At 71.1% G+C, this 56,828-nt stretch carries 55 protein-coding genes (1 of these 55 running past the window's edge); 15 read left to right on the forward strand and 40 right to left on the reverse strand.

Annotated features, from left to right (window positions below; all coding sequences use genetic code 11):
* The 6 genes from AC3RX0_RS12610 to AC3RX0_RS12635 form a co-directional block, all read right to left on the reverse strand.
* Positions 1–681, reverse strand: a 681-nt coding sequence (locus tag AC3RX0_RS12610; RefSeq protein WP_491506350.1) for a translation initiation factor IF-2 N-terminal domain-containing protein, incomplete at its 3' end; no start/stop codon positions are given.
* A gap of 92 nt (positions 682–773) precedes the next feature.
* On the reverse strand, positions 774–1,025 hold the full coding sequence (locus tag AC3RX0_RS12615) for a YlxR family protein (RefSeq protein WP_491506351.1): 252 nt from the start codon (positions 1,023–1,025) through the stop codon (positions 774–776).
* Between the two features lie 35 nt (positions 1,026–1,060).
* A complete protein-coding gene (gene nusA, locus AC3RX0_RS12620; RefSeq protein ID WP_491506352.1) occupies positions 1,061–2,056 on the reverse strand; it encodes a transcription termination factor NusA in 996 nt (331 codons plus the stop codon).
* 122 nt (positions 2,057–2,178) lie between these two features.
* The gene (locus AC3RX0_RS12625) at positions 2,179–4,017 is read right to left on the reverse strand and encodes a lipase family protein (RefSeq protein WP_491506353.1); all 1,839 of its coding nucleotides are present in this window, start codon (positions 4,015–4,017) and stop codon (positions 2,179–2,181) included.
* 71 nt (positions 4,018–4,088) lie between these two features.
* Positions 4,089–5,123 (reverse strand): LOG family protein, encoded by a 1,035-nt coding sequence (locus AC3RX0_RS12630; protein ID WP_491506354.1) that lies wholly within the window; start codon positions 5,121–5,123, stop codon positions 4,089–4,091.
* Positions 5,124–5,161: 38 nt separating this feature from the next.
* The gene (locus tag AC3RX0_RS12635) at positions 5,162–6,922 is read right to left on the reverse strand and encodes a proline--tRNA ligase (RefSeq protein ID WP_491506355.1); all 1,761 of its coding nucleotides are present in this window, start codon (positions 6,920–6,922) and stop codon (positions 5,162–5,164) included.
* Between the two features lie 108 nt (positions 6,923–7,030).
* Between AC3RX0_RS12635 and AC3RX0_RS12640 the strand changes: the two genes are divergently transcribed.
* The 3 genes from AC3RX0_RS12640 to AC3RX0_RS12650 all read left to right on the forward strand — a co-directional run bounded on the left by AC3RX0_RS12640 (position 7,031) and on the right by AC3RX0_RS12650 (position 10,359).
* On the forward strand, positions 7,031–8,650 hold the full coding sequence (locus tag AC3RX0_RS12640) for an RNB domain-containing ribonuclease (RefSeq protein ID WP_491506356.1): 1,620 nt from the start codon (positions 7,031–7,033) through the stop codon (positions 8,648–8,650).
* On the forward strand, positions 8,650–9,282 hold the full coding sequence (gene pcp, locus AC3RX0_RS12645) for a pyroglutamyl-peptidase I (RefSeq protein WP_491506357.1): 633 nt from the start codon (positions 8,650–8,652) through the stop codon (positions 9,280–9,282). Before AC3RX0_RS12640 ends, pcp begins: the two co-directional genes overlap by 1 nt.
* 192 nt (positions 9,283–9,474) lie before the next feature.
* The gene (locus tag AC3RX0_RS12650) at positions 9,475–10,359 is read left to right on the forward strand and encodes an aminoglycoside phosphotransferase family protein (RefSeq protein WP_491506358.1); all 885 of its coding nucleotides are present in this window, start codon (positions 9,475–9,477) and stop codon (positions 10,357–10,359) included.
* 12 nt (positions 10,360–10,371) lie between these two features.
* Here AC3RX0_RS12650 and AC3RX0_RS12655 read toward each other — a convergent pair whose 3' ends face one another.
* Positions 10,372–11,256 (reverse strand): alanyl-tRNA editing protein, encoded by an 885-nt coding sequence (locus AC3RX0_RS12655; RefSeq protein WP_491506359.1) that lies wholly within the window; start codon positions 11,254–11,256, stop codon positions 10,372–10,374.
* A gap of 103 nt (positions 11,257–11,359) precedes the next feature.
* Between AC3RX0_RS12655 and AC3RX0_RS12660 the strand changes: the two genes are divergently transcribed.
* Positions 11,360–11,788, forward strand: coding sequence for a VOC family protein (locus tag AC3RX0_RS12660; protein ID WP_491506360.1), 429 nt, complete (start codon positions 11,360–11,362; stop codon positions 11,786–11,788).
* 19 nt (positions 11,789–11,807) lie between these two features.
* Here AC3RX0_RS12660 and ispG read toward each other — a convergent pair whose 3' ends face one another.
* Positions 11,808–12,938 (reverse strand): flavodoxin-dependent (E)-4-hydroxy-3-methylbut-2-enyl-diphosphate synthase, encoded by a 1,131-nt coding sequence (ispG, locus tag AC3RX0_RS12665; RefSeq protein ID WP_491506857.1) that lies wholly within the window; start codon positions 12,936–12,938, stop codon positions 11,808–11,810.
* 263 nt (positions 12,939–13,201) lie between these two features.
* On the opposite strand from ispG, the gene AC3RX0_RS12670 reads away from it, so the two are divergent.
* Positions 13,202–15,127 (forward strand): anthranilate synthase family protein, encoded by a 1,926-nt coding sequence (locus AC3RX0_RS12670; RefSeq protein ID WP_491506361.1) that lies wholly within the window; start codon positions 13,202–13,204, stop codon positions 15,125–15,127.
* Between the two features lie 11 nt (positions 15,128–15,138).
* Here AC3RX0_RS12670 and AC3RX0_RS12675 read toward each other — a convergent pair whose 3' ends face one another.
* Positions 15,139–16,413: a M50 family metallopeptidase gene (locus AC3RX0_RS12675; RefSeq protein WP_491506362.1), complete on the reverse strand. Its 1,275-nt coding sequence runs from the start codon at positions 16,411–16,413 to the stop codon at positions 15,139–15,141.
* Between the two features lie 58 nt (positions 16,414–16,471).
* Between AC3RX0_RS12675 and AC3RX0_RS12680 the strand changes: the two genes are divergently transcribed.
* The 3 genes from AC3RX0_RS12680 (at position 16,472) to AC3RX0_RS12690 (ending at position 19,670) form a co-directional block, all read left to right on the forward strand.
* The gene (locus AC3RX0_RS12680) at positions 16,472–17,074 is read left to right on the forward strand and encodes a hypothetical protein (protein ID WP_491506363.1); all 603 of its coding nucleotides are present in this window, start codon (positions 16,472–16,474) and stop codon (positions 17,072–17,074) included.
* A 103-nt stretch (positions 17,075–17,177) separates the two neighbouring features.
* Positions 17,178–17,858 (forward strand): DUF1775 domain-containing protein, encoded by a 681-nt coding sequence (locus AC3RX0_RS12685; RefSeq protein ID WP_491506364.1) that lies wholly within the window; start codon positions 17,178–17,180, stop codon positions 17,856–17,858.
* Positions 17,859–18,017: 159 nt separating this feature from the next.
* On the forward strand, positions 18,018–19,670 hold the full coding sequence (locus tag AC3RX0_RS12690) for a Mur ligase family protein (protein WP_491506365.1): 1,653 nt from the start codon (positions 18,018–18,020) through the stop codon (positions 19,668–19,670).
* A gap of 34 nt (positions 19,671–19,704) precedes the next feature.
* On the opposite strand, the gene dxr is transcribed toward AC3RX0_RS12690, so the two are convergent.
* Positions 19,705–20,787: a 1-deoxy-D-xylulose-5-phosphate reductoisomerase gene (dxr, locus tag AC3RX0_RS12695; RefSeq protein ID WP_491506366.1), complete on the reverse strand. Its 1,083-nt coding sequence runs from the start codon at positions 20,785–20,787 to the stop codon at positions 19,705–19,707.
* A 30-nt stretch (positions 20,788–20,817) separates the two neighbouring features.
* A complete protein-coding gene (locus AC3RX0_RS12700; RefSeq protein ID WP_491506367.1) occupies positions 20,818–21,765 on the reverse strand; it encodes an FKBP-type peptidyl-prolyl cis-trans isomerase in 948 nt (315 codons plus the stop codon).
* Positions 21,766–21,928: 163 nt separating this feature from the next.
* Between AC3RX0_RS12700 and AC3RX0_RS12705 the strand changes: the two genes are divergently transcribed.
* Positions 21,929–22,678, forward strand: a complete 750-nt coding sequence (locus AC3RX0_RS12705; RefSeq protein ID WP_491506368.1) for a lysophospholipid acyltransferase family protein — start codon at positions 21,929–21,931, stop codon at positions 22,676–22,678.
* Here the strand turns inward: AC3RX0_RS12705 and AC3RX0_RS12710 are convergent.
* Entirely contained in the window at positions 22,647–23,141 is a 495-nt protein-coding gene (locus tag AC3RX0_RS12710; RefSeq protein WP_491506369.1) for an OsmC family protein, read from the reverse strand. The two genes, AC3RX0_RS12705 and AC3RX0_RS12710, sit on opposite strands and share 32 nt — an antisense overlap.
* A 44-nt stretch (positions 23,142–23,185) precedes the next feature.
* On the opposite strand from AC3RX0_RS12710, the gene AC3RX0_RS12715 reads away from it, so the two are divergent.
* Together AC3RX0_RS12715 and ald are read left to right on the forward strand one after the other, a co-directional pair.
* Complete coding sequence (locus AC3RX0_RS12715) at positions 23,186–24,175, forward strand: asparaginase (RefSeq protein WP_491506370.1); 990 nt, start codon at positions 23,186–23,188, stop codon at positions 24,173–24,175.
* 51 nt (positions 24,176–24,226) lie between these two features.
* Positions 24,227–25,342 carry an alanine dehydrogenase gene (ald, locus tag AC3RX0_RS12720; RefSeq protein WP_491506371.1) on the forward strand — a complete coding sequence of 372 codons (1,116 nt, stop codon included), beginning with the start codon at positions 24,227–24,229 and terminating at the stop codon, positions 25,340–25,342.
* 265 nt (positions 25,343–25,607) lie between these two features.
* Here the strand turns inward: ald and AC3RX0_RS12725 are convergent, their stop codons facing one another.
* From AC3RX0_RS12725 to paaA, 12 genes are all read right to left on the reverse strand, one after another.
* Positions 25,608–28,112, reverse strand: coding sequence for an FtsK/SpoIIIE domain-containing protein (locus AC3RX0_RS12725; RefSeq protein ID WP_491506372.1), 2,505 nt, complete (start codon positions 28,110–28,112; stop codon positions 25,608–25,610).
* On the reverse strand, positions 28,106–28,519 hold the full coding sequence (locus tag AC3RX0_RS12730; protein WP_491506373.1) for a hypothetical protein: 414 nt from the start codon (positions 28,517–28,519) through the stop codon (positions 28,106–28,108). Before AC3RX0_RS12730 ends, AC3RX0_RS12725 begins: the two co-directional genes overlap by 7 nt.
* Before the next feature lie 68 nt (positions 28,520–28,587).
* The gene (locus AC3RX0_RS12735; protein WP_491506374.1) at positions 28,588–29,382 is read right to left on the reverse strand and encodes a PP2C family protein-serine/threonine phosphatase; all 795 of its coding nucleotides are present in this window, start codon (positions 29,380–29,382) and stop codon (positions 28,588–28,590) included.
* A 58-nt stretch (positions 29,383–29,440) separates the two neighbouring features.
* A complete protein-coding gene (locus AC3RX0_RS12740; RefSeq protein WP_491506375.1) occupies positions 29,441–31,459 on the reverse strand; it encodes an ABC transporter ATP-binding protein in 2,019 nt (672 codons plus the stop codon).
* Positions 31,456–33,189, reverse strand: a complete 1,734-nt coding sequence (locus AC3RX0_RS12745; protein WP_491506376.1) for an ABC transporter ATP-binding protein — start codon at positions 33,187–33,189, stop codon at positions 31,456–31,458. Before AC3RX0_RS12745 ends, AC3RX0_RS12740 begins: the two co-directional genes overlap by 4 nt.
* 1 nt (position 33,190) lies before the next feature.
* The gene (locus tag AC3RX0_RS12750) at positions 33,191–33,829 is read right to left on the reverse strand and encodes a TetR/AcrR family transcriptional regulator (RefSeq protein ID WP_491506377.1); all 639 of its coding nucleotides are present in this window, start codon (positions 33,827–33,829) and stop codon (positions 33,191–33,193) included.
* Positions 33,830–33,946: 117 nt separating this feature from the next.
* Positions 33,947–34,717: an enoyl-CoA hydratase/isomerase family protein gene (locus AC3RX0_RS12755; protein WP_491506378.1), complete on the reverse strand. Its 771-nt coding sequence runs from the start codon at positions 34,715–34,717 to the stop codon at positions 33,947–33,949.
* 21 nt (positions 34,718–34,738) lie between these two features.
* On the reverse strand, positions 34,739–35,938 hold the full coding sequence (gene paaE, locus AC3RX0_RS12760; protein WP_491506379.1) for a 1,2-phenylacetyl-CoA epoxidase subunit PaaE: 1,200 nt from the start codon (positions 35,936–35,938) through the stop codon (positions 34,739–34,741).
* Positions 35,938–36,483: a 1,2-phenylacetyl-CoA epoxidase subunit PaaD gene (gene paaD / locus AC3RX0_RS12765; protein WP_491506858.1), complete on the reverse strand. Its 546-nt coding sequence runs from the start codon at positions 36,481–36,483 to the stop codon at positions 35,938–35,940. Before paaD ends, paaE begins: the two co-directional genes overlap by 1 nt.
* Before the next feature lie 83 nt (positions 36,484–36,566).
* Positions 36,567–37,382: a 1,2-phenylacetyl-CoA epoxidase subunit PaaC gene (gene paaC / locus AC3RX0_RS12770; RefSeq protein WP_491506380.1), complete on the reverse strand. Its 816-nt coding sequence runs from the start codon at positions 37,380–37,382 to the stop codon at positions 36,567–36,569.
* Complete coding sequence (gene paaB, locus AC3RX0_RS12775; protein ID WP_308491458.1) at positions 37,379–37,684, reverse strand: 1,2-phenylacetyl-CoA epoxidase subunit PaaB; 306 nt, start codon at positions 37,682–37,684, stop codon at positions 37,379–37,381. The genes paaC and paaB overlap by 4 nt, the downstream gene beginning before the upstream one ends.
* Positions 37,681–38,634, reverse strand: coding sequence for a 1,2-phenylacetyl-CoA epoxidase subunit PaaA (paaA, locus tag AC3RX0_RS12780; protein WP_491506381.1), 954 nt, complete (start codon positions 38,632–38,634; stop codon positions 37,681–37,683). The genes paaB and paaA overlap by 4 nt, the downstream gene beginning before the upstream one ends.
* 94 nt (positions 38,635–38,728) lie before the next feature.
* On the opposite strand from paaA, the gene paaI reads away from it, so the two are divergent.
* Complete coding sequence (gene paaI / locus AC3RX0_RS12785) at positions 38,729–39,145, forward strand: hydroxyphenylacetyl-CoA thioesterase PaaI (RefSeq protein WP_491506382.1); 417 nt, start codon at positions 38,729–38,731, stop codon at positions 39,143–39,145.
* Positions 39,138–40,466 carry a phenylacetate--CoA ligase PaaK gene (paaK, locus tag AC3RX0_RS12790; protein ID WP_491506383.1) on the forward strand — a complete coding sequence of 443 codons (1,329 nt, stop codon included), beginning with the start codon at positions 39,138–39,140 and terminating at the stop codon, positions 40,464–40,466. The genes paaI and paaK overlap by 8 nt, the downstream gene beginning before the upstream one ends.
* A gap of 60 nt (positions 40,467–40,526) precedes the next feature.
* Here paaK and paaZ read toward each other — a convergent pair whose 3' ends face one another.
* From paaZ to AC3RX0_RS12805, 3 genes are read right to left on the reverse strand one after another with little or no spacing between them, the layout of a single operon-like run.
* Positions 40,527–42,569, reverse strand: a complete 2,043-nt coding sequence (paaZ, locus tag AC3RX0_RS12795) for a phenylacetic acid degradation bifunctional protein PaaZ (RefSeq protein WP_491506384.1) — start codon at positions 42,567–42,569, stop codon at positions 40,527–40,529.
* Complete coding sequence (locus AC3RX0_RS12800) at positions 42,566–43,417, reverse strand: 3-hydroxyacyl-CoA dehydrogenase family protein (protein WP_491506385.1); 852 nt, start codon at positions 43,415–43,417, stop codon at positions 42,566–42,568. Before AC3RX0_RS12800 ends, paaZ begins: the two co-directional genes overlap by 4 nt.
* Complete coding sequence (locus AC3RX0_RS12805) at positions 43,414–44,166, reverse strand: enoyl-CoA hydratase/isomerase family protein (protein ID WP_491506386.1); 753 nt, start codon at positions 44,164–44,166, stop codon at positions 43,414–43,416. Before AC3RX0_RS12805 ends, AC3RX0_RS12800 begins: the two co-directional genes overlap by 4 nt.
* Positions 44,167–44,220: 54 nt before the next feature.
* Between AC3RX0_RS12805 and AC3RX0_RS12810 the strand changes: the two genes are divergently transcribed.
* Positions 44,221–44,814 (forward strand): TetR/AcrR family transcriptional regulator, encoded by a 594-nt coding sequence (locus tag AC3RX0_RS12810; protein ID WP_491506387.1) that lies wholly within the window; start codon positions 44,221–44,223, stop codon positions 44,812–44,814.
* Between the two features lie 38 nt (positions 44,815–44,852).
* On the opposite strand, the gene AC3RX0_RS12815 is transcribed toward AC3RX0_RS12810, so the two are convergent.
* Positions 44,853–45,827: an aldo/keto reductase gene (locus AC3RX0_RS12815; protein ID WP_491506388.1), complete on the reverse strand. Its 975-nt coding sequence runs from the start codon at positions 45,825–45,827 to the stop codon at positions 44,853–44,855.
* A 127-nt stretch (positions 45,828–45,954) separates the two neighbouring features.
* Here AC3RX0_RS12815 and AC3RX0_RS12820 point away from each other — a divergent pair, with 127 nt between their 5' ends.
* On the forward strand, positions 45,955–46,527 hold the full coding sequence (locus tag AC3RX0_RS12820; protein ID WP_491506389.1) for a DUF4870 domain-containing protein: 573 nt from the start codon (positions 45,955–45,957) through the stop codon (positions 46,525–46,527).
* 32 nt (positions 46,528–46,559) lie between these two features.
* On the opposite strand, the gene AC3RX0_RS12825 is transcribed toward AC3RX0_RS12820, so the two are convergent.
* The 12 genes from AC3RX0_RS12825 to AC3RX0_RS12880 all read right to left on the reverse strand — a co-directional run.
* Positions 46,560–47,309, reverse strand: a complete 750-nt coding sequence (locus tag AC3RX0_RS12825) for a YaaA family protein (RefSeq protein WP_491506390.1) — start codon at positions 47,307–47,309, stop codon at positions 46,560–46,562.
* 133 nt (positions 47,310–47,442) lie between these two features.
* The gene (locus AC3RX0_RS12830) at positions 47,443–47,703 is read right to left on the reverse strand and encodes a F0F1 ATP synthase subunit epsilon (protein WP_491506391.1); all 261 of its coding nucleotides are present in this window, start codon (positions 47,701–47,703) and stop codon (positions 47,443–47,445) included.
* 2 nt (positions 47,704–47,705) lie between these two features.
* Complete coding sequence (gene atpD, locus AC3RX0_RS12835) at positions 47,706–49,154, reverse strand: F0F1 ATP synthase subunit beta (RefSeq protein ID WP_491506392.1); 1,449 nt, start codon at positions 49,152–49,154, stop codon at positions 47,706–47,708.
* 23 nt (positions 49,155–49,177) lie between these two features.
* Positions 49,178–50,077 (reverse strand): F0F1 ATP synthase subunit gamma, encoded by a 900-nt coding sequence (locus tag AC3RX0_RS12840; protein ID WP_491506393.1) that lies wholly within the window; start codon positions 50,075–50,077, stop codon positions 49,178–49,180.
* A gap of 20 nt (positions 50,078–50,097) precedes the next feature.
* Positions 50,098–51,732 (reverse strand): F0F1 ATP synthase subunit alpha, encoded by a 1,635-nt coding sequence (gene atpA / locus AC3RX0_RS12845; RefSeq protein ID WP_491506394.1) that lies wholly within the window; start codon positions 51,730–51,732, stop codon positions 50,098–50,100.
* A gap of 63 nt (positions 51,733–51,795) precedes the next feature.
* On the reverse strand, positions 51,796–52,584 hold the full coding sequence (locus AC3RX0_RS12850; protein ID WP_491506395.1) for a F0F1 ATP synthase subunit delta: 789 nt from the start codon (positions 52,582–52,584) through the stop codon (positions 51,796–51,798).
* Positions 52,584–53,141, reverse strand: coding sequence for a F0F1 ATP synthase subunit B (locus AC3RX0_RS12855; RefSeq protein WP_491506396.1), 558 nt, complete (start codon positions 53,139–53,141; stop codon positions 52,584–52,586). The genes AC3RX0_RS12850 and AC3RX0_RS12855 overlap by 1 nt, the downstream gene beginning before the upstream one ends.
* 26 nt (positions 53,142–53,167) lie before the next feature.
* On the reverse strand, positions 53,168–53,407 hold the full coding sequence (atpE, locus tag AC3RX0_RS12860) for an ATP synthase F0 subunit C (RefSeq protein ID WP_029146158.1): 240 nt from the start codon (positions 53,405–53,407) through the stop codon (positions 53,168–53,170).
* Positions 53,408–53,450: 43 nt separating this feature from the next.
* Positions 53,451–54,263 carry a F0F1 ATP synthase subunit A gene (gene atpB, locus AC3RX0_RS12865; protein WP_491506859.1) on the reverse strand — a complete coding sequence of 271 codons (813 nt, stop codon included), beginning with the start codon at positions 54,261–54,263 and terminating at the stop codon, positions 53,451–53,453.
* Positions 54,264–54,404: 141 nt separating this feature from the next.
* Positions 54,405–54,896 carry a Cg1360 family ATP-synthase-associated protein gene (locus AC3RX0_RS12870; RefSeq protein ID WP_491506397.1) on the reverse strand — a complete coding sequence of 164 codons (492 nt, stop codon included), beginning with the start codon at positions 54,894–54,896 and terminating at the stop codon, positions 54,405–54,407.
* Positions 54,893–56,164: an MraY family glycosyltransferase gene (locus tag AC3RX0_RS12875; protein ID WP_491506398.1), complete on the reverse strand. Its 1,272-nt coding sequence runs from the start codon at positions 56,162–56,164 to the stop codon at positions 54,893–54,895. The genes AC3RX0_RS12870 and AC3RX0_RS12875 overlap by 4 nt, the downstream gene beginning before the upstream one ends.
* Positions 56,161–56,828: the 3' portion of an L-threonylcarbamoyladenylate synthase gene (locus tag AC3RX0_RS12880; protein ID WP_491506399.1), read on the reverse strand. It continues 40 nt past the right edge of the window; only the last 668 of its 708 coding nucleotides appear in the window; its start codon lies off the right edge, out of view; its stop codon occupies positions 56,161–56,163. Before AC3RX0_RS12880 ends, AC3RX0_RS12875 begins: the two co-directional genes overlap by 4 nt.

The following is a 56,828-nucleotide window of genomic DNA, read 5'->3' on the forward strand; positions in this document are numbered from 1 at the left end:
GCCCGGACGACCCGGACGACCGGCACCGCCGCCGGGACGACCCGGGCGGGGGGCGCCGGGGCGCGGCGAACCCGGACGCGGCGGCTGCGGCCGCGGCGCCTGGGGACGCGGGATGTTGCCGGGGCTCGGACGCTGGCCCATGCCCTGCGACGGGGCGAAGGGGTTGTTGCCGGGGCGGGGCCCGGCCGGACGCTGGCCCATGCCCTGCGACGAAGCGAAGGGATTGTTGCCCGGGCGGGGGCCGCCGGTGCGCGGGCCCGGAGTGGGCGCGCCGCCCGGCCTGGGTGCGGCAGGCTTCTGGCCGGCCGGCGCCTCGGGCGCGGGCGCGGCCGGCTTCTCAGCCGCCGGCTTCTCGGCGGCGGTCGCCTTGGCCTTCTTCTCGGCCGGCGCCTCGGCCGCAGGCTTGCGCGCGGCCGGCTTCGGGCCGGGAGTGGGACGGGCGGGACCGGGACGACCGGCGGACGCCGGGGCCGGCTTCGCGCCGTTGCCGACGGCCGGCTTCGCGCCGTCACCGGCCGAGCCGTCGGCTGCGAGCGCAGCCCGAAGCTTTCGCGCCACCGGAGGCTCGATGGTCGAGGAAGGGCTCTTGACGAACTCGCCGAGCTCCTTCAGCTTCGCGAGGGCGACCTTGCTGTCGACGCCGAGCTCGGAAGCGATCTCGTGCACGCGTGGTTTTGCCACAATTCTCCTGTCTGAGGTCTCCCCCGGACAGGGCAGACCGTTAGTTGCGGACGGGTCTCATTTCGAGCCGTTCACTTTGTTTCCATAGCCGTTCAGCCTTTTCGCTGTTGGTGCTGTTCGATGATCTGCGTGTCAAGCGGGCCTGACACACGCAATGCCCGTACGAAGGCGCGGCGCCGCAGTGCGGCATCCAGGCACGCGGGCGTGTCATGCACCCAGGCACCCCGCCCCGGCATCGACGCACGCTCATCGGGGACGAGGTGGGAATCGACAGCCACGACTCGCAGGAGTGTGGATCGGGGGGAACGTCTGCGGCATCCGACGCACGTTCGTACGGGTTCCATCTTACACTGCGGGGTGAGTGCGACGGTGCGCCCGCTCAGCGGGCGGTCTCGTCCATGATCGAGTCGGGCTGGATGTCGATCTTCGCGCCGGTGAGCTTGGCCGCCAGGCGCGCGTTCTGCCCCTCCTTGCCGATCGCCAGCGACAGCTGGTAATCCGGCACGAGGGCGCGCACGGCCTTGGTCGAGGCATCCAGCACGAAACTCGAGGTGACCTTCGCCGGCGACAGCGCGTTGGCCACGAACCGCGAGAGTTCGGCGTTGTAGTCGACGATGTCGATCTTCTCGCCGTTCAGCTCGTCGGTGACGGCGCGCACGCGACGCCCCAGCTCGCCGATGCAGGCGCCCTTGGCGTTGATCGCCGGGTCGTTGGCCTTGACCGCGATCTTCGTACGGTGCCCCGCCTCGCGGGCGAGCGAGACGATCTCGACGAGTCCGCTCGCGATCTCGGGCACCTCGAGGGCGAAGAGCTTGCGGACCAGGCCGGGGTGCGTGCGCGAGACGGTGATCGACGGGCCCTTGGTGCCCTTCGCGACGCTCGTGACATACACGCGCAGACGCGCGCCGTGCGCGTAGTCCTCGCCGGGCACCTGCTCTTCGGGCGGGAGGATGGCCTCGACGGTGCCGAGGTCGACGTGCACCATGCGCGGGTTCGGCCCCTGCTGGACGACGCCGGCGACGATGTCGCCCTCTTTGCCGCGGAACTCGCCCAGCACGGCGTCGTCGGCGATGTCGCGCAGACGCTGGCTGATGACCTGCTTGGCCGCGAAGGCGGCGATGCGACCGAAGTCCTCGGGCGTGCTCTCCTCTTCGCCGATGACGGCGCCCTCGTCGTCGTGCAGCGGCACGAACACCGCGACGTGCCCGGTCTTGCGGTCGAGTTCGGCGCGTGCGCCTTCGGGAAGTGTTCCGGTCGCCGACGTGTGCTTGGCGTATGCGGTCAGGATCGCCTGCTCGATGATGTGCACGAGCTCATCGAAGGGGATCTCCTTCTCTCGCTCGACTGTGCGCAGCAGACCCAGATCGATATCCATCGCGACCTCCCTTTTCAGCTTTCGCGGGCGTTCACGCCGGCATCCCTACAACGTTACCGGATGCCGCATCCTGCCCGGCTGGGAGGATACCCCCGCTCACGGCTCACGGCTCGCCGCCGACCTCAGCGGCAATCGGACACCGGCGCCGGACGATGCGCGAACCTCCCCGCCGTCCAATCCACGAGCTTGGGCAGGAACGGCGACCGCGGCTGCAGGATGTCCTGGTGCCCGATCCCTGCGTACTCGCTCCACTGCACGCTGTTGCCCCGCTGGCACAGCTTCTTGACGTACGCGACCTGCTGGCTGCGCGGGATCACGTCGTCGCGCTGACCCCAGGCCAGCAGCAGTGGCGTCCGCCACTTCGCGATCGCGGTGTTCTGGGCCAGGCGCCGGCCCAGCGCCCCCGCGGTCAGGTCGCCGATGTACAGCGGGGTGTCCTCGGACACGCCCAGGGCCGCCGCGACCGAGACGATCACCCCCGGTTCGGTGGGGCAGCGCTGTGCCATCTCGCGCACGATGTCACGCGCGCCGGGCGACACGTAGCGCAGTATCGTCACGTCGGGATACGTCTCGGAGTACGGCACGAGCACCCACGCCGTCAACAGTGTCAGCTCGACGCTCGCATAACCGGCGGTCAGGTCGCGGGCCAGCGCCAGGGGGTCGCCCGCGGGCGCGAGCGCTGCAGTGCCGAGCACGTTCAGGGCGGGCGCATACTTCTTGGCGATCATGCTCGACCACAGCGCCGCATGGCCGCCCTGGGAGTGACCCCACACGACGACGTCGTCGGAGGCCCAGATGTGCGGCATGCGCTGGGCCGCCAGCACGGCGTCCAGCGCCGAACGCGCCTCGCCCTCGCCGATCAGGTACGGGAAGACGCCCGGCGCCCCTTGCCCTGCGTAGTCGGGGGCCACCACGATCCAGTTGTGCGCGATCGCCTGGTCCAGCGCCGGGATCGCCCAGCGCGTCGCGGCGTCGTCGCGCAGGCTCGGCGCGCACCCGCGGGCCACACCGGTGGTGCCGTGGTTCCAGAGCACCACCGGTAGCGGGTAGGGCAGTGCCACGTCGGGCACGATCACCAGGGCGCTCGCCGCCTCGGGCACGCCATGCTCGTCGGTCGTCGTGTACAGGATGCGCGACACGGTCGCCCCCGATGGGATGCGGCCGCCGTAGTCGTCGACCCGGATGAGCTGGCCGTGTCCGGAGGGCAGATGGGCGGGCGGATCGTAGAACGCGTCGATGACGGGCGCGCCGGCCTGCAGCCACGAGTTGAGGAATCCGCCGACGGCCATGACCGCGACCAGCACGACCACGAGCCCGTAGCGGCCGATGTCTCCGATCCACCGCCGCGCCGGGCGGGAGCGGCGGTTGACGCCGAGCCCGCCACGGTCGGCCCGGCGCAGCAGCAGCCGCAGGCCGCGCAGGAACATCGATCCGCCGAACACGACGGTGCGCAGCCCGAACACGACCGCGACGACCAGGATCGTGACGTCGGGCCAGGTCAGCGACAGGACGCCGAAGACCAGCTGCGCGATGCCCCAGATCGCGGTCAGCACCCGCCAGCTCGCCCGCACCCGCTCCCCCGCGCGCTTGTGCGTGAGCGCGTCGCCCATCGAGGCGAGACCGCCGAACAGCAGCAGGATGGCCAGCACGGGCGGCAGCAGGTTCAGGCTGCGCCCGAGCCAGATCAGGATCAGCAGGCCCATCACGATCCAGGCCAGGGCGAACGCCCGGGTCCACCACCGCGGCGAGCGGTGCGCCGAGGCGAGCTCGATGATGCCGGATGCCACGGCGCTCACGCCGACGTAGACCCCGAGCACGACCAGCGAGGTGAGGGGCTTGGAGACGATCAGCAGGCCGAGGATCGCCAGCAGGCCGCCGACGATGATGAGCAGGCGCGGCGGCGCCTGCGCGAGCAGGCGCGGCAGGACGCTCCAACGCCTGCTCTGACCTGTCGCTGCCATCGGGCCCATGATAGGTCGAAGAGCACGGCGGCGGGCCGGCGGGGCCGCCTCGCGGCGGCCCCGCGCGCGCCTCAGCCCGCAGACCCGAGCGTGTTGACCGCCCGGATCAGGCGGTGCAGGCCGCCGACCTGGAACGGGTCGAGCTCGAGCGTGAGCCGCGGCAGATCCAGCCGGTCGCCGTTGGCACGCTCGGGGCCGAGCGGGCCACTGCGGACGATGCGCCCGGAGCGCACCAGCGGCGCGAACCGCTCGTTCAGGTCGTCGATCTCGGCGTCCGTGGGCTCGTGCCGCAGCCGGAGCACGAGCCGGTCGCCCACCCAGCGCATCGAGTCGTAGTTGCGCCAGAATCCGGCGATCTCGGCGGCTGCGGCATCCACCGAATCGGTGATCAGCACGCGGTCGAGGTCATCGGACGCGATGTAGCCGCCGCCGGCGAGGTGCTCGTGCACGAAGTCGCGCAGACCGCTCCAGTACGACCCGCCGACCCGATCAAGCAGCACGATCGGCATGGGCTCGGCCTTGCCGGTCTGCTGCAGCGTCAGCAGCTCGAACATCTCGTCCATCGTGCCGAACCCGCCGGGCAGGCACACGAACCCGCGCGACTCCTTCATGAGCATGAGCTTGCGCGTGAAGAAGTACTTCATCGTGACGTGGTTCGGGTCCGCGGCGACCGACTGGTTCGGCTTCTCTTCGAACGGCAGACGGATCGACACGCCGATCGACAGGTCGGGGCCGGCGCCCTCGGCGGCGGCCTGCATGATGCCGGGGCCGGCGCCGGTGACGACCATCCAGCCCTGCTTCGCGAGCGCGGCCGCCACGTTCTCGGCCTGGGCGTACAGCGGGTCGTGGGCCTTGGTGCGCGCCGATCCGAACACCGTCACCTTGTCGATGCCCGAGTACGGCGCGAAGATCTCGAACGCCGCGCGCATCTCGGTCAGCGCGGCAGAGCTGATCTTCAGGTCCAGCCGATCGGTGTCGTCGATGCCCAGGCCGATGCCGGTGGCCAGGATCCGCGCGATGAGGTCCTCGTGCTCGGTGATGCCCGCGGCATCCATCACCTGCCGGAGCGCCTGCGTGACCTCTGCGGGGATCGTGTGCTGAGCCATGCCTCCACCTTGCCACGGCCGGGGTGCACGGCCCGCGCTCAGCGCTCGGCGGTCAGGCGCGCCACGGCGTCGTCGGCCGGAACCGTCTCGCGCTCGCCCGTGCGGCGGTTCCACACCTCGACCTGGCCGTCGGCCGCGCCCCGGCCGGCCACGACCACGCGCGGCACGCCGATCAGCTCGGCGTCGCCGAACTTCACGCCGGGCGAGACCTTGGGACGGTCGTCGTACAGCACGTCGAAGCCCGCGGCCTCGAGCTGCCCCGACAGCTTTTCGGCCAGATCGAACGCCGCGGCGTCCTTGCCCGTCGCGACCACGTGCACGTCGAACGGCGCCACCGACTCGGGCCAGATGAGGCCGCGGTCGTCGTTGTTGAGCTCGGCGATGATCGCGAGGATGCGGGTCACCCCGATGCCGTACGAGCCCATCGTGACGGTCACCAGCTTGCCGTTCTCGTCGAGCACCTTCAGGCCCAGCGCTTCGGCGTACTTGCGGCCGAGCTGGAAGACGTGCCCGATCTCCATGCCGCGCGCGAGGGTCACCGGACCCGAGCCGTCGGGGGCCGGATCGCCTTCGCGCACCGAGGCCGCCTCGACGAAACCGTCCGCGACGAAGTCGCGTCCCGCCACGAGCGAGTGCACGTGCTTCTGGTCGATGTTGGCGCCGGTGATCCAGCTCGTGCCGTCGACGACCCGCGGGTCGAGCAGGTAGCGGATGCCGGTGGCCGACTCCTCGCCGAGGACCGCGCCGGTCTCGGACCAGGGGCCGATGTAGCCCTTGACCAGGCCCGGGTGCTTCGCGAAGTCGGCCTCGGTCGCCGCCTCGACCTCGGCGGGCGCGAACGCCACCTCGACGCGCTTCTCGTCGACGTCGCGGTCGCCGGGGACGCCGACGACGACCAGCTCGCGCGTGCCGTCCAGGTGCGTGAGCGCGAGCACGACGTTCTTCAGCGTGTCGGCGGCCGTGTAGCTGCCGGGCAGCGTCGCGTTGGCGTGCGCGACGAGCGTCTCGATCGTCGGCGTGTTCGGCGAGTCGAAGATCACCGGGGCGGCCTGGCCGTCGAACGAGACGGGCGCCGGCGCCGTGGTGGTGTACGCCTCGACGTTGGCCGCGTAGCCGCCGGCCGAGCGCACGAACGTGTCTTCGCCGACGGGCGTCGGATGCAGGAACTCCTCGCTGCGCGAGCCCCCCATCGCTCCGGCGTCGGCCTTCACGATGACGTACTCGAGGCCCAGGCGCTGGAAGATCCGCTCATACGCGTCGCGCTGCGCCTCATACGAAGCATCCAGCCCCTCGTCGGTGTAGTCGAACGAGTACGCATCCTTCATCGTGAACTCGCGCCCGCGCAGCAGGCCGGCGCGGGGACGCGCCTCGTCGCGGTACTTGTCCTGGATCTGATAGATCGACAGCGGCAGGTCCTTGTACGACGAGTACAGGTCCTTCACCAGCAGCGTGAAGGCCTCTTCGTGGGTGGGCGCGAGCAGGTAGTCGCCGCCCTTGCGGTCCTGCAGGCGGAACAGCAGATCGCCGTACTCCTCCCATCGGCCGGTCGCCTCGTACGGCTCGCGGGGCATGAGCGCCGGGAAGTGCACCTCCTGGGCGCCCGCGGCATCCATCTCTTCGCGGATGACGCGCTCGATCTTGGCCTTCACGCGCAGACCGAGCGGCAGCCAGGCGAACACGCCGGCCGCCTGCCGGCGGATGTAACCGGCGCGCACGAGCAGCCTGTGGCTCGCGACCTCGGCATCGGCGGGGTCTTCACGGAGCGTGCGGACGAAGAACTTCGACAGACGGGTGACCACCTGACCAGTGTAGGGGCGGGCCGAACGGCGCCCTGTCCGGGTGACGGCCCGGGTGACGGCCCGGTGACGGCCCGGGTGACGGCCCGGTGCCGCCCGTACACTGACACCGTGACCGGTCGCCGCCCTCACCTCGTCTCAGCGGCCGCGGGGGACGCCCTCGCCGCCGCGCTGTCTGCCCTGCACGAAGAGCTCGATCTTCCGGGCGCGTTCGATCCGGCGGTGATCGCCGAGGCCGAATCGGCGGCCGGTGACGTGCCGGTCGCGCCGTCGGCCGGTCTCGCCGACCTGCGCGACATCGAGTTCCTCACGATCGACCCCGACGGCTCCCGCGACCTCGATCAGGCGCTGCATCTCGAGCGCACCCCGGGCGGCGGCATCCTGCACTACGCCATCGCGGACGTCCCGGCCTTCGTCGCGCCCGGAGGGGCGGTGGATGCCGCGGCCCGCGCCCGCGGCGAGACCCTGTACGCCGTCGACGGGACGATCCCCCTGCATCCGCGGGACCTGAGCGAAGGGGCGGCATCGCTGCTGCCCGACCAGGACCGGCGCGCGTTCGTGTGGCGGTTCGAGCTGGACGAGCGCGCGGAGCCCGTGCACGTCACGCTCACCCGCGCGATCGTGCGCTCGCGCCGGCAGTGGAGCTACGCCGAGGCGCAGCGGGCCGTCGACGACGGGTCGGCGCCGCCGTCGCTCGCGGCCCTGCCCTGGTTCGGGGCCGAGCGGGCCCGGCGCGAGCAGGAGCGCGGCGGGGCGAGCCTGAACTCCCCCGAGATCGAGGTCGAGCCGACCGCCGGCGGTTACGAGCTCCGGCTGCGGGCCACGCTGCCCGTCGAGGACTGGAACGCACAGGTGTCGCTTCTGACCGGGATGGCGGCGGCGAAGATCATGCTGGACGCCGGGGTCGGCATCCTGCGCACCATGCCCGCCGCCGACGCGGACGACGTCGCGACGTTCCGCGCGCAGACGGTGGCGCTGGGCAACCCGTGGCCCGAAGACGTCGGCTACGGCGAATACCTGCGCGCCCTGCACGGCGACGACGCGAAGACGCTGGCGATCCGGGATGCCGCGACCCGACTGTTCCGGGGCGCCGGGTACACCGCGTTCGACGGCGAGGCGCCCGCCGACACGATCCAGTCGGCGATCGCGGCGCCGTACACGCATACGACCGCACCGCTGCGCCGGCTCGTGGACCGCTGGGCCCTCGTGGTGTGCGAGGCGCACGCGAACGGACGCGGTGTGCCGGACTGGGCGCGCGCGAGCCTGGCGGAGCTGCCGAAGATCATGGGCCGCAGCAATGGATTGGCGGGCCGCCTGGACGCCGCGAGCCTCGACCGCGTCGAGGCCGCTGTGCTGCACGGCCGCGAGGGGCACCTGTTCCGCGGCGTCGTGCTGGGCCGGCGCAACGGCGGGATGCGCGTGCAGCTGACCGGGCCGCTGGTTACCGTGGTGGTCGCCGGACTCGAGGCCTCGCCCGGCTCGACCGTGGAGGTGCGGCTGCAGCGGGCCGACATCGCGACCGGCGAGATCGTGCTCGTGCCCGCCGGCGCCGCTTCGGGCCGGACGGATGAGTCGGGTGGGTCCGCCGATCCTCGCGCGAAGCGAGGAGATCGCACGAAGCGAGGACCGAAACCTGCGGATCCGTCCTCGCGCGGTGAGATCCCCTCGCCCGAGGCGAGGACGCAGAACGGGCCGCACCCCACCGGTGGGTCCGCCGAGGCACGAGCTTGATGCCCGGGGTGCTGCTGACCGGGTTCGAGCCCTTCGCGAACGACCCGGCCAATCCGTCGGGCGACGCCGTGCGGCTCGCGCCGTCGCTGTGGAATCGGCCTGAGCCCCTCGTCACCGCCGTGCTGCCGGTGACCTTCGCCGGCGCGGCCGCGCAGCTGCGCGCGCTGATCGCCGCGCAGGACCCCGACGTCGTGATCGCGGCGGGCCTGGCCGGCGGGCGCTCGGCGATCTCGGTCGAGCGGGTCGCGGTGAACCTCATCGACGCGCGCATCCCCGACAACGCCGGCGATCAGCCCGTCGACACCCGCAGCGTTCCGGACGGGCCTGCGGCCTGGTTCTCGACGCTGCCGGTCAAGGCCATCGTGCAGGCGGTGGCCGGCTCCGGCATCCCGTGCGCGCTGTCGCTGTCGGCCGGCACCTACGTCTGCAACCACGTCTTCGCGCACGCCGTCGACGCGGTGCGGCCTGGGGTGCGGTCGGGGTTCATCCACGTGCCATGGGGCACCGGGCAGGCGCCGGGCGGCGAACCCGAGCTCGACGTCGCCGACATCGCGCGGGCACTCGTGATCGCCGCGCACACCGCGCTGGACGTGCGGGTGGATGCCGAGACCCCCGGCGGCGCGCTGCACTGAGCCCACTGCACCAAGCCCAGTGCACCGGCCCGGCCCGCGCTGCAGCGGACGGACGCCTCCGCCGTTCAGAACTCATCCATCTTCGACGCGAAGGAGCCGGATCGGGCCCGATTCCGACCTTTTCGGCACAGATCGGATGAGTTCTGAACACGGAGCTCGGTCGACGGCTGGGCCGCTCAGTACGCTGGCACGGTGGCGCGCATCCCCGAGGCAGAAGTCGACGTCGACCTCGCGCTGGTGGGGCGACTGCTGCGGGACCAGCATCCCGACCTCGCAGACCTGCCGACGACGATCGCCGCCAACGGGTGGGACAACGTCATGGTGCGCCTTGGCGACGAGCTGGCCGTGCGCGCGCCGCGGCGCGCCGTCGCCGCCGCGCTCATCGAGCACGAGCAGCAGGTGCTGCCGCGGATCGCGTCGGGCCTTCCGATCGCCGTGCCGGTGCCCGTGCGGGTCGGGCGGCCGACGGACTTCTATCCGTGGCCGTGGTCGATCGTCCGGTGGCTCGAAGGCGACCCGGCGGCGTCGGTGACGCCGGATCAGCGCGACGCGTGGGCCGTGGACCTGGCCGAGGTCATGATCGCGCTGCACGTGCCGGCAGACGCCGACGCACCGGCCAACCCGGTGCGCGGGGTGCCTCTGGCCGCGCGGAGCGAGGCGTCGCTGGTCTGGCTCGGCCGCGGCGCGATCGATCGGGGCGCCGAGCTGCGCGCCGTGTTCGAGCGCGGACTCGGCGCGGCCCCGTATCGCGGCGCCCCGCGCTGGCTGCACGGAGATCCCCATCCGATGAATCTGGTGGTGCACGAGGGCCGGCTTGCTGCGATCGTCGACTTCGGCGACGTGACGGCCGGCGACCCGGCGAGCGACCTCGCGACGGCGTGGATGACGTTCACCCCGGCCGGTCGCGCCGCGTTCACGACCCGGTACGACGAGGCGACGGGGACGGATGCCGCGACCTGGCGGCGTGCCCGCGCCTGGGCCGCGCACCTGGCCGTCATGATGCTCGCCCACAGCGACGACGCGCCCGAGCTCGCCGCGATCGGCCGGCACACGGCCGATCAGGTGCTCGACGGGTGAGCGCGCTGCCGGTCAGCGAGGGGCGACGGTCGTCGTCATCACGAGCAGCTGCGGATCGGACAGGTCGAGCCCGACCGAGATCGCGGCGAAGTCCGACAGCGACGACGCGTGCGTGCCGCCGCAGGGGATCGAGGCGCGCCCTTCGGGCAGCGCGCACTCCCAGCGGCGACGGTCCACGATCGTCGGACCGTCGACGGCGACCTCGACCGCGCCGCCGGTGGCGACCCAGTCGGCCAGCAGCTCGTTGATGCGCGTTTCGCGATCGGCGAGCGAGGAGCCGAAGCCCTCGGTGTCGAACCCGGCCTTGCGCAGGCTCTTGCCGAGGCGGTAGGCGTCGACCGCGCCGTCTTCGTGGATGCGGCTGGTCTGGTTCGCGCGTCCCTCGAAGTCGGGGGCGCCCAGCGCGTCGGCGCCGGGATCCTTGCGCCACAGGTCGGCCAGCGCCATATCGAGCGCCAGCGAGGCGAGGTGGCAGGCGGTGTGCCCGCGGCTGAGCCCTGCGCGGCGGGCGGCGTCCACGTCGGCGACGACCGTCGCACCGGGGACGAGCCACTCCGGCGCGTCGCCGTCGAGCACATGGCCGACGAGCCACGTCCAGCCCTCGGCGCCCCGCTTGGCGGGGATGTCGGATGCCACGAAAAGCGCGCCCTCGGCATCCACCGCGGCCATGACGGCCTCGGTCACCGCGACGCTCCGCTGCCCGCTCTTATCGACGCCGTCACCGACGAAGCGCACAACGCCCGCATCGCCCGGCTGGTCGGGCCACGTGTGGTCGACCGGGTGGAACGGCGTCGCATCCAGGATCACGACCGTGCCCACGGCATCCTTCTGCACGCGCACCACGGTGCCTTGACCCGTCATCGTCCCCTGTGGGAACGTCACCACCGTCGCCGACATGGGCCTCCTTCGATCGCCGCATCACAGGCTATCAACGGCGACGGACGCGGGACGTCGGGGGTGCCCTCTACAGTGCAGGCAGACCGATCCCATAGGAGGACGCATGCCCACCCTCGGAAACATCACCTTCTATGCCGACGACCCGCGCGCGCTGTCGCACTTCTGGGCCGACGTGTTCGGCTATCCGCACATGGAGTGGGATGAGCCGCTGCGATCGCAGCTGCTCGCCTCGGGCGTGAGCGAAGCCGATCTGGCGCTGCGGGGCCTGGCAGAAGACCCCGAGGGCAAGGGGCCCCGGCTGTTCTTCCACCACGCCGACGGGAAGAAGGCCGGGCGCAACCGGATCCACCTCGACGTCAACGTGCCGCGCGACGGCGACGGTGATCCCCGTGAACGATTGGAGGCCGAGAAGGACCGGCTGGTGGCGCTGGGCGCGACGGTCGTGCGGGTGATCGACCAGCAGTGGGGGCCGTGGCCCGAGTACTACTTCCAGATGCAGGACCCCGAGGGCAACGAGTTCTGCCTGCAGTGATCCGCCCGGTTCGGGCGGATCAACCGGTGAGGACCTGGGCCGTACCGATCGCGGCGTCCGGGCCCATCTCGGCGGCGATGCGCTCGGCCTCGGCGATCAGGGTCTGCACGATCTCGTCCTCTGGAACGGTCTTGATGACCTGGCCCTTGACGAAGATCTGGCCCTTGCCGTTGCCCGATGCCACGCCCAGGTCTGCCTCCCGCGCTTCGCCCGGCCCGTTGACGACGCAGCCCATCACGGCGACCCGCAGCGGCACCGTGAGGTCCTTCAGTCCCTCGGTGACCGACTCGGCGAGCGAATACACGTCCACCTGAGCCCGCCCGCACGACGGGCACGACACGATCTCGAGCGTGCGCTCGCGCAGGCCGAGCGACTGCAGGATCTCCAGGCCCACCTTGACCTCTTCGACCGGCGGGGCCGACAGCGACACCCGGATGGTGTCGCCGATGCCCTCGCCGAGCAGGATCCCGAACGCCGTCGCCGACTTGACCGTGCCCTGCAGGGCGGGCCCCGCCTCGGTCACGCCCAGGTGCAGCGGCCAGTCGCCGCGCTCGGCGAGCAGCCGGTAGGCCTTGACCATCGTGACGGGGTCGTGGTGCTTGACCGAGATCTTGACGTCGTGGAAGTCGTGCTCCTCGAACAGCGACGCCTCCCAGACGGCGCTCTCCACGAGAGCTTCGGGGGTCGCGCTGCCGTACTTGTCCAGCAGGCGCTTGTCGAGCGATCCGGCGTTCACGCCGATGCGCAGCGACACTCCCGCGGCCGCAGCCGCCTTCGCGATCTCGCCGACCTTGTCATCGAACTGCCGGATGTTGCCCGGGTTCACGCGCACCGCGCCGCAGCCGGCGTCGATGGCGGCGAACACGTACCGCGGCTGGAAGTGGATGTCGGCGATCACCGGGATCTGGCTCTTGCGCGCGATGATCGGCAGTGCGTCGGCGTCGTCCTGACTGGGCACCGCGACCCGCACGATGTCGCAACCGGCGGCGGTCAGCTCGGCGATCTGCTGCAGCGTCGCGTTGATGTCGGTGGTGGGGGTCGTCGTCATCGACTGCACGCTCACCGGAGCGTCGCCCCCGACGAGCACCTTGCCCACCCGGATCTGCCGGCTCCTGCGCCGCGGCGCGAGGACGTTCGGCACACGCGGCATCCCGAGATTCACTGCTGGCATGCGCATCAGCCTACGGCCCGTAGCTGGGACCGCGACGCGAAGACGGGCCGCGGCCGACGACCGCCGCCGCGCGTCATACGGCGCGGCGGCCTGGCGCTGGTGTGGTAGTTTCGGCCCATGTTCGCGAACCGCTCCTGGTGGCCCACCCGCTGAGGCGGTGTGTTCGCGTACGTTCCCACAGACCGCCCTTCGAGGCGGTCTTCGTGTCTGAGGCCCGCCCGCACTCACCCGAAAGGCCTGCGATGGCTCTGAACTCCGCCTCCGACACACCGGCCCCCGACACCGCCGCCGTGCTGGACGCGCTGCGCGCCGGCGACCGCCCGTTCGCGCTGCTGGCGCGCGATCCCGGCACCGTCGAGGTGCTCACCGGCGAAGTCGTCGACGTCGACCTGCTGGCCGACATCCCGCTGATGGATGCCGCGGGCCGCTCCCGCGAGGTGCTCGCGCTGGTCCCGTTCCGGCAGGTGCGCGAACGCGGCTTCGCGTGCCACGACGACGGAGCGCCGCTGCGCTGTCTCGTCGTCGACGCGCACACGGCCCTGCCGCGGGCGGAGGTCGTCGCGGCCCTGCCGAGTGCGCCCGTCCCCCTGCGGAACGCCGGCTTCGACATCCCCGACGAGGAGTACGCGCAGATCGTGCGCACCGTGATCGCCGACGAGATCGGGCGCGGCGAGGGCGCGAACTTCGTGATCCGCCGCGACTTCACCGCCGACGTCGACGCCGACGCGCGCACGTCCGCGCTCACCTGGTTCCGGGCGCTGCTCGAACACGAGCGCGGCGCGTACTGGACGTTCCTGGTCGCAACGCCCGGGCATGTCGCGGTCGGCGCGAGCCCCGAGGCGCACGTCGTGGCCCGCGACGGCGTGGTGACGATGAACCCCATCTCGGGCACGTTCCGCCACCCGGCAGGCGGCGCCACGGTGGAGACGCTGAGCACGTTCCTCGGCTCCACGAAAGAGACCGAAGAGCTGTTCATGGTGGTCGACGAAGAGCTCAAGATGATGAGCGCCGTCTGCTCCGACGGCGGGCGCATCACCGGCCCGCACCTCAAGGAGATGTCGCGCCTGACGCACACCGAGTACGTGCTGCGCGGGCGCAGCCGGATGGACCCGCGCGACATCCTGCGCGAGACGATGTTCGCCCCGACCGTGACCGGCTCGCCGATGCAGAACGCGTGCACGGTCATCACGCGGCACGAGCGCGCACCGCGCGGCTACTACTCGGGCGTGGCGGCTCTTTTCACCCCGCGCGAGACGCTCACGGTCGAAGACGCCACCCACGACCTCGACGCGCCGATCCTGATCCGCACCGCATACCTCGTCGACGGCCGCCTGCGGGTGCCGGTCGGGGCGACGCTCGTGCGCCACTCCGACCCCGACGGCGAAGTGAGCGAGACCCACGGAAAGGCCGCCGGCGTGCTCGGGGCGATCGGCGCCGTCGAGCGCGACCGTGCGGCCGAGGCATCCGACACCGACGCGCCGGCCGAGCCTCTGCCGCTGGCCGACGACCCCGGTGTCGCGGCCCTGCTCGCCTCCCGCAACGCCCGGCTCGCCCCGTTCTGGCTCAACCCGCAGGGTGCCGGCGCCGACGCCCCGTTCACGGGTCGCACGGCCCTGGTCGTCGACGCCGAGGACCGCTTCACGACGATGCTCGCCCACCAGCTGCGCCACCTCGGCCTCGACGTGCGGATCGCACCGTGGAACGACGTCGCGGACGCCGACATGGATGTCGCGCAGCTCGTGGTCGCCGGCCCCGGCCCGGGCGATCCGCGGGACGCATCCAGCGCGCGGATCCGCCGCATGCGCGAGGCCGTCGCCCGGCGCCGGGCGAACGGGATGCCGCTGCTGGCCGTGTGCTTGAGCCACCAGATCCTCGCCGACGGGCTGGGCATCGGGCTCGAGCCGCTTCTGCAGCCCCACCAGGGGCTGCAGAAGACCGTGGACGTGTTCGGCCAGGACGCCTCGATCGGGTTCTACAACACGTTCACGGCCCGCGTCGCACCGGGCACGACCCGGGTCGGCGCGGCCGAGGTCGCCGCCGACCCGTCGGGCGCGGTCTACGCGCTGCGCGGGCCCGCGTTCGCGTCGGTGCAGGGCCACCTCGAGTCGATCCTGTCGCGCGACGGCCTGCACACGCTCGAGCGCCTGTGCGCGCACGCGCTGGCCTGACTCCGGAGGGGCTACTGCCCCGCCAGCGAGATCGGGTTGACGACGTCGGCGAGGATGAGGATCGCGGCCATCGCGATCAGCAGCACGACCACGACGAACGTGACCGGCACGAGCTTGGTCGCATCGACCGGGCGGGGCGGCGGGCGGCGGAACACCCGCGCCCAGGCGCGCTTGACGCCGTCCCACAGCGCCACCACGACGTGTCCGCCGTCCAGGGGCAGCAGCGGCACCAGGTTGAAGACGAACAGCGAGACGTTCAGCGATCCCAGCAGCACGAGGAAGAAGACGACCCGGTCCAGGACCGGGGCCGGCGACGACGCGGCCTCGCCGGCGAGCACGCCGACGCCGACCGGCGACAGCGGGCTGTTCGGGTCGCGCTGCTCGCCCGTGACCATGGAGTGCACGACGCCGTAGAGCTTCTGCGGAAGATGCACGATGATGTCGGCCACTGCGCCGACGTTCTGGAACGCGGTCTGCGCGCCGGTCCACACCGGCTGGCGCACGTACTCGAGCTGCGAGGTGATGCCGGCGAATCCGACCTGCTGCCCGTTCACGTCGCGCGTCGCGGGGGTGAGCGTCAGCGTGACATCGCCGCGGCCGCGCAGCACGACGACGTGCAGCGGCGTGCCGGCCGACTTCTGGATGATCGCGGACGCCTCGGCGAACGTCGAGACCGCCGTGCCGTCGATCGACTGGATCCGATCGCCGGGCTGGAATCCGGCGGTGCGCGCGGGCGAGGCGGGGTCGGACGCGGTGCACGAGGCCGTCGACGTCGTGGGCAGGCAGTCGCTCACCTCTCCGACGGTCGTTGTCGTCGACTGGGTGCCGATGACGCTGAAGGCGATCGTGAACAGGACGATCGCCAGCAGCAGGTTCATGATCGGCCCGCCGAGCATGACGATCACCCGCTTGTAGACGGGCAGGCGGTAGAAGACGCGGGCGTCGTCATCGCCCTGCAGAGTCTCGTCGTTCGCGGACCGCGCATCCTGCACCATCGTCGCGAAGAAGCCGCCGCCGGCCGTGCCGCCGCGGGCGGCCTCTTTCGGGGACGGCGGGTACATGCCCGCCATCGAGATGTAGCCGCCCAGCGGGATCGCCTTGATGCCGTACTCGGTCTCGCCTTTGCGCTTGGACCACAGGGTCGGCCCGAATCCGACCATGTACTGGCCGACGCGCACGCCGAACTTCTTGGCGGGCACGAGATGGCCGATCTCGTGCAGGGCGATCGAGACGGCAAGGCCCACCACCATGAGGGCGATGCCGATGACGAAGGCGAGGACGGTCACGGCCGACAGGCTACCGGGACCGGCTTTGAATACGCCGGGCACGGCCTACGCTGGGTGTGTGGACCGGGTGACCTCACGCCAGTTGCGCGCCGTGCGCGGGGTTGCGGCATCCGGTGTCACCACGCTGCTCGCGGCCACCGCGCACACTCTCGCCGGGGCGGGGGCGCCATCGCTCGGACTGATCGCCGTCGCCGCGACGGTCGCCGCGCCCCTGGCCGTGCTGTTCGTGGGCCATCGCCCGTCCCTGCTGCGCACGTCGGCCGCCGTCCTGGTCGCGCAGGCCGTGTTCCACGTCGTGTTCGCGATGTTCTCCCAGCCGTCCGCCGTCGTCTACGCGCCGATGGCCCACGCGGCGATGCACGCCGCGCCTTCTGTGACGATGTCGCCGATGTCGCACGACGCCGCCCACCTCATGGGCTGGCCGATGATCGTCGCGCACGCGCTCGCCGCGCTCGTCACCGTCCTGCTGCTGCATCGTGCGGAGAGGATGCTGCGAGCCCTCGGCCGCGGCATCCGGCGCCTGCTCCCGACGCTGTGGGTTCAGCCGCCGCGCCCTCTCGTGGGCCGCGTGGTCCGCGTCGCATCGGAGCGGATCGCGGTTCCCGCGCCCCCGTTCGCCTCGGTGGTGTCGCGGCGGGGGCCGCCGGTCGCGTTCTGCTGACCCGACCCTCCCACACCTTCTTCGGCACGGTGCCGCACGTCCTTCGCGGCGCCCTCCGTGCCCGCGCGCGCATGCAGCGCGACATCGACACGAAAGAACGTCCATGACCCGTATCTCCCCTCGCGCCCGGCTCGTCGCCGGCGCATCCGCCGGCCTGCTGCTCGCCCTGGCGGTGCCGCTCGCGGCCTCGGCCCACGTCGAGGTCGGACCCGACGCGGCGGCAGCCGGCAGCACGACGCCCCTGACCTTCTCGTTCCACCACGGCTGCGACGGCTCCCCCACGCGGGCGCTGACGATCACGATCCCGGACGGGGTCGGCAACGCGACCCCCGTGTACGAAGGCGGCTGGTCGATCGAGCGCACGCTCGGCAAGAACGGCACCCCGACCGCGGTCACGTTCACGGCCGAGACGCCGATCGAGTCCGGGGTCGCGGCATCCGTCACCCTCGACACGCTCATCGACTCGTCCGCGCAGGGCAAGACGCTCGCGTTCCCCGTCGAGCAGACGTGTGTGAAGGGCGCCACCTCGTGGAGCCAGGTGCCCAAAGCCGGCCAGAGCGCCGAGAGCCTCGACGCTCCGGCGCCCGCCGTGACGGTCGGGCCGAAGGCCGAGGGGTCGGATGCCGCGACCGGGGCGTCCTCGGACGCCGACGCACCGGCGGCTGCGGCGACGACCGAGCCCGACCCGATCGCGCGCTGGCTCGGCGCCGGAGGCCTGGTCGCCGGCGTCGCCGCCCTGGTCGTCGCGATCATCGGCACCACCCGTCGGCGCCGCGCGGGGTGATCGCCCTCCGTCCGCGGTCGTCCGGCGCGCGCGTCGAGTCGAAACGGGTCGCGGACGCGGCGGTCGTTTCGACTCGGTCGCGCTGCGCGCGGCCTCGCTCAACGACCGAGAGGCGGACCGGCGAGGGATGCCGCCGTCGGATGAGATGATGGATCCGCCATGACCAGCGCCGATTCTGCTCCCGCCAACCTGCCCCCCGTCCTTCGGCCCGAGCATCCGCCGATCCGCTCGCTCGCTGCGCTCGCCGCCCGGTTCGACGGTGAGCTGCGCGGGGACGCCGACGGGATCACCCTGACCGGCATCACCCTCGCGACCGCCGACCTGCGCGACGGCGAGGCGTTCGTCGCGATCCAGGGCGTGAACCGCCACGGCGCCGAGTTCGCCGCGACGGCGGCCGGCCAGGGCGCGGTCGCGGTCATCACCGACGCGCGCGGCGCCGAGCTCGCGGCATCCACCGGTCTTCCGCTCGTCGTGGTCGACGACCCACGGGCGATGCTCGGCGAGCTGTCCGCGTGGGTGTACGGCACCGGCGCGCACGACGACCTGCCGCTGCTGTTCGGCACGACCGGCACCAACGGCAAGACCAGCGTGTCGCACCTGCTGGAGGGGATCCTCGGCCAGCTGGGCGTGGTCACCGGGCTCTCGTCGACGGCCGAGCGGCACATCGCCGGCGAGGTGATCGTGTCTCGGCTGACGACCCCCGAGGCGTCGGAGTTCCACGCGCTGCTCGCGCTCATGCGCGAGCGCGGCGTGCAGGCGGTCGCAGTCGAGGTCAGCGCCCAGGCGCTGAGCCGCCATCGCGTCGACGGCCTGATGTTCGACGTCGCCGGCTTCACGAACCTGTCGCACGACCACCTCGACGACTACGCCGACATGCAGGAGTACTTCGCCGCCAAGCTGCCGCTGTTCCGTGCCGACCGCTCCCGCCGCGCCGTGGTGTGCCTCGACTCGCCGGCGGGGGCCGACGTGGTCGCACGCTGCGAGGTGCCGTGCACGACCGTGATCACGCCCGCCATCGCCGCCGACTCCGCCGCCGACGCGGACTGGACCGTCGAGATCGTCGAGGAGCGGCAGGACGGCACGACCTTCACGCTGCGCCACCGCGACGGACGGTCGCTGACGACCGCGGTGCCCACGATCGGGCGCCACATGGCGGCCAACGCGGGCCTGGCGATCATCATGATCCTCGAGGGCGGCTACGCGTGGGACGACCTGGTCGCGGTCCTCGACGGCGGGCGCATCGAGGCGTACCTGCCCGGGCGCACCCAGCTGGTCTCCGGCCCGACAGGGCCGGCCGTGTACGTCGACTTCGGCCACTCCCCCGATGCGTTCGAGAAGACGCTGGCCGCCATTCGCCACGTCACCCCCGGCAAGGTGCTGATGCTGTTCGGCGCCGACGGCGACCGCGACGCGACCAAGCGGTTCGACATGAGCCGGACGGCGGTCGAGGGCAGCGACATCCTCGTGATCACCGATCATCACCCGCGCTTCGAGGACCCCGACGCGATCCGCGCGACCCTGGTGGAGGGCGCGCGGCGCGCGCAGCCGGATGCCGAGATCCTCGAGTTCTCGCCGCCCGAGCGCGCGATCCGCGAGGCCGTGGCGCTCGTCGGCGACGGCGACGCGATCCTGTGGGCCGGGCCCGGACACCAGGACTACCGCGACATCCGCGGACGCCGTGCCCCGTACTCGGCGCGCGAGCTCGCCCGCCGCGCGCTGCGCGACGCCGGCTGGCCCGTGCCCGAGCCGGTGTGGCCCGTGCCCTACCCGCTCGACAGCACCCCGGCATCCGACCCCGAGCGCCCCGCCTGACGGCCGACGCGACGCCGCGCACAGGAGTACGGCGTCAGCCGGCGGCGATCAGGCGGTCGGCCTCGGCGCGCGCCCAGCGCTCGGCCTCGGCGAGCGCGTCGCGGTCGAGCTCGGCGGGCGCCTCGTGCGCATCCACCACGCGCCGGATCGTGTCGACGATGCCGGGGAACGACAGCCGCCGGTCGTGGAAGGCGTCGACGGCCTGCTCGTTGGCGGCGTTGTAGACCGCAGGATAGGTGCCACCGACCCGGCCGACCCGCTTGGCGAGGGCCACGGCGGGGAACGCGGCGGCGTCGAGCGGCTCGAACGTCCACGACGTCGCAGCGGTCCAGTCCAGAGGCCGGCCCACCCCGGCGACCCGGTGCGGCCAGTCCAGCCCGAGCGAGATCGGCAGCCGCATGTCGGGTGGCGAGGCCTGCGCGATCGTCGACCCGTCGGCGAACTCGACCATGGAATGCACGACCGACTGCGGGTGCACGACGACGTCGATGCGCTCGTACGGCACGTCGAACAGCACATGCGCCTCGATCACCTCGAGCCCCTTGTTCACGAGGGTCGCCGAGTTGGTCGTGACCACCCGGCCCATCGTCCAGGTGGGGTGCGCCAGCGCCTGGTCGGGGGTGACGTCGCCGAGCGACGCGGCATCCCTGCCCCGGAACGGGCCGCCGGACGCGGTCAGCACGAGCCGGCGGACCTCGGCCTGCTCGCCCGCGCGCAGTGCCTGCGCGATCGCCGAATGCTCCGAGTCCACGGGCACGATCTGCCCCGGTGCGGCCAGCCGGGTCACGAGCTCGCCGCCCACGATCAGCGACTCCTTGTTGGCGAGGGCGAGCGTGCGACCCGCCTCGAGCGCGGCCAGCGTCGGGCCGAGTCCCACCGATCCGGTGATCCCGTTGAGCACGACGTCGGCCTCGACATCGCGCACCAGCTGCTCGGCCTCGGTCGCCCCGAACGCGGTGTGCTCCACGCCGAATTGCGCAGCCTGGGCGGCCACGGCATCCCGATTCGACCCGGCCGCCAGCCCCACCACCTCGAAACGCCCCGGGTTGGCGCGGATCACGTCCAGCGCCTGGGTGCCGATCGAACCGGTGGAACCGAGGATGACGACGCGCCGCATCACGTCAGCGTACTGCGCGCCGCCCGCCGGCTACTGCTGGCCGTGCTGCACGCCGAGGATGTCGATCACGAACACCAGGGTCTGGCCCTTGAGGTCCTTGTCGTTGACCTTGCCCGCGCCGTAGGCGACCGACGGCGGCAGAACGGCGAGCACCTGCGAGCCCACGGTCTCACCGGTCACCGCGTCGCTGAAGCCCTGCACGACGCCCTGGCCCACCTGGAACGGGAACGGCTGGCGACCCCAGCTCTTGTCGAAGTTCTTGCCCGTGGTCCACGAGACGCCCGTGTACTGCACGAGGACGGCGTCGCCCTTGGCGACCTTCACCCCGTCGCCCGTCTTGAGGGTCTCCTTCTCGAACGCGGTGGGCGCCTCGGTCTTCGGGATCTTCACCGACGGTGTGCCGTCGGCGGCGAGCTTCACGGTCGGGAAGCCGGCCTTGGGCGCCTCTGCAGCGCCCCAGGCGGCGTTGGGCACGACCTTGATCACATCGACGACATCGATGCTCGCGGGGCTCGACTCGTCGCCGGGGATCGTGGCGACCACGCGGGTGCCCACCGAGGCGCAGCCGAGGACCTTGCCCAGGATGCTGTCGGCCGAGACCGCCTGCGGCAGCAGCCCGCCCTGGTCCTGGCCGACCGAGCCGTTCTTGGCGCCGGTCTTCGCGTTGTACTCGGTGAGGGCGAACTGCACCAGGTCGCCGGTCTTCAGTTTCTCGCCCTTGCCGGCGGTGACCACGGTGCTCTGCAGGTCCTTGACTTCGAGGGGCTTCTTGAAGTCGACCTTGGCCTCTTTGCCGACGGCGCCCGAGACCTTCACGGCGTCGGAGGCGGTGCCGGAGGCGACCTTGGCAGTGCACAGGTCTGCGGCGGCGGAGGTCGTCGGCGACGGCGAGGCGGTCGGTGCCGAGGCCGCGCAGCCGGCGAGCGACAGCGCCGCGAGTGCGGCGATGGACAGGGCGATGACGGGACGGGTACGCACGGAATTCCTCAGTGTGTGAAGTCGGATGCCGCGAAGGCGCGGAGTTCCCATCCTTGCGCACTTTCTCATGTCCCACCTGAAAGCCTCGGGCACAGCCCCTGAGAGCGTCCGCGCCGGCGACCTCATTCCCCCGATGGCATGCCCCCGGCAGTACCGTGGATAAGTGACAGAACCGGAACCCACCGCCTCCGAGACCCCGCAGACCACGTCGGTCGCTTTCGCATACGCGGTCGGCCGGTTCATCCTGACGCCCCTGGCCCGCGTGCTGTACCGCCCGCATATCACCGGCCGCGAGAACGTGCCGCGCACCGGCCCGGTGATCTTCGCGAGCAACCATCTGTCGTTCATCGACTCGATCGCGATTCCGGTCTCGGCGCCGCGCAACGTGCGGTTCCTGGCCAAGGCCACGTACTTCGACGGCTGGTTCTCGAAGACGTTCTTCACCGCGCTCGGCGCGAGCCCCGTGCGCCGCGGGGCCGGCCAGGCCGCGCTCGAGGCCCTCGACCAGCAGAAGCAGCTGCTCGAGGCGGGCGAGGCCATCGCCCTGTACCCCGAGGGGACACGATCGCTGGACGGCCGGCTGTACAAGGGGCGCACCGGCGTGGCGTTCCTGGCACTGCAGACCGGCGCCCCGGTGGTGCCGGTGGGTCTGATCGGCACGGATGCCGTCATGCCGGTCGGCGCGAGGTTCCCCCGGCTGCGCCCCCGCGCGTCGGTGGCGTTCGGCAAGCCGATCGATGTGAGCGCGCACGGTCCGGCCACGTCGGGACGTGCGCGGCGCCTCGCGACCGACGAGATCATGGCGGCCATCCACGCCCTCAGCGGTCAGGAGCTCGCGCACGCCTACAACGAGGTGCCCGCGCACACTCCGATGGAGCGCATCAAGCAGGCCCTTCCGCACGAGCGGCGCTGACGGTCACCTCGGGCTCCACCCGTACCGGGAAATTCACCGACCGTGCGATGAAGCACCACTCGTGCGCCGGGCCGTGCGCCGCACGCGCCGCGTCGAGCATGGATGCCTCGGCCACCGTGACCCGCGGATGCAGCACGACCTCGGCGAACGAGCCGCCGTTGCGCCCGTCTTCGACCATGAGCCCGGTGGCCTCGTCCTCGTAACCGGTGACCACGACGCCGGCCTGCACGCACGCGTGCAGATACGAGAGCAGGTGGCACTCGGACAGCGCGGCGACCAGGAGGTCCTCGGGGTTCCACCGCTGCGGGTCGCCGCGGAACGGCTTGTCGGACGAAGCGAGCAGATCGGGCTTGCCGTCGGATGAGATCGTGACGAGCCGGTCGTAGTCGCGGTAGCCGCTGGTTCCGGTGCCCCGATCGCCCGTCCAGGTCGTGCGCAGGCGGTAGCGGTGTTCTCCGAGCATGGCCCCAGTCTGGCACCGGTCGCGGCGACGCTAGGCTGGGAGCCGTGTCGCAGACCTTCGCCGCCACCGCCGCCGCCGAACTCGCCGTCCTCGAACGCAGCGGTTTCGTGGAGTCCCGGCACATCGGATCGGCCATCGTGCTCGGCCCGGACGGCGAGGTCGTCCGCGAGTACGGCGATCCGTCAGCCCTCATCCTCCCCCGTTCGAGCCTGAAGCCCGTCCAGGCCCTCACCTGCCTGGGCGTCGGCGCGCCCCTGGAGGGGGAACGTCTGGCACTGGCCACCGCGAGCCACTCGGGCACTGACCGGCACGTCGCGGTGGTGCGCGACATCCTCGCCGCCGCCGACCTGACCGAGGACGACCTGGGATGCCCCGCGGCCTGGCCGAGCGACGGCGCCACGCGCGACGAGATGCTGCGCGATCACGGGACGCCGGCACGGGTGCGCATGAACTGCTCGGGCAAGCACGCCGCGATGCTGCTGGCCTGCCGCACCGCGGGCTGGGACACCGCGACCTATCTCGACCCGTCGCACCCCCTGCAGCTGCAGGTGCGAGAGCTCGCCGAGCGGCTCACCGGCACGAAGGTGGCAGCGACCGCGATCGACGGATGCGGCGCCCCGGTGTTCGCGATGACACTGGCCGGGCTCGCCAAGGCGATCCATCGCATCGGCACCTCGTCGACGAGCTCGCCATTCGCCCTGCACCGCAACGCCGGCATGCTCGTGCAGGCCGTGCGCGCGAACCCGTGGACGATCGCGGGGCCGGGGCAGCCCGACACGATCGTGATCGAGCGCCTCGGGCTGTTCTCGAAGATCGGCGCGGAAGGCGTGCACGTGATGGTGGCGCCGAACGGCACGACGATGGCCCTGAAGATGCTCGACGGCTCGTCGCGGGCGACCGCGGCGGTCGGCCTGCGTCTGCTCGAGCTCGCGGGCGCGCTCGAGAGCGCGGATGTCGCCGACGCGATGTCGCAGCTTCCGCTCGCCGTCACCGGCGGCGGGCGGGATGTCGGGGCCATCCGCCCCGCCTTCTGAACGGGCTCTGCGGAGCCGGACGAGCTCCCACCAGGAGCGGAAAGGAACACGATGAGGATCAGCGTCCCCACCGAGGTGAAGAACAACGAGTACCGCGTGGCATTGACGCCCGCCGGGGTGCACGATCTGGTCGCCGCGGGACACGAGGTCTTCGTGCAGCGCGGCGCGGGCGAGGGATCGTCCATGCCCGACGCGGAATACGAGGCCGCCGGAGCGACGATGCTCGATGACGCGGCCGACGTGTGGGCGCGCGCCGAGCTGCTGCTGAAGGTGAAGGAGCCGATCGCGAGCGAGTACGGGTACTTCCGCGACGATCTGGTGATCTTCACGTACCTGCACCTGGCCGCGGATCGCGTGCTGACCGACGAGCTGCTCGCCGCGCGCGTCACCGCGATCGCCTACGAGACCGTGCAGCTGCCCAGCCGATCGCTGCCGCTGCTGGCGCCGATGAGCGAGGTCGCTGGTCGGCTTGCGCCGATCGTGGGTGCGAGCACCCTGATGCGCTCGGCCGGCGGCCTCGGACTGCTGATGTCGGGCGTGCCGGGCACACGGCCGGCGCGGGTCACGGTCATCGGCGGCGGCGTCGCGGGCGCCAACTCGGCCGTGATCGCGGCGGGCATGGGCGCCGACGTGACCGTGTTCGATACGAACGTCGCACGCCTGCGGTTCCTCGACGACCACTTCCAGGGGCGCGTCAAGACCGCGGCATCCAACCCCCTCGACCTCGACCGCGCCGTGGTCGACAGCGACCTGGTGATCGGGTCGGTGCTGATCCCGGGGGCGAAGGCGCCCAAGCTCGTCACGAACGACATGGTGTCGCGCATGCGGCCCGGTACGGTGCTCGTCGACATCGCGGTGGACCAGGGCGGCTGCTTCGAAGACACGCACCCGACCACGCACGACGCGCCGACGTTCTCGGTGCACGGCAGCGTGTTCTACTGCGTGGCGAACATGCCGGGCGCGGTGCCGAACACGTCGACCTCGGCGCTGACCAACGCCACACTGCCGTACATCCGCCAGGTCGCCCGTCTCGGCTGGAAGGATGCCCTGCGCGCCGACGCGTCGCTGGCCGCCGGGCTGAATACGGTCGGCGGCGGCGTCGCCAACGCGGGCGTCGCCGCTGCGCACGACCTGGAGGCGGTGGCCCTGGCCGACGCCCTCGCGTAGCCCGCCCAGTCCCGGCCGCTGGACCTTCGGCCGTCCCGGCGTGCCCGCCGAACGATCCACCGGCGTGCCGCCGTATGATCTCGCCGGCGTGTCCGCCGAAATGCTGCAGCATGCTGCTGATGCGGCATCCATTCTCCTGATGCGCCAGTTCCCTGCTGATGCGCCAGAGTTCTCCTGGCGCATCAGCAGGAATCTGCAGCACCAGCAGGTCAGCAGGAGCCCGGCGAGCGAGCCGGTCAGCGGGGCACGCACTCGGCGAGCGCGCTCAGCGCGGGCCGGCGTCCCCGCCGAGTCGGACGCGCTCGACGGGCGCGCCGGCGCGCATGATCCAGGCGCGGCCGCGGCCGGGCACGCAGTACGGCGGCAGCTCCCGGTCACCGGTCAGCAGTCGGTAGTCGGCCGCGCACGCGGCGTCGACGAGCAGATCGTTGCCCGCCCGCACGGCCTGCAGGGTCTGCCAGGACCGCTGCCACTGCTCGCCGTCGCCGACCACGACCAGCCGCCCGTCCTCGGCCGGCGTCGCCAGGTCCGGGTCGCCGCCGGAGCCCGGCACGGCGACCCCGTCGAGGCCGCACACGCGGGCCCCTACGACAAGCGCCGAATCCTCCACAGCGCGGCGCATGTGCGCGCTGCGGGTGACCACGCCGGTCAGCGGCGCGCTCGGCGTCCACCGTTCGATCGCCGTCGACGCGGAGGGCCGGGGCCGGGGCGGCAGCGCGACTTGCACCGCGCGGCCGTCGATCATCGCGCGGCCCCGCGGCATCCGGTCGTCGGCGTCGGCGGGCGTCCCGCCCGCGGCGGCCAGGTCGGCCCGGCTCACGCCGCGCAGGAGCACGCGACGCGGGATCAGCTCGGCGAGTCGGCCCACGGCGCCCGCCATCCGCTGCGTCGAGATCACGACCCGCGGCCCGCCGGCGCCCGCCACATGCACGAGGCGTTCGAACCGGTCGGCGACCGCCTGCGCGTATTCGGGCGGAAACCGGGTCAGGAGCGCGTCCAGGTCGTCGGCCAGCACGATCCGCCCGGGCGCCGGCGGGTCATCCGCGAGCCGGCACACGACGTCCCACGCGGCCTCGAGATCACGCGGGATCCAGACCGGGTCCGGCGTCTGCGCGGCGATCGTCTCCAGCAGCGCCGTCCGCCCCGATCCGGCCGCGCCGATCGCGCACAGCCCGCGCTCTGCGAGCGGAAGCACCGCCGGTACCCGTCTCTGGTGCTCGGGGTCGTCGGCGATTCCGAGCACGATCGCGCCGTCCTCGGATGCGATGCGGGATGCCTCGACCAGCGTCACGCGGTCGGGCAACGGGGGCAGCCACGTGGGATGCGGCACCGGGCCGCGCGCCTCATCCGCGACCCGCTGCACGAGAACCTGCGACGACAGCGCGACGCGCACGGTGTGCGGGGCGTCGTCCGCCGCCCGTCGCACGAGTGCCGTCCCGCGGCGGCGCGGATCCCCCGACAGCGACGCGGCGGCATCGGTGCCGATGAGCGCACGGCTGTCGGCGGGGTCGGCCACGCGCAGACCGATCCGCAGCGGACAGTTGGCCAGCAGCGCTTCGCGGAACGTCCCCGTCGCCCGCTGCGTTCCGAGGATCAAGTGCATACCCAGGGCGCGACCGCGCGCGGCGATGTCGGTGAACACGGCGTCGAGCTCGGGGTGGGCCCACGTGAGCGCGGCGTACTCGTCCACCACGATCACCAGACGCGGCAGACGGGTGCCGGTCACGTCCCGCGCCCCGGCCCGCACGATCTCGGCCTCGCGCCGGCGCAGCTCGGCGCGCAGACTCTGCAGCGCCCGGCGCGCTCCCCCGGCATCCAGATCCGTGATCACACCCGTCACGTGAGGCAGCGCCTCGAGGCGATCGAACGCGGTGCCGCCCTTGAAATCGGCCAGAAGGAACGTGACCTGCTGCGTGGCGAACCGGGCGCACAGCGCCGTGATCCAGCTCGTGAGCAGCTCGCTCTTGCCCGCCCCGGTCATGCCGGCCACGAGCGCGTGCGGCCCGTCCTCGACCAGGTCGACATCGAAGCCCGCCCCGTGCTCGCGACCGATCCGCACCCGCAGATCGCGCGCGCCGAGCTCGGCCGGCCCGGTGAGCAGATCGTCGAGGGCGAGGACGCCGTCGTGCCCGGGCGACCCGTACACCGCCTCGGCGCGCGCCGCCAGAGCCGTGGCGAGTCCCTCGGCCTGATCGAGGCTGATGCCCTCGAGGCGGATGTCGCGGCTCGTGCCGTCGTGGTCCATGCGGGCGCGATCGACCCCGGTGAGGGTGATCACGGCGGCGCAGCCGGGCGGCGGTGCCTGGCCGGGGTCGACTCGCGCGATCACGACGTCGCCGGCCGGCACCGGCATCCCCGGCTCGCACAGCACAAGCGTGCGCGCCAGCGGCCCGCCCTGCGCGTGCGGAAGCCGCGAGACCCACGGCTCGGCGCTCGCGAGCGACTCCGGTGCCACCCGCAGGCGGTCGGGCGGCGCCACGAGGCACGCCTGCATCGCCAGCGCCCGCACCACCGCCCGCGCGAGCCCCTCGGGACCGCACACCGCGATCCCGGCATCCGCCGGCACGATGATCGGCGCGTCGTCGAGCACGGCCGCCGACCGGGCCAGGGCGGCCGACGCGGCATCGTCGCCGCCGCCGTCCACGCGGACCACGCTGCGCACGACGCCGCGCCCCACGACCAGATGCTCGCCGCGCCCTGAGCCGCGTCGATCCGAGCCGCCTCGCCACACGTCGCCGGAACGGGCGTCGGCGCCGGTGAGGGTCAGCACGTCCGGATGCCGCGCCCAGGCGTGTCGGCGCTCCCGCTCGTGTCGCGACTGCACGACGGCGGCCACCCGCCGCTGCGCCCCGGCCGCCTCCTGCGCCCCGCGTCGCCGCGTGGCGCGTGCCGCCCGCGCGCCGTCGACGAAGACGCGGCGGCGATCGCAGGTCCCAGCGCCGCGAACCACAGCATCATCGCGGTGCCGGTGACCGCCCAGAGCACGACGGCGCCCGCGATCGGGACCGCCGAGGCCACGAGCGGCAGCGCGCCGCGGCGCGGCGGCGAGGGCGGATCGGGCAGCCGCAGCGGCGCGTCGAGCGGGTCGACCGACGGCGCATCGAGCGGAGCCGGCAGCGAGCGTTTCGTGCGTTCGTCGAGCGCGGTCGGCGGTGCGGAGAGGTCGGATCGGCGCATGACGTCCAGTCAACGCCGGTCCGCCGTCCGGCCGAGGCGGCCCGAGCCGATCTGTGCAGAAGTCGGGGTCAGTCCTCGTCTGGGGAGGAGACCTCGCCGTGCACGGCGACGTCGAGCACGACGATCGTGATGTTGTCGCGGCCGCCGTTGTTCAAGGCGGCCTCGAGCATGGCCGACACGGCCTCGCCCGGGTCGGAGTGCTCGGCCAGGAAGTGCTGGATGCCGTAGTCCGTGAGCTCCTTGGTCAGCCCGTCCGAGCAGATCACGAACCGGTCGCCGTCGACCAGGTCCAGGCGCACGTAGTCGGGTTTGACGCTGTCGGACGGCCCGACCGCGCGGGTGATCACGTTGCCGTACGGATGGTTCTCGGCCTCTTTGGGGCTCAGCCGCCCGGCAGCGATGAGCTCCTGCACGACGGAGTGGTCGGTCGTGATCTGCACGATCTCGCCGTCGCGCACGAGGTACACGCGCGAGTCGCCGATGTTCAGGGTCACCCAGTGCGGGTCGCCGTGCGTGGTCTCGAAGTAGACGCCGGTGACGGTCGTGCCGGTGCCGTCGTCGGTGGTGTCGGGGTGTGACGCGATGTCTTTCACGGCCCGCCCGAGCGCCTTCTCGATCGTCTTGGCCGACACGTCGCCGGCCTCGGCGAGCGGACGCAGCCGGTCGATCGTGCTGCTGCTGGCGATCTCGCCGCCGATGTGGCCGCCCATGCCGTCCGCCACGACGTACAGCGGGTACTCCGCGAGCATCGCGTCCTGATTCACCTCGCGACGGCGGCCGACGTCGGTCACCGCCGCCCATGCCAGGTCGACGGATCCTGCGGGCAGTTCGACCGTGTGGAACCGTGTGAGCACGTCGGGCACGCCGTGTCCTCCCTGGGGGTGGCTTGCGCCGCCTGGAGCAGCCGGCGACGTTGACATACTAGTTGACGCCGTCCGCGGCATCCTCGTCCGCCACGACCGGCACGGCCCCGGTCGGAATGGGCGGCGCGCCCGTGTCGAGCACCGGCGCCTCGAACTGCGCGTTGTACAGCCGCCAGTACGCGCCCTTGGCCGCCAGCAGCGCGTCGTGCGGGCCCTGTTCGACGATGTGGCCGTCCTCCATCACGAGGATGAGATCGGCGTCGCGGATCGTCGAGAGCCGATGCGCGATCACGAACGACGTGCGGTCGGCGCGGAGCCGCGACATGGCGCGCTGGATCAGCAGCTCGGTGCGGGTGTCGACGGAGCTGGTGGCCTCGTCCAGGATCAGGATCCGCGGGTCGGCCAGGAACGCCCGCGCGATGGTGACGAGCTGGCGCTCGCCCATCGACAGGTTCGTCGCCTCGTCGTCCAGCACGGTGTCGTAGCCGTCCGGCAGGGCGTGCACGAAGCGGTCGACGTAGGCGGCGGTCGCGGCATCCACGATCTCTCCGTCGGATGCCTCGGGCCGCCCGTACGCGATGTTCTCGCGGATCGTCCCGGCGAACAGCCACGTGTCCTGCAGCACCATGCCGGTGCGCGCACGCAGGTCGGCGCGCGTCATACGGCGGGTGTCGACACCGTCCAGGCTGATCACGCCCTCGTCGACGTCGTAGAACCGCATGATGAGGTTCACGAGGGTGGTCTTGCCGGCGCCGGTCGGCCCCACGATCGCGACCGTGCTGCCGGGACGCGCTGCCAGGTTCAGATCGTCGATCAGCGGCTTGTCGGGCAGGTAGCGGAACGCGACATCGTCGAACACGAGCGTGCTCGCCTCGGACGGCACGGTCTCGGCGTCGTCGGGGTCGGGCGTCTCTTCGGCCTCGTCGAGCAGCTCGAACACGCGCTCGGCGCTGGCCACGCCGGACTGCAGCAGGTTCGCCATCGACCCCAGCTGGCTCAGCGGCTGCGTGAACTGCCGCGAATACTGGATGAACGCCTGCACGCCGCCGACCGAGATGAGGCCGTCGGCGATCTGGATGCCGCCGACCACGGCGATCGCGACGTACACGAGGTTTCCGACGAACATCATCGCCGGCATGATGATGCCCGACACGAACTGCGCGCCGAAGCTCGCCCGGTAGACGGTCTCGTTCTCGCGGGCGAAGTCCGCCTCGACGTCGCGCTGATGGCCGTAGATCTTCACGATCGCGTGGCCGGAGAACGTCTCTTCGACGCGGGCGTTGAGCACGCCGGTGGCGCCCCACTGCGCGACGAACATCTTCTGCGAACGCTTGGCCACCACGACGGTCACGACGATCGTCAGGGGGATCGTGACCACGGCGATCACGGCCAGCAGCGGCGAGATCGTGAACATCATGATCAGCACGCCCACGACCGTCAGCAGCGAGATCACGACCTGCGACATGCTCTGCTGCAGGGTCTGGCCGATGTTGTCGACGTCGTTGGTGACGCGGCTGAGCAGCTCGCCGCGCTGCATGCGGTCGTAGTACGACAGCGGCAGCCGATGCAGCTTGTCTTCGACCCGCATGCGCAGGCGGTGCATCGCCCGCTGGACGACGATGTTCAGGATGCGCCCCTGGATCCACATGAACACCGCCGAGACGATGTAGATCGTCAGCACGGCGCCGATGAGCCAGGCGAGGTGCCCGAAGTCGATGCCGGCGCCGGGGGTGAAGTCCATGCTGCGCAGCATGTCGGCGACCTGCCCCTGACCGTTCGACTGCAGCTGGTCGAGGATCTGCGTCTTGGTGACCCCGGGCGGCAGATCCTTGAACTGCAGCGAGACGAACCCCGCGACCACGACGTTCGTGGCCTCGCCGAGCAGCTTCGGCCCGGTGACGCTCAGGGCGACGCTGAGGGCCCCGAGCAGGACGACGAAGGCGAGCCACAGGGCGTCGGGCCGCAGCATCCGCAGCAGCCGCATCGCGCTGGGGCCGAAGTTCTGCGCCTTCTGGGTGGGCGCCATCATGCCGCGGCCCATCGGGCCGTGGCCGCGCTGCCTGGTGGGAGTGCTCATGCCGCCTCCTGTGCCGAGAGCTGCGAATCCACGATCTCGCGGTAGGTCTCGCACGTCTCGACGAGCTCATCGTGCGTGCCGAGCCCGACGAGGCGGCCATGGTCGAGCACGACGATCTGGTCGGCGTGCTGGATCGTCGAGACGCGCTGGGCCACGACGATGCGCGTGGCGTCGGGCACGCGCTCGTCGAGGGCCCGGCGCAGGTCGGCGTCGGTGCGCAGGTCGAGTGCTGAGAACGAGTCGTCGAAGATGAACACCTCGGGTCGGTGCGCGAGCGCGCGGGCGATCGACAGGCGCTGGCGCTGCCCGCCCGACACGTTCGTGCCGCCCTGCGCGATGGGCGCCTCCAGCCCCTCGGGCATCGCCGCGACGAAATCATCGGCCTGGGCGATCTCGAGCGCCTCCCACAGCTGCTCATCGGTGGCCTCGGCGTCGCCGTAGCGCAGGTTCGAGGCGATCGTGCCCGAGAACAGGAACGCCTTCTGCTGCACGAGCGCCGTGCGGCGCCACAGCTCGTCGGGGTCGTACTCGCGCACGTCCACCCCGTCGACGACGACCGCGCCGGCGGTGACGTCGAACAGGCGGGCGACCAGGCCCACGAGCGTGGTCTTGCCCGAGCCGGTCGACCCGATGATCGCCGTGGTGGTGCCGGGCTCGACGGTGAACGAGATGTCGTGCAGCACGGCCTCGTCGGCACCCGGGTAGGTGAACCCGACGCGGTCGAACACGACGCGGCCCGCAGGCACGGGCGCCTCGGCGGGTTCTGCCGGCGCGGCCACCGACGGCTCGGTCTCGAGGACCTCGCCGATGCGGTTCGCGCAGACTGCAGCGCGCGGGATCATCACGAACATGAACGTGGCCATCATGACGCCCATGAGGATCTGCATCATGTAGGTCAGGAACGCGAAGAGCGTGCCGATCTGGGCGTCGCCGTCCTGCACCTGGAACGCGCCGAACCAGATCACGGCGGCGCTGGTCACGTTCAGCACGACCATCACCGCCGGGAACATGATCGCCATCAGGTTGCCGGCGCGCACGCCCGACTCCATGACCTCGCCGCTGGCCCTCTCGAACCGTGCGCGCTCCTCGCGCTCGCGCACGAACGCGCGCACGACGCGGATGCCGGTCAGCTGCTCGCGCATGATCTGGTTGACGCGGTCGATGCGCCGTTGCATGGCCCGGAACGCGGGCACCATCCGCACGACGACCAGCGAGACGATGATCAGCAGCACCGGCACCGAGACGGCCATCAGCCACGACAGTCCGACATCCTGCCGGATCGCGAAGATCACGCCGCCGATCGCGAGCATCGGGGCCGACACCATGAGCGTCGCCGACATCTGCACCAGCATCTGCACCTGCTGCACGTCGTTCGTGTTGCGGGTGATCAGCGACGGCGCCCCGAACTGGCCCACCTCGCGCTGCGAGAAGGCGACCACGCGTCGGAACAGATCGCCGCGCAGATCGCGGCCCATCCCCATCGCCAGACGCGAGCCGAAGTACACCGCCGTGATCGCGCACAGGATCTGGCCGAGACTGATCAGCAGCATGACGCCGCCGGTGCGCCAGATGAAGTCGATGTCGCCCTTGAGCACGCCGTCGTCGATGATGTCGGCCTGCAAGGTCGGCAGCCAGAGGGATGCCAGGGCCTGCGCGAGCTGGAAGACCAGCACGCCGACGATCAGCGGCCAGCCGGGGCGCAGGTAGCGCACGAGGAGTCTGCCCAGCATGTCAGTCCTTTCCGCGGGGCCGGCCCGCGATGCCGTACAGGATGAACCCGACGAGCTCGTCGTCGGTGAACCCGGCGTGCTCGTCGAATCGCGCGGCGTTGGCCGCCATCCCCGCCATGCGCAGGATCGCGCCCATCCGGTCGACGTCGATGGTCAGCTCATCGGCGTCGGGAGCGAAGACCGCCGCCACGGCCGTGCGGTACGCGTCGTCGCGTCCGGCGGCGAAGAACGACCGGATGTCCTCTCGCGGCACGAGCGACAGCATCCGCATCATCTTCTGCGTCCACATGCGGGTGCCGCGCACGAGGATCGCGACCTTCTCCTCCAGCGGCAGCGAGGGATCCACGAGCCCTTCGGCCATCCGCGCACGCGACTGGGCGAAGAACGTCTCGACGACGGCGCGCACGATCGAATCCTTGTCGCCGAAAGCGCGGAAGATCGTGCCCTCGGCGATGCCGAGGTGCTCGGCGAGCTGCCGTGTGGTGAGGGCCGAGCCGTGCTCGAGGAACAGCGGGACCGCCTGCTCGGCGATCATCGCACGCCGCTGATCGGGCGGCATCGGCTCGGCGCGAGTGCGCGCCTGATCGGCCTCGCCGGCATCGACGATAGCCGGGACGTCGGAGACATCGGTCTGGTCCACGGGTACAGAGCGTAATGAGTGAGCACTCACTCCGCAATATCCGAAGCGTGCGCTCTCAGCGAACCGCCGCGTCGACAGGCACGCTGGTCGGCCCGTTCGCTCTGGGCGAACGATGCCTCAGCGGCCCTGGAATCGCGGCTGCCGCTTCTGCTGGAAGGCGGCGAACCCCTCCCGGTAGTCCTCGGTCTGCGACAGCTGCGTCTGAGCGAGTGCCTCGGCCGCCATGGTCTGCCACAGGCTCATGCGCTCGTCGCGCAGCCGCATGACGATCATCTTGCTGGCCAGGAATGCCGCGGTCGCTCCCTGCGCGGCCCGGCGGACGGCGCTGGATGCCGCGTCCTGCACGCGATCGGCGGGGAACACCTGTGAGAACAGCCCCGAGGAGGCGGCCTCCTCCCCCGTCATGAGCCGGCCGGTGTAGACCAGATCGAGGGTCTTGTGCGCGCCGAGCCGCTGCACGAACAGCGCATGCCCGCCGGAATCGAGGGTGGCGCCGAGAGCGGCGAACGGCGAACCGATCTTGGCGGTGTCGGCGACATAGACGACGTCGGTCGCGATCAGCAGCCCGAGCCCGACGCCCAGGCACGCGCCCTGTGCGGCGGCGAAGGTCGGGGCCGGGAACGACGCCATGCGCCGAAGCAGCGGCGTGAGCAGCTCATCGAGATAGCCGGGCACATCGTCGGTCGCGGGATCCACGTGCGAGATGTCGCGGCCGGCGCAGAACGCGCGCCCCTCGCCGCGCAGCAGCAGCGCACGCACGCCGGACTGCTCGGCGTCGGCGTATGCGGCGTCCAGTTCGCGCAGGCCGCTCTCGTCGAGCGCGTTGAGCTTGTCGGGAGCGTTCAGCACGATCTCGGCGACACCGTCGGCGATGGTCAGGTCGATCACGGCTGCTCCTTCACAGGTCGGCTACACGTCGTAGTCGACGACCACGGCATCGGTGGTGGGGTGCGACTGACACGTCAGGATATAGCCTCGCTCGAGCTCGTCGGGCTCGAGCGCGTAGTTCTCGGTCATCCGCACGTCGCCTTCGACCAGGCGCGCACGGCACGTTCCGCACACGCCGCCGGCGCAGGCGAACGGCACGTCCGAGCGCACCCGGAGGGCGGCGTTCAGGATCGTCTCATGGGCGCTGCGCGGGCTGTCGACGGTCGCCGACTGCCCCTCCAGCGTGAACCGGATATGGCAGACCGGCTCGTCGGTGCGGACCACGACGGGGCGCGCAGCGTTCGGCATCACCTGCCCCGGCTCGCCGGTCGTGAACAGCTCGTGGCGGATGTGCCGGCGGTCCACGCCCAGGTCGGTCAAGGTGTCGCGGCACAGCTGCACGAGCTCGAACGGACCGCACAGGAACCACTCGTCGACCGTGCTCGGGGGCACGAGCACATCGAGCATGGTGCGCAGCTTCTGCTCGTCGATCCGGCCCGACAGCAGCGGCGCCGTGCGCTGCTCGCGCGAGAGCACGTGGTGCAGCGCGAGGCGCGACGGGTAGCGGTCCTTGAGGTCGGCCAGATCGTCGAGGAACATGACGTCCGAGCGCGACCGGTTGGTGTAGATGAGCGTGAACCGAGACGTCTGCGACCGGGCGAGCACCGTGGTGGCCAGCGCCATCAGCGGGGTGATGCCGGACCCGGCGGCGATGCCGACGAGGTGTCGGCCGTCGAGGTCTTCGAGGCGCGAGGTGAACGAGCCCTGGGGGCTCATCACGTCCAGCACGTCGCCGGGGTGCAGCTCGGTCTGCGCCCACGTCGAGAACCGTCCCCCGAGGTCGCGCTTGATCGCGACGCTCAGCCGGCCGTCGGCGGGTGGGCGGCACAGCGAGTACGAGCGGCGCAGCTCGTCGCCCTCCAGCTGCACCCGCAGCGCGACGTGCTGACCGGCCAGGTACTCGTAGTCGGGGAGCAGCTGGTCGGGGACGGCGAACGTGACCTCGACGGCGTCGTCGGTGAGCGCGCGCACCTCCGACACCGTCAGGGTGTGGAACCGGGCGCGGTGGCGCGGGGCGGGTCCGCCCACGGCGCCGGCCAGGAACGCCCCGGCGAGCCGCTCGGCGTCGGACGCGGTCTCGGTCGCCGTTGCGGGGGCGGCATGCTGCACGGACTCGTCCATCAATGCGCCTTGACGTAGTCGAACGGCTCGAGGCACGCGCGGCATTCGTACAGCGCCTTGCATGCGGTGGAGCCGAAGTGCGAGATCTCGCGGGTGTTCAATGACCGGCAGTGCGGGCAGCGCACGTGCAGTCCGCCGAGCACGGGCCGGGTGGGACGGACGCCGGTGGGCGGTGCGATGCCGAACTCCTCGAGCTTGCGCCTGCCCTCGGCGCTGAGCCAGTCCGTGGTCCAGGCGGGGGCGAGCACGGTGCGCACGTCCACGTCGGCGAACCCGGCCTCGCGTACGGCGGCGGCGACGTCGCGGGCCATGACCTCCATCATCGGGCAGCCCGAATACGTCGGCGTGATGACCACGGTCACCGTCGAGCCGTCGACGCGCACGTCGCGCAGCACGCCGAGGTCGGCGATGGTCAGCACCGGAAGCTCGGGGTCGCAGACGGTGGATGCCGCAGCCCACGCACGCTCGACGTCGGTCTGAGCCGCGCCCGCACCAACGGCATCCGGCGCGCGTCGGACGGTCTGCTCGTTCCACGGCCCGAGCACCGCCTCGAGGGCCTCGAGGCGCGATGGCTGCAGATCGCGGCGTCGTTTCGTCTCGCTCCGCTCGCTCAACGACCGAACCATCGTCACCATGTCGCCCCCGGGTGCTGCCTCGCGAGCACCTGCATCTCGGCCAGCAGGTACCCGAGCGTCGGGAAGTGCTCGCCGCGGCGTCCTCCCCCGGATGCGGTGAACCGCGTCGGCACGGTCAGCCCGGCCTCGTCGAACACGGCGCCGGTCACCTCGTCGAACGGCGCACGCAGGCTGGACGGCCGCACCGCGACGCCCTCGAGCCGGTCGATGAGCGGCTCGTCGCAGAACAGCTCATCGACGTACGGCCACACGTCGTCGATCGCCTGGATCATCCGCCTTCGCGACTCGTCGGTGCCGCCCGCAAGCCGCAGCGTCCACTGGATCGCGTGGTCGCGGTGGTACTCGACCTCTTTCACTGCCTTGCCCGCGACGGCGGCCAGCACCGGATCGGCGGACTGCTGCAGCTGCGAGTACAGCGCGAAGTGGTAGACGGATGCCGCGAGCTGGCGCGCGATCGTGTGCGCGAAGTCGCCGTTGGGCTGCTCGAACAGCCAGGCGCTGCGGAACTGCGGCTCGTCGCGGAAGTACGCCAGATCGTCCTCGGTGCGCCCGTCGGCCGACCCGGCGTAGTGCAGCAGGCTGCGCGCGTGGCCGAGCTGGTCGAGCGCGATGTTGGCGAGGGCCACGTCCTCTTCGAGCTCGGGAGCGCGGGCGATCCACGCGCCCAGCTGCTGCGCGAGGATGAGCGCGTCGTCGCCGAGCCAGAGCGCGTACTCCGCGACGTCCGGCGTCGCCGTGCGCGCCTGGTCGCCGGCGAGTTCGGCCGACAGCTCGACCTCGTCGACGGAGATGTGGATGGCGCGGGTCATAGGTGCGGCACCCCCTCGGACGCGGTGTAGTACGTCGCGTGACGGTAGTTCTTGCCCGCCGGACTCTCGAAGAACGCGCCCTTCGAGTCGGGGTCGCTCGTGGTGATCGCGTCCGACGGCACGACCCAGATCGACACGCCCTCGTTGCGGCGCGTGTACAGGTCGCGCGCGTTGCGCACGGCCAGCTCCGCGTCGGGTGCGTGCAGCGACCCGACGTGCACGTGGCTCAGGCCCCGCCCGGCACGGACGAACACCTCCCACAGCGGCCAGCTCTCGCGCGGATCGGCTCCCGAGACGGTCATGCCGCGGCCTCCTTCTGCTGCTGCTTGCGGGCGTACTCGGCGGCGGCCTCGCGCACCCACGCCCCGTCCTCGTGAGCGGTGCGGCGGTTCTGGATCCGTACAGCGTTCATGGGGCCCTTGCCCTTGAGTACGTCCATGAACTCGTCCCAGTCGATCGGGCTCGTGTGCCACTGCTGCGCATCCTCGTCCCAGCGCAGCTCGGGGTCGGGAAGCGTCACGCCCAGCACCTCGGCCTGCGGCACCAGCATTCCGATGAAGCGCTGCCGCAGCTCGTCGTTGCTGAACCGCTTGATCTTCCACGCCATCGACCGGGCCGAGTTCGGCGATTCGTCGTCAGGCGGGCCGAACATCATCAGGCTCGGCCAGTACCACCGATCCACGGCATCCTGCGCCATCTGCCGCTGCACCTCGCTGCCCTGCATCAACGACAGCAGGATCTCGAACCCCTGGCGCTGGTGGAACGACTCCTCTTTGCAGATGCGCACCATCGCGCGACCGTACGGTCCGTACGAGCAGCGGCACAGCGGCACCTGGTTCACGATCGCTGCGCCGTCCACGAGCCAGCCGATCGCCCCCATGTCGGCCCACGTCGGGGTCGGGTAGTTGAAGATCGACGAGTACTTGGCGCGCCCGGAGATGAGCTGCTCGGTCATCTCGTCGCGCATGATGCCCAGCGTCTGCGCTGCGGAGTAGAGGTACAGCCCGTGCCCGGCCTCGTCCTGCACCTTCGCCATCAGGATGGCCTTGCGCTTCAGGCTCGGCGCGCGGGTGATCCAGTTGCCCTCGGGCTGCATGCCGATGATCTCGGAGTGCGCGTGCTGCGAGATCTGCCGGATCAGCGTCTTGCGGTACGCCTCGGGCATCCAGTCCCGAGGCTCGATGCGCTGGTCCGCGTCGATGAGCTCGTCGAACGCCGCCTGCTGGTCGGCCTCGCTGATCGCGATGGTCATCCTCGACTCCTTCGGTAATTACCTACCGCTCGTTCAGTAATTATGACATACTCGTGCCGGGGGTGCGACGACGCGCCCGCGGGAGGGATCGACGATGACGGATGCCGCAACCCGGCCGATGATGCAGAGGGACCGCGCATCGGCGGCCCTCGGGATGCGCGTCGAGATCGACGAGCCGGGCCGGGCGGTCGTGTCGATGCCCGTGCGCGAAGACATGACGAACGGCTTCGCGATCACGCACGGCGGGCTCGTGTTCGCCCTCGCCGACACGGCGTTCGCGATCGCGTGCAACGAGGACGAGCGGGTCACGGTGGCCTCGGGCGCCGACATCACGTTCCTGAAGTCCACCCGCGTCGGACAGACGCTCACGGCGACGGCGCTGCGTCGGGTGGTCAGCGGACGCAACGGCCTGTACGACGTCACGGTCACCGACGAGACCGGCGACGTGGTGGCCGAGTTCCGCGGGCGATCGCTCACGACCAACCGCACGATGGGAGACGCAGATGTCTGAGACTGTGGCTGCGGCCGGATCGTCTGCGGCGGGAGCCGACCCCGCGACGCTCGATCCCGAAGAGCGCATGTCGGTCGACGAACTGCGTGCGCTGCAGCTGAAGCGCCTGCAGTGGACGGTGCGGCACGCGTACGAGAACGTGCCGCTGTACCGGCGCACCTTCGACGAAGCGGGCGTCGCGCCGAATGACATCCGCGTTCTCGAGGACGTGCAGCGGCTGCCGTTCACGACCAAGGCCGACCTGCGCGACACGTACCCGTTCGGCATGTTCGCCGTCCCGATGGACCGGGTGCGCCGCATCCACGCCTCGTCGGGGACGACCGGGCGGCCGACGGTCGTCGGCTACACCGAGGGTGATCTGCAGCGGTGGGCGCAGCTTGTGGCCAGGTCGCTGCGGGCGGCCGGGGTGCGGCCGGGCATGAAGGTGCACAACGCGTACGGATACGGCCTGTTCACCGGCGGCCTGGGGCTGCACGACGGCGCGGCGCTGCTCGGTGCGACCGTGATCCCGATCTCGGGCGGACAGACCGCGCGCCAGGTGCAGCTGATCCGCGACTTCGAGCCCGAGGTCATCACGTGCACGCCGAGCTATCTGCTCACGATCGCCGATGCGATGGAACAGGCGGGCATCGATCCGCGCTCGACGTCGCTGCGGATCGGGGTGCTCGGCGCCGAGCCGTGGACCAACGAGCTGCGCGGCGAGATCGAGCGGCGCCTGGGCATCGACGCGGTGGACATCTACGGCCTGAGCGAGGTGATGGGGCCGGGGGTCGCGAACGAGTGCGTCGAGACGAAGGACGGCCCGCACGTGTGGGAGGACCACTTCCTGCCCGAGACGATCGACGGTGAGTCCGGCCTGCCGGTGCCCGACGGCGAGCTCGGCGAGCTGGTGTTCACGTCGCTGACGAAAGAGGCGTTCCCGGTCATCCGGTACCGCACGCGCGATCTCACCCGGCTGCTGCCCGGCACGGCACGCCCGGGCATGCGCCGCATCCAGAAGATCACCGGCCGCGACGACGACATGATCATCCTGCGCGGCGTGAACCTGTTCCCGACGCAGATCGAAGAGCTCGTGCTCGGCATCGAGGCGCTGACCCCGCACTTCGTGCTCGAGCTCACCAAGAGCGGGCAGCTGGACGCGATGACCGTGCGCATCGAACGTGACCCGGCGCTGTCGAGGGAGACGTGCGTCGCGGCCAGCGACGTGCTGCGCCAGCGCATCAAGGCGCACCTGGGCACCAGCGTCGAGGTACGGCTCGAAGAGCCGGGCACCCTGCCGCGCAGCGAGGGCAAGTACAAGCGCGTCTACGATCTGCGGTAGGAGCGGAGCGTCGTTTAGACTCGCTGCGCTCGCTCAACGACCGGGGCCGTGTTCGCTTCGCTACTGCTTGGCGACGAGGGTGAGCACGTCGTAGGTCGCGACGATCTCGTCGTTCTGGTTGCGGATCACCGCGTCCCAGCGCACTTCGCCGTAGTCTTCGGTCTCTCGCGGCGTGATCTGCTTCGCCGTCAGCGCGACCCGGATGCTGTCGCCCGGCGACACCGGCGTGACGAACCGCAGGTTCTCGAGGCCGTAGTTGGCCAGCACGGGACCCGGCGCCGGGTCGACGAACAGCCCGGCCGCGAACGACACGAGCAGATAGCCGTGCGCGACCCGCCCCGGGAAGAACGGGTTCGCGGCGGCGGCCTCTTCGTCCATGTGCGCGTAGAACGTGTCGCCGGTGAAGTGCGCGAACGTCTCGATGTCGTCGAGTGTGACCTCGCGGCTCGCCGAGGCGAGCTGGTCGCCGATGCGCAGCTGCGCCAGAGACTTGCGGAAGGGGTGCACGCCGTCCGAGACGACCGCGGCGCCCGGATGCCACACGCCGGTCAGCGCCGTGAGCATGTCGGGCGACCCCTGCACCGCCGTGCGCTGCATGAAGTGCAGCACGGCGCGCACGCCGCCCAGCTCTTCGCCGCCGCCGGCGCGGCCCGGGCCGCCGTGCACCAGATGCGGGACGGGCGAGCCGTGCCCCGTCGAGGTGCGCGCGTCGGCGGAGTCGAGGAACAGCACCCGCCCGTTGTAGGCGCCGATGCCGGCCATGAGCTCGGCGGCGACCGCCGGATCGTCGGTCGCGACGCTGGTCACGAGCGACCCGCCGCCGCGGTTCGCGAGTTCGATCGCCTGGGCGACGCTGTCGTAGCCGATCAGCGCCGAGACGGGCCCGAACGCCTCGACCTGGTGCACGACCTCGGGCGCGTCGGGGCCGAACCCGACCAGGATCGGGTCGACGAACGCCCCGTCGGGCGCAGGTCCCGTCGTGCCGTCGCCGCGCACGACCTCCGGCGCCTCGGTGGAGCCGACCAGCAGCTCTCCTCCGGCGCTCACCAGCTGATGGACCTGGGCCATCAGCTGGTGAGCCTGCTCGATCGAGACCACCGGGCCCATCGTGACGCCGTCGGCGTGCGGATCGCCGACGACGACCTTCTCGGCGAGCTTCTGCCGCAGCGCGGAGGCCACGGCATCCATCGATGCCCGCGGTACGATCGCGCGGCGGATCGCCGTGCACTTCTGGCCGCTCTTGGCGGTCAGCTCGACCATGAGCTGCCGCACGAACGCGTCGAACACCGGTGTGCCGGGAGCCGCGTCGGGGCCGAGCACCGACGCGTTGATCGAGTCGGTCTCGCTCATGAACCGCACGCCGTCGGGCGCCTGCGCCCGCAGGGCGGCCGCGGTCGAGGCCGACCCGGTGAAGGCGACCGTGTCGCCCAGCTGCAGCAGGTCGAACAGACCCGGCACCGCGCCCGAGACGAGCTGCAGCGCGCCGTCGGGCATGAGCCCGGTCTCGACGAGCATGCGCACCCACGCCTCGGTGATGTAGGCGGTCGGCGTGGCCGGCTTGATGAGCGTCGGAACGCCGGCCAGGAACGCGGGCGCGAACTTCTCCAGCGGGCCCCACACCGGGAAGTTGAACGCGTTGATCTGCACGACCACGCCGGGCAGTCGCGTGTAGACGTGGCGACCGAGGAACGAGCCGTCCTTCGACAGGGTCTCGGCGGGCCCATCGAGGTAGACCTGCGCGTTCGGCAGTTCCCGCCTGCCCTTCGAGCCGTACGTGAACAGCACGCCGATGCCGCCGTCGACGTCGATCATCGCGTCGCGCACGGTGGAACCCGCTCGCTTGCTCAGGTCGTACAGCTCGGTCTTGCGGTCGTTCAGCACCATCGCGAACTGCTTCAGCAGCAGCGCGCGCTGGTGGAACGTCAGCGCCCCCAGCGACTGCTGCCCCGTTGCGCGCGCGTACTCGAGGGCGCCATCCAGGTCGACGCCGGCACTCGAGACCCGGGTGATCTCCTCCCCCGTCGACGCGTCGCGCACGACGGTCGCTCCGCTGTCGTCGGCCGGGGTCCACCACTGGCCCTGCAGGTGGCTGGGCAGGATCATGCTTCGCTCCATTCGTAGAATCCGCGACCGGATTTGCGTCCCAGTCGCCCCTCGGCGACCATCCGGCGCAGCAGTTCTGGCGGTGCGAACCGCTCGCCCAGCTGCGCGTACAGCTCTTCGGCGATGCCCAGGCGCACGTCGAGTCCGACGATGTCGGTCGTGCGCAGGGGGCCCATGGGATGCCGGTACCCGAGCTCCATCGCCGTGTCGATGTCGGCCGGGCTCGCGACGCCCTCTTCGACCATGCGGATCGCCTCCAGCCCCAACGCGATGCCGAGCCTGCTCGAGGCGAACCCGGGCGCGTCGCGCACCACGACCGCCGTCCTGCCGATGCCCTCCACCCAGCCCCGCACCCGCTCGAGCACATCCGGCCCGGTGGCCGCCCCGATGACCACCTCGACGAGCTTCGAGGCGGGAACCGGATTGAAGAAGTGCATGCCGAGGAAGCGTTCCGGAAGGGCGACGTGTGCGGCGAGGGCGTCGATCGAGATCGACGACGTGTTCGAGGCGAGCACCGCGTGGGGGGCGATCGCGGCCTCGGCGCGCGCGAACGCGTCGGCCTTCATCGCTCGGTCCTCGGGGACGGCCTCCACGACCAGGGCGCAGCCTTCGAGGGCCGCCGCGTCGGTCGTGACGGTGACGGATGCCTCGACCTGCGCCGCATCGCGCTCGAGCGCTCCGCGCTCGGCCGAGCGGGCGACCAGACCACGGACGCGGGCGGCTGCGGCATCCACCGCCGCGTCGTCGCGCTCGATCACGACGACCTGCGCGCCTGCGCAGGCGAACGCGTGCGCGATGCCCGCGCCCATGCGTCCGCCGCCGATGACGCCGACGCGAGAGGGGATCATCGCTTTCTCCGTTCCAGGAACGCGGTCATGCGTCGCATCTTCTCGGGGCTCTCGAACAGTTCGGCCTGCAGCTCGAGGTCGATCGCCGGGTGGTCGGTCGCGCGCAGCGCGGTCTTGCTGTGGCGCACCGCGAGCGGGTCGTTCGCGGCGATGCGGTCGGCCAGCGCGTGCGCGGCTTTCATCAGCTCGTCGGCCGGATGGATCGACGTCAGCAGCCCCCAGGCGAGGGCTTCGTCGGCGGTGAGGATGCGGCCGGTGTAGAGCATCTCAGCCGCACGCGCCTCGCCCACGAGCTCCGGCAGGCGCCAGGTCGCCCCCGCCGCCGCGATGATCCCGAGCCCCGTCTCGGGGTTGCCGATCTTCGCGCCGGGCGAGCCGATGCGCAGATCGGCGGCGAACGCGAGCTCGGCGCCGCCGCCCAGCGCGTACCCGTCGATCGCGGCGATCACCGGCATGGGCAGGGCACGGATGCGCATGAACACGCGCGTGTTGATGCCCGCCCGCGCATCGGCCGCGCGACGCTGCAGCATCTGGTGGATGTCGGCGCCGGACGCGAACGTGCCACCGGCGCCGGCGAGGATCAGGATCTTCGGGGAGGCCTCAAGCTCGGCGCACAGCGCATGCAGGCGGTCGACGAGATCCTGGTCGATCGCGTTGCGCACGTGCGGTCGGTTCAGCGTCGCCACGACCCGGTCATGGTGACGGTCGATCAGCAGCGGCTGCTGTTCCTGCGTGTCGTCTTCGCCCACACGAATACCCTACCGATCGTTCAGGAATTCGCCCAGTCATGCCAGACTGACACGGTGGGCGAACAGGTGCGGCGCGGCAGACCGGGCTACGACCGCGACCGGATCCTGGCCGTCGCGGTCGCGGTCTTCAACGAGCAGGGCTACGACGCGACGTCGGTCGCGCAGCTGGCCGATCGCCTTGGCGTGAGCAAAGCCGCGCTCTACCACCACTTCGATTCGAAGGAGGAGCTGCTCGCCGTCGCGCTGGAGCGCGCGCTCGGCGGACTCGAGGCCGTGCTCGCGGCTCCCGACGCGATCGACGGCGCGGCCTCCGACCGGCTCGCGGCGGTGCTGCGCGGTGCGGTGCGGGTGCTGGTCGCCGAGCTGCCGTATGTGACCCTGCTGCTGCGGGTTCGCGGCAACAGCGACATCGAGCGCGCGGCCCTGGACCGGCGGCGCGCGTTCGACCAGCGCGTCACGGCGCTCGTGCGCGCAGCGCAGGACGAGGGCGGCGTGCGCGCCGACGTCGACGCCCGGGTGGCGACCCGGCTCGTGTTCGGCATGGTCAACTCGCTCGTCGAGTGGTATCGCCCGACCGGGCCCGAACGCGCCGACGAGCTGGCCGCCGACGTTCTCACGGTCGCGGTGGACGGCCTGCGCACTCGCTGAGTCGCGCTGCGCGCGTGCTCGCGGGGCGGCCGGGGGGATCACATCGCAGGCTCGGGCGGCGGGAACAGCGCGTCGATCGCCGCCAGGTCCGCGGCATCCGGCGTCCACGCCGACCCCGCGGCGGCGTTCGCGCGCACCTGCTCGGGCCGGGTCGCCCCGGCGATCACGCTCGACAGTGCCGGGCGCGAGAGCAGCCAGCCGTAGGTGGCCTCGAGCATCGTGATGCCACGCTCGTCGCAGAACGCCTGGTACGCGTCCAGGGCGTCCCACGGCGCGTTCTTCCACAGGTACGGCCGCTGGCGCATGATGCGGCTGTCGTCCGGCCCGCCGGCGCGGGTGAACTTGCCGGTGAGCAGCCCGTTCTGCAGCGGGAAGTACGGGAAGAAGCCGAGTCCGTACCGCTCGGTCGCGCGCAGCACGTTGCGCTCCGCGCCTCGGGCCAGCAGGCTGTACTCGTTCTGCGCCGACACGTAGGGCACCGCACGCCGCTCGCGGGCGACGAAGTGCGCCTCGGCGATCTGCCAGCCCGAGAAGTTCGAGTGACCGATGTAGCGCACCTTGCCCTCGCGCACGAGGTCGGTCAAGGCATCCAGCGTCTCTTCCATGGGCGTGAGGTTGTCGGGCGTGTGCAGCTGGTACAGGTCGATCCAGTCGGTCTGCAGACGCTGCAGGGATGCCTCGACCGCACGTCGCACGTAGGTGCGCGACCCGTTCGACCCGCCGTACGGGAACGGTGCGCCGGAGTGGCCGAACTTCGTCGCCAGCACGACCTCGTCGCGGCGGCCGCGCAGCGCTTCGCCCATAAGCGTCTCGGACAGGCCGCGCTCCTTGCCGTACATGTCGGCGGTGTCCAGGAACGTGACGCCGGCGTCGATCGCGGCATCGAGCACAGCCTTCGTGCCCTCGAGCGTCTCGGTCGCGGTGCCCGCGCGCCCGAAGTTGTTGCAGCCGAGGCCGACGGCGCTGACGAGGAGTCCGGATGCGCCCACGCGGCGCCGCTGCAGATCAGTCACGCCTCCACGCTATCGCCGTCCGCGGCCGCCTCGCGCCCGTTGCGGGCGTCATCGGTCTGGCGCTACCGTGGGCGCATCCGCCGGGACGGCCGGCCACGCTCAGCACGAGAACCAGGAAGGCTCCGCCATGAGTGACCCCAATGCATCGACGCCGGATCAGCCCGACGCCGCCGGTCCGCAGCAGCAGCCGCAGCAGCCGTACGGACAGCAACCGCAGCAACAGCCGTACGGACAGCAACCGCAGCAACAGCCGTACGGACAGCAACCCCAGCAACAGCCGCCGCAGCCCTACGGGCAGCAGCCCCAGCAGCCGCAGTACGGCGAGGCAGCCGCCCCGCTGACACCCGAGGGCGACAAGCAGGCGGCGATGTGGGCGCACATCGGCGGCATCGTCTGGTTCCTGCCGGCGCTGATCATCTGGCTCGTCGCGAAGGACCGTGGCCCGCGCACGAACGTCGAGGGCAAAGAGGCCCTCAACTGGCAGATCACGTTCACGATGGCCTACATCGCGCTGCTGATCGTGGTGAGCATCGTCAACAGCGCGCTGCTGGCCGCGGGGCTCTTCTTCCTGCCGCCGATCGTGGCACTGCTGCCGTTCGCACTGTGGGTCGTCAACGTCGTGTTCTCGATCATCGGCGGCGTCACCGTCAATGGCGGCGGCAGCTACCGCTACCCCGTGAACCTTCGTCTGATCAAGTAGCGCCCTTCGCGGTCGATACGCGGGGTGCGGGGTCAGACGACCAGGTCGAGCTCGTTGGGGGCGCCGGGGCGCAGCACGAGACCGGCGGCGTCGGCCCACCGGCGCAGGGCGGCAAGCGACCCGATGCGCGGGCGCTCGGTGGCCAGGCGACGCACCAGGTCGCCCTTCGCGTGCTTGTTGAAGTGGTTCAGCGCGCGAACGGCCCCGTCCGGGCCTTCGCTGACCACGCGCAGGTACACCGAGTGCAGGCTGTCCGGCACCGGTCCGAGGGCCGCGTACGCCTCGGATCGCAGGTCCAGGACGAAGGACGGGGATGCCGCAGCCAGCGCTGACGTCACCGCGTCCGCCCACAGCCGGCGCAGGGACTCCAGCCCCGGCAGGCTCGTGCCCGCGGCCAGCCGGTAGGCCGGGATCGCGTCCATCGCGCCAACCGGCCCGAACGGCGCCGAGTGGATCATGACATGGGCGCCGAGCCAGCGGCGGGCCGCGGCATCCATCTCCCCCGCGCCCAGCGCGTCGAACAGCACGCCCGTGTACCGGTCGGCCGCGACCATGGTCGGGCCGGTGCGCAGCTCGGCGTTGTGCGCGATGTCGCCGCGCTGCCGATCCGACAGCTTCAGCACCCGCGCGGCCTCGTCCTCATCCGCGGCCAGAGCCACCAGGGCGTCCACGACGCGGTCGCGCAGCACGGCGAGCTCCGGCAGCGCGAGGCCGCCGATCTCGAGCGGGCGGCGACGACCGCCGTCGCGCTTGGTCTCGGACGGCGGCAGCAGGATCAGCACGCGCGGGATTCCCCTTCTCGCGGCGCCCGGGACGAGGCGTCCACCGAACGCACCTGTAAATGACGAGAGCACATCGAACCGGCGGAGGTTCGATGTGCTCTCGTCGAGATCATACGATTCCGACCGGCGGGGATCAGGACGCCAGAGCGGCCTGACCGGCGACGATCGTGACGGTGTCGTGCTCGACCGAGACGAAGCCGTCCTTGGCCGTGGCGACGATCTTCTCGCCGTCGGTGCCGGTGATGCGCACCTCGCCCTCCGCGAGGATCGCGAGCACGGGCTCGTGACCGGCCATGTAGCCGGCCTCGCCCTCGACGGTCTTGGCGACCACGAGCGTCGCCTCACCAGACCAGACCTCTTCCTCGGCCGAGACCAGGGTGACCTGCAGGGGCATGATCAGCCGTTCTCCTTCTGGATCTGCGCCCACTTGGCCTCGACGTCCGAGATGCCGCCGACGTTGAAGAACGCCTGCTCGGCCACGTGGTCGAACTCGCCCTTGACGATCGCGTCGAACGACTCGATCGTCTCCTTGATCGGCACGGTCGAGCCCTCGACACCGGTGAACTTCTTCGCCATGTAGGTGTTCTGCGAGAGGAACTGCTGGATGCGGCGCGCGCGGGCGACGACGATCTTGTCCTCTTCCGAGAGCTCGTCGACACCGAGGATCGCGATGATCTCCTGCAGCTCCTTGTTCTTCTGCAGGATCTGCTTCACGGCGGTGGCGACGCGGTAGTGCTCGGCGCCGATGTAGCGCGGGTCGAGGATGCGGCTGGTCGAGGTCAGCGGGTCGACCGCGGGGTACAGACCCTTCGACGCGATCTCACGGCTGAGCTCGGTCGTCGCGTCCAGGTGCGCGAACGTCGTGGCCGGGGCCGGGTCGGTGTAGTCGTCGGCGGGCACGTAGATCGCCTGCAGCGAGGTGATCGAGTGGCCGCGGGTCGAGGTGATGCGCTCCTGGAGCACACCCATCTCGTCGGCGAGGTTCGGCTGGTAGCCCACCGCCGAGGGCATGCGGCCCAGCAGCGTCGAGACCTCGGAACCGGCCTGCGTGAAGCGGAAGATGTTGTCGATGAACAGCAGCACGTCCTGCTTCTGCACATCGCGGAAGTACTCCGCCATCGTCAGGGCGGAGAGGGCCACACGAAGGCGCGTCCCCGGCGGCTCGTCCATCTGGCCGAACACGAGGGCGGTCTTGTCGAAGACGCCCGCCTCTTCCATCTCGCCGATCAGGTCGTTGCCCTCACGGGTGCGCTCGCCGACGCCGGCGAACACCGACACACCGCCGTGGTCCTGCGCGACGCGCTGGATCATCTCCTGGATGAGGACGGTCTTGCCCACGCCCGCGCCGCCGAACAGGCCGATCTTGCCGCCCTGGACGTACGGGGTGAGCAGGTCGATGACCTTGATGCCGGTCTCGAACATCTCGGTCTTCGACTCGAGCTGGTCGAAGCTCGGAGCCTGGCGGTGGATGCCCCAGCGCTCGGTGATCTCGATCTTCTCGCCGGGGGCGGCGTTGAGCACGTCGCCGGTCACGTTGAACACGCGGCCTTTGGTGACGTCGCCGACCGGGACCGAGATGGGGCCGCCGGTGTCGCGCACCTCCTGGCCGCGGACCATGCCGTCGGTCGGCTTCAGCGAGATCGCGCGGACCAGGTCGTCGCCCAGGTGCTGGGCGACCTCGAGCGTGATCTCGGTCGACTCGTCGCCGATCGTGATCGTGGTCTTCAGCGCGTTGTAGATGTCCGGGATCGCATCGTGCGGGAACTCGATGTCGACCACGGGGCCGGTGACGCGCGCGACGCGGCCGACGACCTGCGTCGCGGTGTCCTGTGCGGTGAGGCTCATGGCTTCTTCTCTTTCGATGGGGTCTATTTGCCGGACGCGAGGGCGTCCGCGCCGCCGACGATCTCGGCGATCTGCTGCGTGATCTCGGCCTGGCGCGCGTTGTTGCGCAGGCGGGTGTAGTCGGTGATGAGCTTGTCGGCATTGTCGCTGGCCGACTTCATCGCCTTCTGCGTCGCGGCGTGCTTGGCCGCCGACGACTGCAGCAGTGCGTTGAAGACGCGGCTCTGGATGTAGACCGGCAGCAGCGCGTCGAGCACGGACTCCGGGTCCGGCTCGAACTCGTACAGCGGGTACACCTGCGACTTCTCCTGCTCGGTGGATGCCTCGGCCACCTCGAGCGGCAGCAGTCGCACCGTCTCGGGGCTCTGCGTCATCATGCTGACGAACCGGTTGTAGACGAGGTGGATCTCATCGACCCCGTCGTCCTCGCCCCCGCGCGTGAACGCGTCCAGGAGCGTCGCCGAGATGTCCTCGGCCCACGCGAACCGCGGGGTGTCGGTCTCGCCGATCCAGTCCGCGGCGGCCGTGATGCGGCGGAACTGGAAGTAGCCCACCGCCTTGCGGCCGACGAGGTAGAACACCGGCTCCTTCCCCTCGGACCGCAGCAGCTGCGCGAGCTCGAGTCCCTCACGCAGGATCTGCGAGTTGAACGCGCCGGCGAGGCCGCGGTCGGAGGAGAAGATGACGACGGCCGAACGGCGCACCTGCTCCCGCTCGCGGGTGAGCGGGTGGTCGACATCGGAGTAGGTCGCGACAGCCGACACGGCTCGCGTCACGGCCCGCGCGAAAGGCGAGGCGGCACGCACGCGCGCCATCGCCTTCTGGATGCGCGAGGCCGCGATGAGCTCCATCGCCTTCGTGATCTTCTTGGTCGTCTGAGCAGAAGCGATCTTCTGCTTGTAGACCCGGAGTTGAGCGCCCATGAGTTGCGTCCTTCGGCGCCTCAGCCCCGACGGCCCTTGACGATCTTCTCCTGGTTCACGTCCGTCGCGTCGGCTGACTCCTCACTGTCCACGGCGACGATCGACTGGCCCTGGCCCGGCTGGAACTGGGGGATGAAGTCGTCGGTGGCCTTCGTGAGGGCGGCGACGGTGTCGTCGTCGAGCACGTTGGTCTCGCGAAGCGTGTCGAGCACCGAGGTGTTGCGACGCACGTAGTCGATCAGCTCGCGCTCGAAGCGCAGCACGTCCTCGACCGCGATCGTGTCGAGCTTGCCGTTCGTGCCGGCCCAGATCGAGACGACCTGCTCCTCGACGGGGTACGGCGAGTACTGCGGCTGCTTGAGCAGCTCGGTCAGACGCGCGCCGCGCTCGAGCTGGCGCCGGGATGCGGCATCCAGGTCACTCGCGAACATCGCGAACGCCTGCAGCGACCGGTACTGGGCGAGCTCCAGCTTGAGCGTTCCCGAGACCTTCTTGATCGACTTGACCTGGGCGTCGCCGCCGACTCGCGACACCGAGATGCCGACGTCGACCGCGGGACGCTGATTCGCGTTGAACAGGTCGGACTGCAGGAAGATCTGGCCGTCGGTGATCGAGATGACGTTGGTCGGGATGTACGCCGACACGTCGTTCGCCTTGGTCTCGATGATCGGAAGACCGGTCATCGACCCGGCGCCCAGCTCGTCCGAGAGCTTGGCGCAGCGCTCGAGCAGACGCGAGTGCAGGTAGAAGACGTCGCCCGGGTACGCCTCGCGCCCCGGCGGGCGGCGCAGCAGCAGCGACACGGCGCGGTAGGCCTCGGCCTGCTTCGACAGGTCGTCGAACACGATCAGGACGTGCTTGCCGTCGTACATCCAGTGCTGGCCGATGGCCGAGCCTGTGTACGGGGCCAGATACTTGAAGCCGGCGGGGTCGGACGCGGGAGCGGCGACGATCGTCGTGTACTCCAGGGCGCCGGCCTCTTCGAGCGCGCCCTTGACCGATGCGATGGTCGAGCCCTTCTGGCCGATGGCGACGTAGATGCAGCGCACCTGCTTGTCGACGTCGCCCGAATCCCAGTTGGCCTTCTGGTTGATGATCGTGTCGATCGCCAGGGCCGTCTTGCCGGTCTGGCGGTCGCCGATGATCAGCTGGCGCTGCCCGCGGCCGACCGGGATCATGGCGTCGATCGCCTTGATGCCCGTCTGCAGCGGCTCGTGCACGCTCTTGCGCTGCATGACGCCCGGCGCCTGCAGTTCGAGGGCACGGCGGCCCTCGGTCGCGATCTCGCCGAGACCGTCGATCGGGTTGCCCAGCGGGTCGACGACACGGCCGAGGTAGCCGTCGCCGACGGCGACCGAGAGCACCTCGCCGGTGCGGGTGACCTGCTGGCCGGCCTCGATGCCCGCGAAGTCGCCGAGCACGACGACGCCGATCTCGCGCTCGTCGAGGTTCAGGGCCAGGCCCTGCGTGCCGTCCGCGAAGGTGACCAGCTCGTTGGCCATGACGCCGGGCAGGCCCTCGACGTGGGCGATGCCGTCGGCCGCGTCGACGACCGTGCCGACCTCGGTTGCCGCTGCTCCCGTGGGCTCGTATGCAGCGACGAAGTCCTTCAGCGCGTCACGGATGACGTCCGGGCTGATGGAGAGTTCTGCCATTGTCTTCCTTTTGTTCGAGGGGCCTCGGCCCCGAAGTCGCCGTCCTGGGACGGGAAGTCTGTGTCAGCCTGCGAGCCGGAGCCGCAGGTCGCTCAGTCGCGACGCGACGGACGCGTCGATCACATCGTCGGCGATCTGCACGCGCAGTCCCCCGACGATGCTCGGGTCGATGACCGTGTTCACCGAGACCGTGGTGTCGTACTTCGCCGCGAGCATCGCCGCGATGCGGGCGGTCTGCGCGTCGCTCAGGGCCACTGCGCTGGTGACGGTGGCCACCGTGCGGCCGCGCTGGGCCGCCACGATCCGCTCGGCACGCGCGAGCAGTTCGCGCACGCGGCGCTCGCGGGGGCGCTGGACGACGGATGCCGCGATCAGGGCGGTCGCGCCGCTCGCGCGTCCGTTCAGCAGCGACTCGACGAGCGCGCCCTTCGCGTTCGCGTCGCCCAGGCGGCTGCCCAGGGCGAGTTCCAGCTGCGCGTCGTTCGCGACGACCCGCGAGAACGCGAACAGCTCGCCCTCGACGTCGGCGTCCGCGTCGCCGATCGACGCCGCCCGGATCGCGAGCTCTTCGACCGCGTCGACCAGGTCGTCCGCGCTGGACCAGCGCTGACCGGCGACGGTCGTGAGCACCGAGCGCGAGGCCGCGCTCAGCCCGCCGAACACGTCGGCTACGACCTTCTCGCGCGCGGCGACGGCGGCGCCCTGATCGGAAAGCGCCCCGCTCAGCTGCGGCATGTCGGCCAGGGCGCGTCCCGCGGCGAACAGCTCGCCGGCGACACCGAGGTCGACTCCCGACGCGGCGTCCAGGGCCGCGTTCGATGCCGCAAGGGCCTGAGTGGTCGCGCTGCCCATTACTGCGCTGCCTTCTGGGACTCGGATGCCTCGAGCTCGGCCAGGAACCGGTCCACGACCGCCTGCGCCTTCGCGTCGTCCGAGAGCGTCTCGCCGATCACGCCGCCGGCCAGATCCAGCGCGAGCGAGCCGACCTCGCCGCGCAGCGACACCAGCGCGCTCTGGCGCTCGGCCTCGATCTGCGTATGTGCGGCGGCGGTCACGCGACCCGCTTCGGCGGTCGCGGCATCCTTCGCCTCGGCGACGATCTTCTTGGCGTCCTCGCGAGCGGCCTCACGGATCTCGCCGGCCTCTTTGCGAGCCTCGGCGAGCTGTGCGGTGTACTGCTCGAGGGCGACCTCGGCCTGGCGCTGGGCCTCGTCGGCCTTCTCGATGTTGCCCTCGATCGCCTCGGCGCGCTGGTCGAGCATGTCCTGCATGCGCGGCAGCACGAACTTCCAGAACACGAACAGGATCGCGAGGAAGCACAGCGTGCCCCAGACGAGGTCGTAGATCTCCGGTACCAGCGGGTTCGGTTCTGCCTCTGCCGCCGCCAGAGTGACAAGAGCCGGAAGCATCCTGTCTCCTTACGTGAAGAGGCGGATCAGTTGTAGCCGAAGATGAAGCCGGTGGCGATGCCGATGAACGCGAGCGCCTCGGTGAACGCGATACCGATCCACATGAGGACCTGCAGGCGGCCGGCGAGCTCGGGCTGACGCGCGACGCCCTCGATCGTCTTGCCGACGACGATGCCGATGCCGATGGCCGGGCCGATGGCGGCAAGACCGTAGCCGACGGTCGCGATCGAGCCGTTCACTGCGGCCAGAACCGTAGTAGCTTCCACGGGTTTTTCCTTTCGTTGGGTGGGACGGCGCTCGCCGGCCCGCTCAGTGCTCTTCCGCGATCGCGAGCTGAATGTAGACCGCGGTGAGGATTGCGAAGATGTACGCCTGGAGGACGGCCACCAGGATCTCGAAGACGGTGAAGGCGAAGCCGAAGGCGAGGGTTCCCGCGCCCAGCAGGCCCCACAGGCCGCCGGCGGTGAAGAAGAAGAACCAGGTCGCCGAGAAGAACAGCACCAGCATGAGGTGCCCGACCATCATGTTCATCAGCAGACGCAGCGTCAACGTGACCGGACGGATCAGGAACGTCGAGATGAACTCGAGGATCGCCACGAACCACACCAGGAACACCGGGATGCCCGACGGCGCGAACGAGTTGCGCAGGAACTTCTTCGGGCTCTTCTTCAGGCCGGCGTAGATGAACGTCACGTACGAGACGACAGCCAGCAGCAGCGGCACCGCGATGATGGCGGTGCCTGCGACCTGCAGGCCCGGGATGATCCCGGTCAGGTTCATGAACAGGATCATGAAGAAGATCGTGGTCAGGATCGGCAGGAAGCGGTTGCCGTCCTTGCGCCCCAGCAGGTCGTGCGCGATGCCGTTGCGCACGAAGTCCAGCCCCATCTCGACGACGCTCTGGAAGCGGCCGGGAACCAGCTTCATGCGGCGCGTGCCGAGCCAGAAGATGAGGATCAGCGCGACGGTGGCGAGGATCTGGATCAGGTTGATGCGGCTCAGCGCGAAGGGAGTGCCCTCGAAAAGCACGACCGGAGGAAAGAACTCGAGAATCGACGGCGGGTGGAATCCGCCATCGTTCTCCGCGGTTTTCGCAATGATGGTCGCAGCTTGGGTGAACAGCGCTGGCTCCAACTTCGGGGTACCGGCGAGCCGGTACGACGATGATCGATGGGTTGCACACGCCCGATCAGCTCGGACTTCAGACGCGAGCGGGGCGGTGCACGTCTACCCTATCAAACTCAGCGGGCTCTCAAGTTCGCTTCAGCGTCCGTCCGGCGAGGGTGCCTCGTCCTCGGGCGCCTCGGTGGGCAGCTGCGCGGCCACCGCCGGGATGCGCATACGGGTGAGCACGACGATGTCGGTCACGAGCGCGGCGAGCACGCTGGCCACGATCGCGACGAAGAACACGGTGGGCTGGATCCACGGCTGCCCCCGCAGCACGATCAGCACCACGATGAACACGACGAGCTTGAGGATCCATCCGCCCAGCACGATGCCGAAGAAGATCGGCACGTACAGGTCGTCGCCGAACCAGCGGTTGGCGATCAGGATGCTCGCCCCGGTGATGCCCAGGAACAGCGCCGCGAGGATCACGCCGGCGAGCGCGCTGAACAGGCCGGGGGCGCCGGCGACCAGGCAGCCGATGATCGCGCCGATCACGGCGAGCGCGCCGGTGACGACGCCCGACCAGATCAAGGTCGTGCGCAGGACGGGGGTGCTCGTGACGGGGCTCTGCCCGGCGGGCGTGGTCATCGGTGCTCCTGGTTCAGGGCCGGCTCGGCGACGGCGGTCTGCCCGACGGCCTGCCCGGTGTCGGTCGTCGCCGCGCCGGTGGGCGGTGCCGCGGTGTCGGTCGTGGTGGGTGCGCCGTCGCGGGCGATGGATGCCGAAGCCGCCCGCGTGCGATGGTTCGGGATCAGGGTGACCACCACGCAGGCGGCGATGCCGAGGATGCCGAAGGCGACGCCGGCCCAGTACTGCCCGGGCCAGCTGTGGCTGACACCGATATACATGAGCAGGATCGACAGGCCGAGGATCGCGGTCCACGCATAGAAGATCAGCACCGCGGTGCGCGCCGAGTGGCCCATGTCCAGCATCAGGTGGTGCAGGTGCTTGCGGTCGGGAGAGAACGGCGACTTGCCGCCCCAGTACCTGCGGATCACAGCCGACACGAAGTCGATGAGCGGCAGGATCGCCACCGCCACCGGCAGCAGGATGGGCACGAACGCGCCCAGCAGCTGCGAGCGCCCGAACTCGTCGGGGTCGAGCGTGGCCGGGTCGAACTGGCCGGTGATCGCGATCGCGCTGGTGGCCATGAGCAGCCCCAGCACGAGAGCGCCCGAGTCGCCCATGAACAGCTTCGCCGGATGCCAGTTCAGCGGCAGGAACCCGAGGCACATGCCCACGAGCACGGCGGCCACGAACGACGCCAGATTGAAATAGCTGGAGGCGCCCGAGTCGCGCACCACGAAGTACGAGTACGCGAAGAAGATCACGTTCGCGATCAGGCACACCCCGGCGACGAGTCCGTCCAGACCGTCGATGAAGTTCACCGCGTTCATCACGATGACGATCGCGAACACCGTGAGGATGAAGCTGACCGCCGCCGACGGCACCGTCATGCCGCCGATCGGCAGCGAATAGATCTGCAGCTGGCCGAACCACGCGATGATGCCGGCCGCCAGGAACTGCGCTGCCAGCTTGATCATCCAGTCCAGGTCCCACAGATCGTCTGCCAGCCCCACGAGCACGGTGAGCGCGATCGCGGCCAGGATCGCCCACACCGTCCGCGGGTTCGCCCAGAAGATCTGGAAATACGGGGTGAACGCCGACACCGCGAAAGCGGCCACGGCGCCCAGGAACATCGCGACGCCCCCCAGCCGTGGGGTGGGCGTCGTGTGCACGTCGCGCTCGCGGATCGCCGGATACAGCTTGTAGCGCAGGCCGAGCCGCCACACCGCCCAGGAGCAGATCAGCGTCACCGTGGCGGTGAACAGGATCGTGAAGATGTACTGCTTCACCCGGCGTCTTCCGCTTCGACATCGAGGTCCGCCTCGGGCACCGGGTCGGGCTCAAGAACGTCGCCGAGCACGTCGCGCAGGCGGTCGCGGCCGATGGCGCCCTCGCGCAGCACGCGCACGACGCCGTCGCCGCCCACGAGTGCGGTGGCATCGACGATCGTCGAGGACACACCCGTCTCGCTGAACCCGTTGTCGAGGTACACGGCCACGCTGTCGCCGAGCATCCGCTCGGCGTCCTGCGCGGTGATGGCGGCCGGCCGGCCGGTCAGGTTCGCGCTCGAGACAGCGAGCGGGCCGGTCTCTTCGAGCAGTTCGAGGGCGACCTGATGGGCGGGCATGCGCACCGCGACGGTGCCGTGCGTCTCGCCCAGGTCCCACGACAGTGACGCCTGAGCCGGCAGAACGACGGTCAATCCGCCGGGCCAGAACTCGTCGATCAACCTCACGACCGGCTCGGGCGTCTCGGCCACGAGCGCCTCCATCATCCGCCGCCCGGCCACCAGCACCGGCGGCGGCGACTGCCGACCGCGCCCCTTCGCCTCGAGCAGGCGCATGACCGCCGCCGGCGAGAACGCGTCGGCGGCGACGCCGTACACGGTGTCGGTGGGCATGACGATGAGCTCGCCGCGGCTGAGCGCCTGGCGTGCGTGGCGCATACCGGCGA

The organism is Microbacterium sp. W1-4-2, from assembly GCF_058349885.2.

Bases quoted from the DNA above. Each gene is read 5' to 3' on its own strand.
- AC3RX0_RS12745 (WP_491506376.1), bottom strand. From the start codon at position 33,189: ATGCTGGGCAGACTCCTCGTGCGCTACCTGCGCCCCGGCTGGCCGCTG.
- AC3RX0_RS12710 (WP_491506369.1), bottom strand. From the start codon at position 23,141: ATGCTCGGAGAACACCGCTACCGCCTGCGCACGACCTGGACGGGCGAT.
- paaZ (WP_491506384.1), bottom strand. From the start codon at position 42,569: ATGATCCTGCCCAGCCACCTGCAGGGCCAGTGGTGGACCCCGGCCGAC.
- AC3RX0_RS12625 (WP_491506353.1), bottom strand. From the start codon at position 4,017: ATGGCAGCGACAGGTCAGAGCAGGCGTTGGAGCGTCCTGCCGCGCCTG.
- AC3RX0_RS12800 (WP_491506385.1), bottom strand. From the start codon at position 43,417: ATGATCCCCTCTCGCGTCGGCGTCATCGGCGGCGGACGCATGGGCGCG.
- atpD (WP_491506392.1), bottom strand. From the start codon at position 49,154: ATGAGCCTCACCGCACAGGACACCGCGACGCAGGTCGTCGGCCGCGTC.
- dxr (WP_491506366.1), bottom strand. From the start codon at position 20,787: ATGCGGCGCGTCGTCATCCTCGGTTCCACCGGTTCGATCGGCACCCAG.
- pcp (WP_491506357.1), top strand. From the start codon at position 8,650: ATGCCCGGGGTGCTGCTGACCGGGTTCGAGCCCTTCGCGAACGACCCG.
- AC3RX0_RS12690 (WP_491506365.1), top strand. From the start codon at position 18,018: ATGACCAGCGCCGATTCTGCTCCCGCCAACCTGCCCCCCGTCCTTCGG.
- ald (WP_491506371.1), top strand. From the start codon at position 24,227: ATGAGGATCAGCGTCCCCACCGAGGTGAAGAACAACGAGTACCGCGTG.
- AC3RX0_RS12840 (WP_491506393.1), bottom strand. From the start codon at position 50,077: ATGGGCGCTCAACTCCGGGTCTACAAGCAGAAGATCGCTTCTGCTCAG.
- paaK (WP_491506383.1), top strand. From the start codon at position 39,138: ATGTCTGAGACTGTGGCTGCGGCCGGATCGTCTGCGGCGGGAGCCGAC.
- paaI (WP_491506382.1), top strand. From the start codon at position 38,729: ATGACGGATGCCGCAACCCGGCCGATGATGCAGAGGGACCGCGCATCG.
- AC3RX0_RS12740 (WP_491506375.1), bottom strand. From the start codon at position 31,459: ATGAGCACTCCCACCAGGCAGCGCGGCCACGGCCCGATGGGCCGCGGC.
- atpA (WP_491506394.1), bottom strand. From the start codon at position 51,732: ATGGCAGAACTCTCCATCAGCCCGGACGTCATCCGTGACGCGCTGAAG.
- AC3RX0_RS12855 (WP_491506396.1), bottom strand. From the start codon at position 53,141: ATGCTTCCGGCTCTTGTCACTCTGGCGGCGGCAGAGGCAGAACCGAAC.
- AC3RX0_RS12830 (WP_491506391.1), bottom strand. From the start codon at position 47,703: ATGCCCCTGCAGGTCACCCTGGTCTCGGCCGAGGAAGAGGTCTGGTCT.
- AC3RX0_RS12850 (WP_491506395.1), bottom strand. From the start codon at position 52,584: ATGGGCAGCGCGACCACTCAGGCCCTTGCGGCATCGAACGCGGCCCTG.
- ispG (WP_491506857.1), bottom strand. From the start codon at position 12,938: ATGCCGCGTGTGCCGAACGTCCTCGCGCCGCGGCGCAGGAGCCGGCAG.
- AC3RX0_RS12870 (WP_491506397.1), bottom strand. From the start codon at position 54,896: ATGACCACGCCCGCCGGGCAGAGCCCCGTCACGAGCACCCCCGTCCTG.
- paaB (WP_308491458.1), bottom strand. From the start codon at position 37,684: ATGACCGTCTCGGGAGCCGATCCGCGCGAGAGCTGGCCGCTGTGGGAG.
- paaA (WP_491506381.1), bottom strand. From the start codon at position 38,634: ATGACCATCGCGATCAGCGAGGCCGACCAGCAGGCGGCGTTCGACGAG.
- paaE (WP_491506379.1), bottom strand. From the start codon at position 35,938: ATGGACGAGTCCGTGCAGCATGCCGCCCCCGCAACGGCGACCGAGACC.
- AC3RX0_RS12630 (WP_491506354.1), bottom strand. From the start codon at position 5,123: ATGGCTCAGCACACGATCCCCGCAGAGGTCACGCAGGCGCTCCGGCAG.
- nusA (WP_491506352.1), bottom strand. From the start codon at position 2,056: ATGGATATCGATCTGGGTCTGCTGCGCACAGTCGAGCGAGAGAAGGAG.
- AC3RX0_RS12730 (WP_491506373.1), bottom strand. From the start codon at position 28,519: ATGCGCCGATCCGACCTCTCCGCACCGCCGACCGCGCTCGACGAACGC.
- AC3RX0_RS12820 (WP_491506389.1), top strand. From the start codon at position 45,955: ATGAGTGACCCCAATGCATCGACGCCGGATCAGCCCGACGCCGCCGGT.
- AC3RX0_RS12670 (WP_491506361.1), top strand. From the start codon at position 13,202: ATGGCTCTGAACTCCGCCTCCGACACACCGGCCCCCGACACCGCCGCC.
- AC3RX0_RS12615 (WP_491506351.1), bottom strand. From the start codon at position 1,025: ATGGAACCCGTACGAACGTGCGTCGGATGCCGCAGACGTTCCCCCCGA.
- AC3RX0_RS12660 (WP_491506360.1), top strand. From the start codon at position 11,360: ATGCCCACCCTCGGAAACATCACCTTCTATGCCGACGACCCGCGCGCG.
- AC3RX0_RS12685 (WP_491506364.1), top strand. From the start codon at position 17,178: ATGACCCGTATCTCCCCTCGCGCCCGGCTCGTCGCCGGCGCATCCGCC.
- AC3RX0_RS12655 (WP_491506359.1), bottom strand. From the start codon at position 11,256: ATGTCGGCGACGGTGGTGACGTTCCCACAGGGGACGATGACGGGTCAA.
- paaC (WP_491506380.1), bottom strand. From the start codon at position 37,382: ATGACCCGCGCCATCCACATCTCCGTCGACGAGGTCGAGCTGTCGGCC.